General features: G+C 60.1%; 59 protein-coding genes (1 of these 59 only partly in view). 30 read left to right on the top strand and 29 right to left on the bottom strand.

Going from position 1 to position 55,665, the window contains the following annotated elements:
- Positions 1–547, bottom strand: partial view of a LysR family transcriptional regulator gene (locus E4P00_RS00515; protein ID WP_078822302.1) — the 5' portion only. 401 nt of this gene lie to the left of the window's left edge; 547 of the gene's 948 nt are visible here — the first part of the coding sequence; it begins with the start codon at positions 545–547; the stop codon falls past the left edge of the window.
- Between the two features lie 133 nt (positions 548–680).
- Here E4P00_RS00515 and E4P00_RS00510 point away from each other — a divergent pair, with 133 nt between their 5' ends.
- Together E4P00_RS00510 and mmsB are read left to right on the top strand one after the other, a co-directional pair.
- Entirely contained in the window at positions 681–2,198 is a 1,518-nt protein-coding gene (locus E4P00_RS00510; RefSeq protein ID WP_032879481.1) for a CoA-acylating methylmalonate-semialdehyde dehydrogenase, read from the top strand.
- Positions 2,199–2,213: 15 nt separating this feature from the next.
- Positions 2,214–3,101: a 3-hydroxyisobutyrate dehydrogenase gene (mmsB, locus tag E4P00_RS00505; protein ID WP_078822301.1), complete on the top strand. Its 888-nt coding sequence runs from the start codon at positions 2,214–2,216 to the stop codon at positions 3,099–3,101.
- A 107-nt stretch (positions 3,102–3,208) separates the two neighbouring features.
- Here the strand turns inward: mmsB and E4P00_RS00500 are convergent, their stop codons facing one another.
- A complete protein-coding gene (locus E4P00_RS00500) occupies positions 3,209–3,553 on the bottom strand; it encodes a cupin domain-containing protein (RefSeq protein WP_003194115.1) in 345 nt (114 codons plus the stop codon).
- Positions 3,554–3,881: 328 nt separating this feature from the next.
- On the opposite strand from E4P00_RS00500, the gene kynB reads away from it, so the two are divergent.
- Entirely contained in the window at positions 3,882–4,532 is a 651-nt protein-coding gene (gene kynB, locus E4P00_RS00495; protein ID WP_005791369.1) for an arylformamidase, read from the top strand.
- Positions 4,529–5,386 (top strand): tryptophan 2,3-dioxygenase, encoded by an 858-nt coding sequence (gene kynA / locus E4P00_RS00490; RefSeq protein WP_248130482.1) that lies wholly within the window; start codon positions 4,529–4,531, stop codon positions 5,384–5,386. The genes kynB and kynA overlap by 4 nt, the downstream gene beginning before the upstream one ends.
- A gap of 83 nt (positions 5,387–5,469) precedes the next feature.
- Here kynA and E4P00_RS00485 read toward each other — a convergent pair whose 3' ends face one another.
- The 4 genes from E4P00_RS00485 to antA all read right to left on the bottom strand — a co-directional run bounded on the left by E4P00_RS00485 (position 5,470) and on the right by antA (position 9,850).
- Positions 5,470–6,870, bottom strand: a complete 1,401-nt coding sequence (locus tag E4P00_RS00485; protein WP_005791366.1) for an amino acid permease — start codon at positions 6,868–6,870, stop codon at positions 5,470–5,472.
- Positions 6,871–6,941: 71 nt separating this feature from the next.
- On the bottom strand, positions 6,942–7,949 hold the full coding sequence (antC, locus tag E4P00_RS00480) for an anthranilate 1,2-dioxygenase electron transfer component AntC (protein ID WP_248092496.1): 1,008 nt from the start codon (positions 7,947–7,949) through the stop codon (positions 6,942–6,944).
- 18 nt (positions 7,950–7,967) lie between these two features.
- Positions 7,968–8,459 carry an anthranilate 1,2-dioxygenase small subunit gene (antB, locus tag E4P00_RS00475; protein WP_005791362.1) on the bottom strand — a complete coding sequence of 164 codons (492 nt, stop codon included), beginning with the start codon at positions 8,457–8,459 and terminating at the stop codon, positions 7,968–7,970.
- Positions 8,459–9,850, bottom strand: a complete 1,392-nt coding sequence (gene antA, locus E4P00_RS00470) for an anthranilate 1,2-dioxygenase large subunit (RefSeq protein ID WP_248130481.1) — start codon at positions 9,848–9,850, stop codon at positions 8,459–8,461. The genes antB and antA overlap by 1 nt, the downstream gene beginning before the upstream one ends.
- Before the next feature lie 313 nt (positions 9,851–10,163).
- On the opposite strand from antA, the gene E4P00_RS00465 reads away from it, so the two are divergent.
- The gene (locus E4P00_RS00465) at positions 10,164–11,156 is read left to right on the top strand and encodes a helix-turn-helix domain-containing protein (protein ID WP_248130480.1); all 993 of its coding nucleotides are present in this window, start codon (positions 10,164–10,166) and stop codon (positions 11,154–11,156) included.
- A 133-nt stretch (positions 11,157–11,289) separates the two neighbouring features.
- Here the strand turns inward: E4P00_RS00465 and E4P00_RS00460 are convergent, their stop codons facing one another.
- A complete protein-coding gene (locus E4P00_RS00460) occupies positions 11,290–12,165 on the bottom strand; it encodes a LysR family transcriptional regulator (protein ID WP_032879497.1) in 876 nt (291 codons plus the stop codon).
- Between the two features lie 114 nt (positions 12,166–12,279).
- Here E4P00_RS00460 and E4P00_RS00455 point away from each other — a divergent pair, with 114 nt between their 5' ends.
- From E4P00_RS00455 to catA, 3 genes are read left to right on the top strand one after another with little or no spacing between them, the layout of a single operon-like run.
- The gene (locus tag E4P00_RS00455; protein WP_248130479.1) at positions 12,280–13,407 is read left to right on the top strand and encodes a muconate cycloisomerase family protein; all 1,128 of its coding nucleotides are present in this window, start codon (positions 12,280–12,282) and stop codon (positions 13,405–13,407) included.
- A gap of 12 nt (positions 13,408–13,419) precedes the next feature.
- On the top strand, positions 13,420–13,710 hold the full coding sequence (gene catC / locus E4P00_RS00450) for a muconolactone Delta-isomerase (RefSeq protein ID WP_032879502.1): 291 nt from the start codon (positions 13,420–13,422) through the stop codon (positions 13,708–13,710).
- A 40-nt stretch (positions 13,711–13,750) separates the two neighbouring features.
- Positions 13,751–14,680 carry a catechol 1,2-dioxygenase gene (catA, locus tag E4P00_RS00445; protein ID WP_078822294.1) on the top strand — a complete coding sequence of 310 codons (930 nt, stop codon included), beginning with the start codon at positions 13,751–13,753 and terminating at the stop codon, positions 14,678–14,680.
- Between the two features lie 131 nt (positions 14,681–14,811).
- On the opposite strand, the gene E4P00_RS00440 is transcribed toward catA, so the two are convergent.
- The gene (locus E4P00_RS00440; RefSeq protein ID WP_032879507.1) at positions 14,812–15,285 is read right to left on the bottom strand and encodes an Lrp/AsnC family transcriptional regulator; all 474 of its coding nucleotides are present in this window, start codon (positions 15,283–15,285) and stop codon (positions 14,812–14,814) included.
- 144 nt (positions 15,286–15,429) lie between these two features.
- Here E4P00_RS00440 and kynU point away from each other — a divergent pair, with 144 nt between their 5' ends.
- Positions 15,430–16,680: a kynureninase gene (gene kynU / locus E4P00_RS00435; protein WP_248130478.1), complete on the top strand. Its 1,251-nt coding sequence runs from the start codon at positions 15,430–15,432 to the stop codon at positions 16,678–16,680.
- A 152-nt stretch (positions 16,681–16,832) separates the two neighbouring features.
- The gene (locus tag E4P00_RS00430; RefSeq protein ID WP_103734928.1) at positions 16,833–18,239 is read left to right on the top strand and encodes an amino acid permease; all 1,407 of its coding nucleotides are present in this window, start codon (positions 16,833–16,835) and stop codon (positions 18,237–18,239) included.
- Here E4P00_RS00430 and E4P00_RS00425 read toward each other — a convergent pair.
- Positions 18,185–19,075 (bottom strand): LysR substrate-binding domain-containing protein, encoded by an 891-nt coding sequence (locus tag E4P00_RS00425; RefSeq protein WP_005791344.1) that lies wholly within the window; start codon positions 19,073–19,075, stop codon positions 18,185–18,187. The genes E4P00_RS00430 and E4P00_RS00425 overlap by 55 nt on opposite strands.
- A 189-nt stretch (positions 19,076–19,264) precedes the next feature.
- Here E4P00_RS00425 and E4P00_RS00420 point away from each other — a divergent pair, with 189 nt between their 5' ends.
- The 4 genes from E4P00_RS00420 (at position 19,265) to E4P00_RS00405 (ending at position 23,604) form a co-directional block, all read left to right on the top strand.
- Positions 19,265–20,029 carry a sulfite exporter TauE/SafE family protein gene (locus E4P00_RS00420; protein WP_248130477.1) on the top strand — a complete coding sequence of 255 codons (765 nt, stop codon included), beginning with the start codon at positions 19,265–19,267 and terminating at the stop codon, positions 20,027–20,029.
- Between the two features lie 42 nt (positions 20,030–20,071).
- Complete coding sequence (locus E4P00_RS00415; RefSeq protein WP_078822289.1) at positions 20,072–20,968, top strand: LysR family transcriptional regulator; 897 nt, start codon at positions 20,072–20,074, stop codon at positions 20,966–20,968.
- 103 nt (positions 20,969–21,071) lie between these two features.
- Positions 21,072–21,965, top strand: a complete 894-nt coding sequence (locus E4P00_RS00410; protein WP_216092096.1) for an NAD-dependent epimerase/dehydratase family protein — start codon at positions 21,072–21,074, stop codon at positions 21,963–21,965.
- Between the two features lie 193 nt (positions 21,966–22,158).
- The gene (locus E4P00_RS00405) at positions 22,159–23,604 is read left to right on the top strand and encodes a SulP family inorganic anion transporter (protein ID WP_032879517.1); all 1,446 of its coding nucleotides are present in this window, start codon (positions 22,159–22,161) and stop codon (positions 23,602–23,604) included.
- 36 nt (positions 23,605–23,640) lie between these two features.
- On the opposite strand, the gene E4P00_RS00400 is transcribed toward E4P00_RS00405, so the two are convergent.
- Entirely contained in the window at positions 23,641–24,021 is a 381-nt protein-coding gene (locus E4P00_RS00400) for a lysozyme inhibitor LprI family protein (RefSeq protein WP_248130476.1), read from the bottom strand.
- Between the two features lie 246 nt (positions 24,022–24,267).
- Between E4P00_RS00400 and E4P00_RS00395 the strand changes: the two genes are divergently transcribed.
- The 4 genes from E4P00_RS00395 to E4P00_RS00380 are packed head-to-tail and all read left to right on the top strand — an operon-like array spanning position 24,268 to position 28,366.
- Complete coding sequence (locus tag E4P00_RS00395) at positions 24,268–25,617, top strand: gluconate:H+ symporter (RefSeq protein ID WP_228308955.1); 1,350 nt, start codon at positions 24,268–24,270, stop codon at positions 25,615–25,617.
- Positions 25,618–25,642: 25 nt separating this feature from the next.
- Positions 25,643–26,503, top strand: coding sequence for a MurR/RpiR family transcriptional regulator (locus E4P00_RS00390; protein ID WP_216092095.1), 861 nt, complete (start codon positions 25,643–25,645; stop codon positions 26,501–26,503).
- 1 nt (position 26,504) lies between these two features.
- On the top strand, positions 26,505–27,968 hold the full coding sequence (locus E4P00_RS00385) for a D-aminoacylase (RefSeq protein ID WP_248130475.1): 1,464 nt from the start codon (positions 26,505–26,507) through the stop codon (positions 27,966–27,968).
- Between the two features lie 29 nt (positions 27,969–27,997).
- The gene (locus E4P00_RS00380; protein WP_078822285.1) at positions 27,998–28,366 is read left to right on the top strand and encodes a glyoxalase superfamily protein; all 369 of its coding nucleotides are present in this window, start codon (positions 27,998–28,000) and stop codon (positions 28,364–28,366) included.
- Positions 28,367–28,992: 626 nt separating this feature from the next.
- Here the strand turns inward: E4P00_RS00380 and E4P00_RS00375 are convergent.
- From E4P00_RS00375 to E4P00_RS00360, 4 genes are all read right to left on the bottom strand, one after another.
- Positions 28,993–30,912 carry a methyl-accepting chemotaxis protein gene (locus E4P00_RS00375; protein WP_032879524.1) on the bottom strand — a complete coding sequence of 640 codons (1,920 nt, stop codon included), beginning with the start codon at positions 30,910–30,912 and terminating at the stop codon, positions 28,993–28,995.
- Between the two features lie 166 nt (positions 30,913–31,078).
- Positions 31,079–32,908: a CocE/NonD family hydrolase gene (locus E4P00_RS00370; RefSeq protein WP_248130474.1), complete on the bottom strand. Its 1,830-nt coding sequence runs from the start codon at positions 32,906–32,908 to the stop codon at positions 31,079–31,081.
- 19 nt (positions 32,909–32,927) lie between these two features.
- Positions 32,928–34,355, bottom strand: coding sequence for an AbgT family transporter (locus E4P00_RS00365; RefSeq protein ID WP_032879527.1), 1,428 nt, complete (start codon positions 34,353–34,355; stop codon positions 32,928–32,930).
- A gap of 107 nt (positions 34,356–34,462) precedes the next feature.
- Positions 34,463–35,359 carry a LysR family transcriptional regulator gene (locus E4P00_RS00360; RefSeq protein WP_032879529.1) on the bottom strand — a complete coding sequence of 299 codons (897 nt, stop codon included), beginning with the start codon at positions 35,357–35,359 and terminating at the stop codon, positions 34,463–34,465.
- A gap of 210 nt (positions 35,360–35,569) precedes the next feature.
- Between E4P00_RS00360 and E4P00_RS00355 the strand changes: the two genes are divergently transcribed.
- Together E4P00_RS00355 and E4P00_RS00350 are read left to right on the top strand one after the other, a co-directional pair.
- Positions 35,570–36,766 (top strand): OprD family porin, encoded by a 1,197-nt coding sequence (locus tag E4P00_RS00355; protein WP_216092196.1) that lies wholly within the window; start codon positions 35,570–35,572, stop codon positions 36,764–36,766.
- 104 nt (positions 36,767–36,870) lie between these two features.
- Positions 36,871–37,488 (top strand): FKBP-type peptidyl-prolyl cis-trans isomerase, encoded by a 618-nt coding sequence (locus E4P00_RS00350; protein ID WP_014719893.1) that lies wholly within the window; start codon positions 36,871–36,873, stop codon positions 37,486–37,488.
- Between the two features lie 60 nt (positions 37,489–37,548).
- On the opposite strand, the gene E4P00_RS00345 is transcribed toward E4P00_RS00350, so the two are convergent.
- From E4P00_RS00345 to E4P00_RS00335, 3 genes are all read right to left on the bottom strand, one after another.
- Complete coding sequence (locus E4P00_RS00345; protein ID WP_005791321.1) at positions 37,549–37,806, bottom strand: hypothetical protein; 258 nt, start codon at positions 37,804–37,806, stop codon at positions 37,549–37,551.
- 159 nt (positions 37,807–37,965) lie between these two features.
- The gene (locus E4P00_RS00340; protein ID WP_005791320.1) at positions 37,966–38,307 is read right to left on the bottom strand and encodes a zinc ribbon domain-containing protein YjdM; all 342 of its coding nucleotides are present in this window, start codon (positions 38,305–38,307) and stop codon (positions 37,966–37,968) included.
- Positions 38,308–38,488: 181 nt separating this feature from the next.
- A complete protein-coding gene (locus E4P00_RS00335) occupies positions 38,489–39,457 on the bottom strand; it encodes a polyprenyl synthetase family protein (RefSeq protein ID WP_005791318.1) in 969 nt (322 codons plus the stop codon).
- 239 nt (positions 39,458–39,696) lie between these two features.
- On the opposite strand from E4P00_RS00335, the gene rplU reads away from it, so the two are divergent.
- From rplU to E4P00_RS00300, 7 genes are all read left to right on the top strand, one after another.
- The gene (rplU, locus tag E4P00_RS00330; protein ID WP_003176051.1) at positions 39,697–40,011 is read left to right on the top strand and encodes a 50S ribosomal protein L21; all 315 of its coding nucleotides are present in this window, start codon (positions 39,697–39,699) and stop codon (positions 40,009–40,011) included.
- Positions 40,012–40,045: 34 nt separating this feature from the next.
- A complete protein-coding gene (gene rpmA, locus E4P00_RS00325) occupies positions 40,046–40,303 on the top strand; it encodes a 50S ribosomal protein L27 (RefSeq protein ID WP_003176049.1) in 258 nt (85 codons plus the stop codon).
- A 192-nt stretch (positions 40,304–40,495) separates the two neighbouring features.
- Positions 40,496–41,719: an Obg family GTPase CgtA gene (gene cgtA / locus E4P00_RS00320; RefSeq protein ID WP_005791308.1), complete on the top strand. Its 1,224-nt coding sequence runs from the start codon at positions 40,496–40,498 to the stop codon at positions 41,717–41,719.
- 109 nt (positions 41,720–41,828) lie between these two features.
- Entirely contained in the window at positions 41,829–42,947 is a 1,119-nt protein-coding gene (proB, locus tag E4P00_RS00315; RefSeq protein ID WP_005791305.1) for a glutamate 5-kinase, read from the top strand.
- A 16-nt stretch (positions 42,948–42,963) separates the two neighbouring features.
- Positions 42,964–43,428 carry a CreA family protein gene (locus E4P00_RS00310; protein WP_032879534.1) on the top strand — a complete coding sequence of 155 codons (465 nt, stop codon included), beginning with the start codon at positions 42,964–42,966 and terminating at the stop codon, positions 43,426–43,428.
- A 101-nt stretch (positions 43,429–43,529) separates the two neighbouring features.
- Positions 43,530–44,012, top strand: a complete 483-nt coding sequence (locus E4P00_RS00305) for a glutathione peroxidase (protein WP_216092091.1) — start codon at positions 43,530–43,532, stop codon at positions 44,010–44,012.
- A 219-nt stretch (positions 44,013–44,231) separates the two neighbouring features.
- Positions 44,232–45,335 (top strand): NADH:flavin oxidoreductase, encoded by a 1,104-nt coding sequence (locus E4P00_RS00300; RefSeq protein WP_032879538.1) that lies wholly within the window; start codon positions 44,232–44,234, stop codon positions 45,333–45,335.
- Between the two features lie 49 nt (positions 45,336–45,384).
- Here the strand turns inward: E4P00_RS00300 and E4P00_RS00295 are convergent, their stop codons facing one another.
- The 4 genes from E4P00_RS00295 to cysZ all read right to left on the bottom strand — a co-directional run bounded on the left by E4P00_RS00295 (position 45,385) and on the right by cysZ (position 48,329).
- Positions 45,385–45,564 (bottom strand): hypothetical protein, encoded by a 180-nt coding sequence (locus E4P00_RS00295; RefSeq protein ID WP_032879540.1) that lies wholly within the window; start codon positions 45,562–45,564, stop codon positions 45,385–45,387.
- Between the two features lie 26 nt (positions 45,565–45,590).
- A complete protein-coding gene (locus tag E4P00_RS00290) occupies positions 45,591–46,097 on the bottom strand; it encodes a hypothetical protein (protein WP_248130473.1) in 507 nt (168 codons plus the stop codon).
- A 234-nt stretch (positions 46,098–46,331) separates the two neighbouring features.
- Entirely contained in the window at positions 46,332–47,510 is a 1,179-nt protein-coding gene (locus E4P00_RS00285; RefSeq protein WP_248130472.1) for a glycosyltransferase family 1 protein, read from the bottom strand.
- Positions 47,511–47,564: 54 nt separating this feature from the next.
- Complete coding sequence (cysZ, locus tag E4P00_RS00280) at positions 47,565–48,329, bottom strand: sulfate transporter CysZ (RefSeq protein WP_078822280.1); 765 nt, start codon at positions 48,327–48,329, stop codon at positions 47,565–47,567.
- A 294-nt stretch (positions 48,330–48,623) separates the two neighbouring features.
- Between cysZ and trxB the strand changes: the two genes are divergently transcribed.
- Entirely contained in the window at positions 48,624–49,586 is a 963-nt protein-coding gene (trxB, locus tag E4P00_RS00275; RefSeq protein ID WP_003194076.1) for a thioredoxin-disulfide reductase, read from the top strand.
- 123 nt (positions 49,587–49,709) lie between these two features.
- On the opposite strand, the gene E4P00_RS00270 is transcribed toward trxB, so the two are convergent.
- Genes E4P00_RS00270 through E4P00_RS00245 form a run of 6 tightly spaced genes read right to left on the bottom strand, consistent with a single transcriptional unit; the run spans position 49,710 to position 52,634 of the window.
- Positions 49,710–50,051, bottom strand: coding sequence for a HopJ type III effector protein (locus E4P00_RS00270; protein WP_148852675.1), 342 nt, complete (start codon positions 50,049–50,051; stop codon positions 49,710–49,712).
- Positions 50,044–50,340: a DUF1244 domain-containing protein gene (locus E4P00_RS00265; RefSeq protein ID WP_248130471.1), complete on the bottom strand. Its 297-nt coding sequence runs from the start codon at positions 50,338–50,340 to the stop codon at positions 50,044–50,046. The genes E4P00_RS00270 and E4P00_RS00265 overlap by 8 nt, the downstream gene beginning before the upstream one ends.
- Before the next feature lie 15 nt (positions 50,341–50,355).
- Complete coding sequence (gene folX / locus E4P00_RS00260) at positions 50,356–50,727, bottom strand: dihydroneopterin triphosphate 2'-epimerase (protein WP_032857710.1); 372 nt, start codon at positions 50,725–50,727, stop codon at positions 50,356–50,358.
- Between the two features lie 2 nt (positions 50,728–50,729).
- Positions 50,730–51,290, bottom strand: coding sequence for a GTP cyclohydrolase I FolE (folE, locus tag E4P00_RS00255; protein ID WP_005791285.1), 561 nt, complete (start codon positions 51,288–51,290; stop codon positions 50,730–50,732).
- 20 nt (positions 51,291–51,310) lie between these two features.
- The gene (folM, locus tag E4P00_RS00250; RefSeq protein ID WP_216092195.1) at positions 51,311–52,018 is read right to left on the bottom strand and encodes a dihydromonapterin reductase; all 708 of its coding nucleotides are present in this window, start codon (positions 52,016–52,018) and stop codon (positions 51,311–51,313) included.
- A gap of 58 nt (positions 52,019–52,076) precedes the next feature.
- Complete coding sequence (locus E4P00_RS00245; protein WP_032879547.1) at positions 52,077–52,634, bottom strand: antibiotic biosynthesis monooxygenase; 558 nt, start codon at positions 52,632–52,634, stop codon at positions 52,077–52,079.
- Between the two features lie 212 nt (positions 52,635–52,846).
- On the opposite strand from E4P00_RS00245, the gene E4P00_RS00240 reads away from it, so the two are divergent.
- Positions 52,847–53,803, top strand: coding sequence for a MerR family transcriptional regulator (locus E4P00_RS00240; RefSeq protein WP_248130470.1), 957 nt, complete (start codon positions 52,847–52,849; stop codon positions 53,801–53,803).
- Positions 53,804–53,805: 2 nt separating this feature from the next.
- Here E4P00_RS00240 and E4P00_RS00235 read toward each other — a convergent pair whose 3' ends face one another.
- Entirely contained in the window at positions 53,806–54,411 is a 606-nt protein-coding gene (locus E4P00_RS00235; protein ID WP_216092087.1) for a hypothetical protein, read from the bottom strand.
- 58 nt (positions 54,412–54,469) lie between these two features.
- Complete coding sequence (locus E4P00_RS00230) at positions 54,470–54,937, bottom strand: PAS domain-containing protein (RefSeq protein ID WP_216092086.1); 468 nt, start codon at positions 54,935–54,937, stop codon at positions 54,470–54,472.
- A 129-nt stretch (positions 54,938–55,066) separates the two neighbouring features.
- Here E4P00_RS00230 and E4P00_RS00225 point away from each other — a divergent pair, with 129 nt between their 5' ends.
- Complete coding sequence (locus tag E4P00_RS00225) at positions 55,067–55,522, top strand: flavodoxin (RefSeq protein ID WP_032879551.1); 456 nt, start codon at positions 55,067–55,069, stop codon at positions 55,520–55,522.
- Positions 55,523–55,665 lie beyond the last annotated feature (143 nt).

Genomic DNA, 55,665 nt, shown 5'->3' with positions numbered 1-55,665 from the left:
CGAGGTAGTCCTGGGTGGCGTACAGCTGCAGTTTGTAGTCGCACAGTTTGCAGCACACATACGGCCCGTGTTCCGGGCGCTCCAGGGCGATGACGATGTCGGCTTCGCGCTTGGACAGGCTGATGAAGTGGGGCAGGGGCAGGATGTCTACCGAGATCGCGGGATAAGTGTCGACGAAATGGCTCAACTGCGGGGTGACGAAGAAGCTACCGAACCCTTCGGTGCAGCCCATGCGCACATGGCCGGACAGCGCCACGCCGGAGCCGGAGACTTGTTCGCAGGCCATGTGCAGGGTGCTTTCGATGGACTCCGCGTAGCCGAGCAAACGCTGGCCCTCGGTGGTGAGCACGAAGCCGCTGGTCCGGGATTTTTCGAACAGCAACGTACCGAGCGACACTTCCAGTGAACTGATGCGCCGCGACACGGTGGTGTAGTCCACCGCCAGGCGCTTGGCGGCCACGCTGGCCTTGCGGGTGCGCGCCACTTCGAGGAAAAACTTCAGGTCATCCCAGTTCAGGGCGCCTAGAGAGGTGATGTTTTTTTGCATATTGGACCGGCTTTTATGTGCGTTCTTATTAGAAGTTTGCACATCTATACTCCAAAAACAGTCCGAACGCCTCATTCTTCAAGGCGATTCAACGCCTTGGTTCTCTGCATAACTACAAGATTCTGGAGACCACATGAACGCATCTGCCGATATTTCCGTGCAACAGGTCAAGTTGCTGATCAACGGCGAGTGGGTCGAATCCAAGACCACCGAGTGGCAAGACATCGTCAACCCGGCCACCCAACAAGTGCTGGCCAAGGTCCCGTTTGCCACTGCCGATGAAGTCAACGCTGCCATCGACGCCGCCCATCGCGCCTTTCAGACCTGGAAGCTGACGCCGATCGGTGCGCGGATGCGCATCATGCTCAAGCTGCAAGCCCTGATCCGTGAACACTCCAAGCGTATCGCCGTGGTCCTCAGCGCCGAGCAGGGCAAGACCATTGCCGATGCCGAGGGCGATATTTTTCGTGGTCTGGAGGTGGTCGAACACGCCTGTTCCATCGGCACCCTGCAAATGGGCGAATTCGCCGAAAACGTGGCCGGTGGCGTGGACACCTACACCCTGCGCCAACCTATCGGTGTGTGCGCCGGCATCACTCCGTTCAACTTCCCGGCGATGATTCCGCTGTGGATGTTCCCGATGGCGATTGCCTGCGGTAATACCTTCGTCCTCAAGCCTTCCGAGCAAGACCCGTTGTCGACCATGCTGCTGGTGGAGCTGGCGCTGGAAGCCGGTGTGCCGGCCGGTGTGCTCAACGTGGTGCATGGCGGTAAGGACGTGGTGGATGCGCTCTGTACTCACAAAGATATCAAGGCCGTGTCCTTCGTCGGTTCCACCGCCGTCGGCACCCATGTCTACGACCTGGCCGGCAAACACGGCAAGCGCGTGCAGTCGATGATGGGCGCCAAGAACCACGCCGTGGTGCTGCCGGATGCCAACCGTGAACACACCCTCAATGCCCTGGTCGGCGCCGGTTTCGGCGCGGCGGGCCAGCGTTGCATGGCCACCTCGGTGGTGGTGCTGGTGGGCGCGTCCAAGCAGTGGCTGCCGGATCTCAAGGCTCTGGCACAAAAGCTCAAGGTCAATGCTGGCAGCGAAGCCGGCACGGATGTCGGCCCGGTGATCTCCAAGCGCGCCAAGGCACGCATCCTTGAACTGATCGAAAGCGGCGTGAAAGAAGGCGCCAAGCTGGAGCTGGATGGCCGCGATATCAAGGTGCCGGGCTTCGAACAAGGTAACTTTGTCGGCCCGACTCTGTTCTCGGGCGTGACCACCGACATGCGCATCTACACCGAGGAAATCTTCGGCCCCGTGCTGGTAGTGCTGGAAGTCGACACCCTCGACCAAGCCATCGCCCTGGTTAACGCCAACCCGTTCGGCAATGGCACGGGCCTGTTCACCCAAAGTGGTGCGGCGGCGCGTAAGTTCCAGAGCGAAATCGATGTTGGCCAGGTCGGCATCAACATTCCGATTCCGGTGCCAGTGCCGTTCTTCAGCTTCACCGGCTCGCGCGGTTCCAAGCTCGGCGACCTGGGCCCGTACGGCAAGCAAGTGGTGCAGTTCTACACCCAGACCAAAACCGTCACCAGCCGCTGGTTCGATGACGACACGGTCAACGATGGCGTCAACACCACCATCAACCTGCGCTGAACCTGGGAGACGACCATGAAGATTGCATTTATCGGCCTGGGCAACATGGGCGCGCCCATGGCCCGCAACCTGATCAAGGCTGGGCACGCGCTTAATCTATTCGACCTGAACCAGGCGGTACTCAAGGAACTCGCCGAACTGGGCGGCACCATCAGCAGCTCACCGCGTGATGCGGCCCAGGGCGCAGAACTGGTGATTACCATGCTGCCGGCCGCTGCTCACGTGCGCAGCGTATGGCTCAATGACGACGGTGTGCTCGCGGGCATCGGCAAAGGCGTCCCAGCGGTGGATTGCAGCACCATCGATCCGCAAACCATCCGTGATGTAGCTGCAGCGGCAGCGAAACAAGGCGTGGCAGTGGCCGATGCACCGGTCTCCGGTGGCACCGGCGGTGCCCAGGCCGGGACGCTGACCTTTATGGTCGGCGCCAACCCGGAATTATTCGCTACCCTGCAACCGGTGCTGGCGCAGATGGGCCGCAACATCGTGCACTGCGGCGATGTCGGCACCGGGCAAATCGCCAAGATCTGTAACAACCTGCTGCTGGGTATCAGCATGGTCGGCGTCAGTGAGGCCATGGCCCTGGGCGATGCGCTCGGCATTGATACGCAAGTGCTGGCCGGCATCATCAACAGCTCCACCGGGCGCTGCTGGAGTTCCGATACCTACAACCCGTGGCCGGGTGTGATTGAAACTGCTCCGTCATCGCGTGGCTATACCGGTGGCTTCGGCGCCGACCTGATGCTCAAGGACTTGGGCCTGGCTACTGAGGCCGCACGGCAGGTACACCAACCGGTGATTCTTGGCGCGGTGGCCCAGCAGTTGTATCAGTCGATGAGCCAGCGTGGGGAAGGGGGCAAGGACTTCTCGGCGATCATCAACAGTTATCGCAAGCTCAAATAAACTGTGGCGAGGGAGCTTGCTCCCGCTGGACTGCGCAGCAGTTCCATCTTTTGGGGCCGCTACGCGCCCCAGCGGGAGCAAGCTCCCTCGCCACAGGTTCTTGCTGATCAAGCAAAAACGAAGTACTTGCGCACGGTCTCCACTACTTCCCAGGTACCTTTCATGCCTGGCTCCACCACGAAGATATCCCCAGCGCGCAAATGGATCGGCGCCATGCCTTCAGGTGTGATCACGCAGTAGCCTTCCTGGAAATGGCAGTATTCCCACTTCACGTACTCCACGTACCACTTGCCCGGCGTGCAGATCCAGGTGCCCATGATCTTGCTGCCGTCTTCGCTGGTATAGGCGTTGAGGTTGACGGTGTGCGGGTCGCCTTCAAGCTTTTCCCATTTGCAGGCATCCAGGACCGGCAGTGGGTGGGTGTCGCGCAGTACGGTGATGGGCTTGGACATGATGACTCCGAGGTAAGGGAACAAGAGTCGAACCCTATAGCGTCGCGGCCAGGGCTGGTGGTCTGGACTCGACATCGGTATGCCCAGAAGCGCAGTTAATGTGGGAGGGGGCTTGCTCCCGATAGCAGTGTGTCAGTCACTGCTATGGCTACTGACACACCGCTATCGGGAGCAAGCCCCCTCCCACATTGGATCTGTGTAATTGTTCGGTAATTTGTCCTTTTATCGCAGTAACTGCGAAAGATTTCCCGTGTTGCGCCAGAATTCGCAAGAAAATTCAGAGCTGGCCCTCGTATCATTCACCCCAGTACCCAGTGAGAGCCTTGCAATGAACCCAATAAAAACGTGGTGGGATATCAGCCCGCCCTTGAGCACGGCGACCCCGACCTGGCCGGGCGATACGCCGTTCCAGGAAGAGCGCGTGTGGCAGTTCGGCCCGGAGTGTCCGGTAAATGTGGGCCGCGTAACCCTGTCGCCGCACACCGGTGCCCATGTGGATGCACCGCTGCATTACAGCGCCGATGGCGCGCCGATTGGCGAGGTTTCGCTGGATGTGTACATGGGCCCGTGCCGGGTATTGCATTGCCTGGGCAGCGGCGCGTTGGTGCAGCCGCATCAGTTGCAAGGGCGTGTGGATAACCTGCCGGAGCGCGTGCTCTTGCGTACTTATCCACAAGCGCCATTGACTGAATGGGATTCGAATTTCACTGCCATCGCCCCGCAAACCATTGAGCTGCTCGCCGGCCTGGGTGTGCGCCTGATCGGTATCGATACGCCGTCCCTGGACCCGCAACAATCCAAGACCATGGATTCCCACAACGCCGTGGCGCGCCATGGCATGGCGATCCTCGAAGGCATCGTGCTCGATGAAGTGCCGGAGGGCGACTATGAACTGATCGCGCTGCCGCTACGTTTTGCCCATCTCGATGCCAGCCCGGTCCGCGCCATTCTCCGCCCGCTCAAGGAGCCCACGCGATGAGCCAATGTCCTTTCTCAGCTGATTACCAACCGCCGGAAGAATGGCATAACGCCGAACTGAATTTTTGCGAGTCCATGAGCTATGGCGATTACCTGGACCTGGGCAAAGTCCTCAGCGCCCAGCACCCGCTTTCTCCAGACCACAACGAAATGCTCTTCATCATCCAGCACCAGACCTCGGAGCTGTGGATGAAGCTGATGCTTCACGAACTCAAGGCTGCCCGCGAACATGTGCGCCTGGGTGAGCTGCCACCAGCGTTCAAGATGCTGGCGCGGGTGTCGCGGATCTTCGATCAACTGGTACACGCCTGGGCCGTGCTGGCGACCATGACGCCGTCGGAGTACAAGGCGATTCGCCCGTTCCTGGGGCAGTCGTCGGGGTTTCAGTCGTTCCAGTACCGTGAGATCGAATTCATCCTGGGCAACAAAAGCCGGGCGCTGCTGCGGCCCCATGCTCATCGCCCGGATTTGCTGCAGCAATTGCAGGTGGCAATTGCCACGCCGTCGCTGTATGACGAAGCGGTCAACCTGATGGTCAAGGCCGGACTGGCGATTGACCCGCAGCGCGCCGAACGCGACCCGACGGCGGCCACAGTGCATGACGACTCCGTGGAGGCGGCGTGGCGCGAGGTGTATCGCGACCCGAATCGGTACTGGGACCTGTATCAGTTGGCCGAGAAGTTTATCGACCTGGAAGATTCGTTCCGCCAATGGCGCTTCCGGCATGTCACCACGGTGGAGCGCATCATCGGCTTCCAGCCGGGTACCGGCGGCACCGAAGGCGTGGGTTACCTGCGCAAGATGCTCGACACGGTACTGTTTCCCGAACTCTGGCGAGTACGTTCCACGCTCTAAACAAAAAAGCCCCGGATCTCCGGGGCTTTTCATTTGGAATGCAGCTAAAAATGTGGGAGGGAGCAAGCCCCCTCCCACAGAGGTTACTGGGTTACTGCAACTTTCCCGTTTCTGATCCGAAACCGATAGGCGATGTAGATAATTCCCACCCACACCGGCATCGCATACACCGACTCGCGAATCCCCGGAATCGCCAGCATCACGCCAATGATCATCACCATGAACGCCAGGCACAGGTAGTTGCTGAACGGGAACCAGAAGGTCTTGAACGACGGTGTCACGCCTTGCTCGCCCATGGCCTTGCGGAACTTGATATGGGTCAGGCTGATCAGTGCCCAGTTGATCATCAACGAAGCAACCACCAGCGCGAACAGCAACTCCAGCGCACTGTGCGGCGCGACGTAGTTGACCACCACGCACAGCATCGTCACCAACGCCGAAATCGCCAGGGCCCGCAGCGGCACGCCTTGTTTGTTGAGCTTCATCAGCGCCTTGGGCGCGTCACCCTGCTCGGCCAGGCCGAACAACATGCGGCTGTTGCAGTACACGCCGCTGTTGTACACCGACAACGCCGCGGTCAGCACCACGAAGTTGAGGATGTGGGCGGCGGTGTCGTTGCCGATCAACGAGAAGATCTGCACAAACGGGCTGCCGCTGTAGGCATCGCCCGACGCGCCGAGGGTTTGCAGCAATTGATCCCACGGGTACAGCGACAACAGCACGGTCAGCGCGCCGACGTAGAAAATCAGGATGCGGTACACCACCTGATTGATCGCTTTGGGGATGACCTTGCGCGGTTCGCTGGCTTCGGCGGCGGTGATGCCGACCAGTTCCAGGCCGCCGAACGAGAACATGATGAAGGCCATGGACATCAGCAGCCCCATGCCGCCGTTGGGGAAGAAACCGCCGTGGCTCCACAGGTTGCTGACCGACGCTTGCGGGCCGCCAGTGCCGCTGAACAGCAGGTAGCAGCCGAGCACGATCATGCCGACAATCGCCACCACCTTGATGATCGCAAACCAGAACTCGGCTTCACCGAAGAACTTCACGTTCAGGGTGTTGATCAGGTTCACCGCAACAAAGAACACCAACGCGCTGACCCAGGTTGGAATCTCCGGCCACCAGAACTGGATGTACTTGCCCACCGCGGTTAACTCGGCCATGCCCACCAGCACGTAGAGCACCCAGTAGTTCCAGCCGGCCAGAAAACCCGCGTAGCCGCCCCAGTATTTGTGCGCAAAGTGGCTGAAGGAGCCGGCCACCGGCTCTTCGACGATCATCTCGCCGAGCTGGCGCATGATCAGGAACGCGATAAAGCCGGCCACCGCATAGCCCAGGATCATCGACGGCCCCGCCGACTTGAGTACCCCGGCCGAGCCGAGGAACAAGCCTGTACCAATCGCGCCTCCCAAGGCGATCAGCTGAATGTGCCGGTTCTTCAGGCCACGCTTGAGGCCCACCGGGTTAACCATGTCATCCGCCATTAACATTCCCTTCTACTTGTTTTTCTCAAGGGTGATTGCACGCCGCATCGGCCCCTCAGAACTGCTGAGGGTCAGATATTACTCTGCGTAAACTTTTCGTAATACAGCTGAACGCCATCAAGTGCCTGATCCACCAGCCATTGTTGAATGGATTCGACCATTGGAGGGGGGCCGCACACGTACATATCCGCCGATCTGTCCCGCAATTCGGCCAGGTCAAAATGTTCGGTGAGGTAGCCGCGCTTGCCGGGCCATTCGGATGAAGCATCGCTGAGTACTTCGGTGTAGCGAAAGCCCGGGATTTTCCTCGCGTAGTCCTGGATACGCGCCGCTTCGCATAAATCCTCGGCACTGCGCACGCCGTAGTAGAGGTGCACCGATTGCGAGCAGCCGTTGGCCGTCAGTTCATCGAGCATACCCAGCAACGCCGACAACCCGGTACCGCCCGCCACCAGCACCAGCGGCCGGATGACATGCCGGAGGTAGAACGCACCCAATGGCGCCTCCAGCAGTATCGCGTCGCCTACCTGGCAGCGTTCGCGCAGGTAGTTGCTCATCACCCCATCCGGCAGCAGGCGCACCAGGAACTGCAGTTGGTTACCCGGCCGATTGGCGAAGGAGTAGGAGCGCCAACTGTCGGTGCCGGGCACCGCGACACGAGCGTACTGGCCAGGCAGGAAATCCAGTGGCTGGTCCAGTTGCACCTGCAAGATCGCCGTACTGGTGGAGACCTGCTGCACGTCGCTCACCGTACCGCGTACCTGCACTGGCCCGGATGCATTGCACAGGCTTGAATCGAAGTCGAAGTAGAAGGTGGCGTCGGACTGCACCCGAGTCTGGCAACTGAGCATCTTGCGTTGCTGCAGGTCGAGGCTGGAGAGCGCTTCTTCGTCGACATAGTCCTGGGTGTACTCGCCGGATTCGCAACGCCCCTGGCAAGTGCCGCACACGCCTTCGCGGCAATCGAGCGGGATCTTGATACCGTTGCGCAGGGCTGCATCCAACAGGATTTCATTGGCGCCCACCGGGAAGAACAAGGTCTTGCCATCGGCAAAGCTGAAGGCCACTTTGTGATTCATTGGAAAAACTCCCGGTGCCTATAGGTGATAGAAATCCAGCACCGAGTTGATGGTGTCGTTGAGCAGCAAGGCGTGCTTGCGCATGATCAGCCAGCTGTCGCCCGCAGGCTTCAGGTGGTACGTGGCATGCCCGTAGAACTGCTCGGACGTGGCCAGGCGATAGAACAACGTGTGCCAGTTCAAGCGCACCTCCAACGTGCCGTCAGCCTGCTCCGAAATGCGCAGGTTATTGATCAGGTGCAGAGTGCGCGGCATTGGCGTGGCCGAGGCAGCCTTGCCGGTGCGCAGGCGGAACACGCGGTCTTCCAGGCCCGAACGGTTGGCGTAGTAGATCAACGACATCTCACGTTTGGGGTCTTTGGTGTAGACGTGTTCCGAGTCCCATTGCGGCAAATGGAATTCGCTCTGGGGGTCGAACAACTGCACGTAGGCGTCCCAGTCCTGGGCGTCGCACAGTTCGGATTTACGGTAAAAAAACTGCTCGACCCGGTACTGCAACTGCGCATTCATCACTTCACCTCCCGCAGGCTCAGGGCCCGCTGGTCCAAACCCTTGAGCAGAAACTGTTGCCAATTGCGGTGCTGGTTGACGTACAAGCCTTCGTGGGTGAATTCAGTGCCGGTCATAGCCGGTTGAATGCCGATGGCTTCACTGTTGGGAGTGGGTCCGGTCTCCCAGCGGTGGCTGCCCCGTGATATATCGCTCCAGCGTTCCAGGCGGCCCTGGAAACCGCGCTGGGCTTCGCGAAACTCCACCAGGTCGTCCGGCGTGCCCATGCCCGAGACGTTGAAGAAATCTTCGAACTGGCGAATGCGGTTTTCGCGATCCGCGTCGGATTCACCCTTGACCCCCAGGCATTGGCTGATTATCTCGGTCTTGTTCCAGGCCACTGGGCGGATGATGCGCAGCTGCGAACTGATCTGGTCGAGAAAGAACAGGCTGGGGTAGATGTTCAGGTTGCGCAGGCGGTGCATCATCCATTCGGCCTTTTGCTGGCCATGTTCGGCCACCAGGCGCGGCATGATGGTGGCGTAGCCGGAACGCACGCTGGGGTTGGGCATGTCGCTGAACAACACACTGTGGCCGTTATTGAAGGCGAACCAGCCGTCATCGGTATTCGCGTCGCCGGCGCCGAGCTTGCTGTAGTCCAGCGTTGTGCTTGCGCCTGCGCCGTTCTCGGTATTGACCTGCTGGCGATGCTGCACCGTGGCCACGTAGTTGTAGTGCACGGTGCTGACGTGATAACCGTCCAGCCCGTTTTCGTTTTGCAGCTTCCAGTTGCCGTCATAGGTATAGGCCGACTTGCCCGGCAGTACTTCCAGTTCACCGGTCGCCGATTGCGCGACCATCATGTCGAAGAACACTTTGGCGTCGCCGAGGAAATCTTCCAGGCTGTTGGTGCCGTTTACGTCGAGGCTGATAAACACAAAGCCTTTGTAGCTTTCGATGCGCGCCTTTTTCAGGCCGCGGGTGGCTTTATCAAACCCTTCCGGATATTCCCCCGGCGCTTTGACCTTGACCAGCCGGCCATCACTTTTGTAGCACCAGGCGTGGAACGGGCAGGTGAAGGTGGACTGGTTGCCCTTGCCCACGCGAGTGAGGGTGGTGCCGCGATGCTGGCAGGCATTGATCAGCGCGTTGAGCCGGCCTTCGCCGTCGCGGGTGATGATCATCGGCTGGCGCCCGGCGCGCATCGTCACGAAGTCGTGGTTATTGGCCAGTTCGCTTTCGTGACAGGCATAGATCCAGTTTTTCTCGAAGATCAGTTCCATCTCCAGGTCGAACAACTCGGGTTCGGTGAACATGTCGCGGGCGATGCGGAACACTTCATCTGCCGGGCGAAAGTCCAGGCAGCTTTCGATAAAGGTTTTCCACTGCTCGACGGTTCTTGCACCACTCATGGGAGGCACCTTTTGATAATGGCTAAAACGGGTGAGCCATTAAGGCGCTGCAAAAGGGCGGTGGGCTATCCGCTTAATGGGGGAAGATGGGCCGCAAAGTTGGGCAGCAAATACCCAACACGGTGCGGCGCGGTGACGCAATGGGCTACTGTCATTGCAGGTGACGGTCGCAGAAAACCCGGATTTATCCACATAGTCGACGGTTGCTATCCACGTGGTTGCAACGGCGCCGACGTGGCTTGGAACTTGCTGTCGATGTTCAACGACGCGCCGCCAGAGCGCGCAAACGCCTAACCGCCGTGGGTGCAGCCCGATGAGTAGCCAGACACGCGATATTCATATTCAACGCTTTGACCTCGAAGGCGCCCGCAGCTGGATGTCCGGTATCTGTGGGCCCCATCGCCTGGCGACGGCCACCCCCGAGCGCCTGCGGTTTCACCACAGCGCCAATGTGTTCAAGTCCCGCGCCACCACCCTGGGTGTGATTGAGTACGGCACCGACGTGACCATCGACATCGAAGACGCCGAGCATTTCAGCAGCTATAGCCTGAGCCTGCCATTGGTGGGCGAACAGGAGCTGAGCAAGAACGGTGAACGCCTGAGTTCCAACCGCGACCAGGGCGTGATCATTTCACCCAACGAGCACCAGGTGCTGGCGATTTCCGGTGACTGTCGCAAGTTGCAGGTGGTGATCACCCGTGCGGCGATGAGCGAGTCGCTGGAAGGTTTGCTGCAACGGCCCATTGATGCGCCGCTGCGCTTTGAATCGGTGATGGATGCCGTGGACGGCGCCCCGGCTTCGTGGTGGCGCATGGCGCGATACTTCATCGCCGAACTGGAATGCAGCAGCGAGTTGTACGAGCAGGCAGCATTTACCCGGGACCTGGAAAGCTCGCTGATCAAAGGGCTGATCCTGGCCCAGCCGAATAACTATTCTGAAGAGTTGCGCGAGGTGTTGGGGGTAAAACTGCCGCACTACCTGATTCGTGCGCGCCAGTACATCCACGACAACGCCCGTGAAGCGCTGCACCTGGAAGACCTGGAAGCGGCGGCCGGGGTGTCGCGGTTCAAGCTGTTCGATGCGTTTCGCAAGTACTTCGCCTTGTCGCCCATGGCGTATCTGAAGAAGCATCGGTTGGGGGCGGTGCGTCAGGAGATTCTTGAACAGGGCTCGGTGCGTACTATCTCTGAAATTGCGTTGGGTTGGGGGTTTACCCACTTGGGCAGGTTTTCGGCGGAGTACCGCAAGCTGTTCGATGAGTCGCCCAGTCAGACATTGCAACGCAAGCGCCTGCGCATTACTTGAACCTGATGAAGATCAAAATGTGGGAGGGGGCTTGCTCCCGATAGCGGTGTGTCAGGCACTGGAAAAGTTGACTGAACCACAGCTATCGGGAACAAGCCCCCTCCCACATTGGATTTTCAGTAAATATGGAATCTCAGATCAACTCTTCCACCAGTTGCAGGCAATGAGTCAGCCCCGGCGACTGGTCATTCACCCGTCGGCTCAGAATGATCGGCGAGGTCGCAGTCGCCTCCACCACCGGCGTATAGCCAATATCCGCCCGATGCAGCACCTGCACCGACGCCGGTACCAGCGTCACCCCCATACCGGCGCCTACCAGGCCGATGGCGGTCTGCAACTCGTTGGTCCACTGCGCCACCTTCAGGCTCAAACCGTGGGCGTCGAACAGCGCGATCACATGGTCGGCATAACTGGGGCGCGGGTTGCCTGGGTAGAGCACAAAGGGCTCGGTGGCCAACTGGGCGAGGGTGGCAGGGGCACCCAGCAAGGGGTGACCGCTGGGCAGCACGGCCACCAGGCGATCCTCCACCAATACGCGCTGGACGATGGCCGGGTCGTCGATGCGAATGCGCCCGAAACCCACATCGATGCGCCCGGCCTTGAGCGCTTCGACCTGTTGCAGCGTAGTCATCTCCGACAAGCCCAACTCCAGCTCCAGGGCCTCGTGATTGCGCAGCCTGCGAATCAGTTCCGGCAGCACGCCGTACAAGGTCGAGGGTGCAAAGCCGATGCCCAGCCACGTCTTTTCGCCCAGGCCAATGCGCCGTGTGTTGTCGCAAACCGTGCCCAGCTGTTCGAGCAGCACATTGGCGTGTTCATAGAAAAACCGCCCGGCTTCGGTCAGGCGCAACGGTCGGCTACGCTCCAGCAGCAGCACCCCCAGTTCATCCTCCAGCTGCTGGATTTGCCGGCTCAAGGGCGGCTGGGCGATGTGCAGGCGTTCGGCAGCCCGGGTGAAATTGAGGGTCTCGCCCAGCACCTGGAAATAGCGCAAGTGACGCAGTTCCATATCGACTCCTTTCATACCTTGAGGGTATCGCACAAGACCAATTCTATATTGGAAGCCCGAAAAAATGCGGAACAGAATCGACGCAAATCTATAAAGAACCCAACGGGTATTGCCATGCCGATTTGCGCCATCGAGTCGATCGACACCCTCATCGTCGATCTCCCCACCATTCGCCCGCACAAGCTGGCGATGCACACCATGCAAAACCAGACCCTGGTGATTATCCGCCTGCGGTGCACCGACGGCATTGAAGGCATCGGCGAAGCTACCACCATCGGTGGCCTCAGCTATGGCAATGAAAGCCCTGACAGCATCAAGGTCAACATCGACCGCCATTTCGCGCCGCTGCTGATCGGCCAGGATGCGAGCAACATCAACGCGGCCATGTTGCGCCTGGAGCGCAGTATTCGCGGCAACACCTTTGCCAAGTCCGGCATCGAAAGCGCCTTGCTCGACGCCCTCGGCAAACGCCTGGGGCTGCCGGTCAGCGAACTGCTGGGCGGGCGTGTGCGTGACGCGTTGCCGGTGGCCTGGACCCTGGCCAGCGGCAATACCGAACAGGACATCAGCGAGGCCGAGAAAATGCTCGACCTGCGCCGTCACCGCATCTTCAAATTGAAGATCGGCGCCGGTGAAGTCAGCCGCGACCTGGCCCATGTGATCGCGATCAAAAAAGCTTTGGGCGAGCGCGCCAGTGTGCGTGTCGACGTCAACCAGGCCTGGGATGAGGCCGTGGCGCTGCGGGCGTGCAAGGTGCTCGGCGACAACGGTATCGACCTTATCGAGCAACCCATCTCACGCAACAACCGTGGCGGTATGGCCCGGCTCAACCTGTCGAGCCCGGTGCCGATCATGGCCGATGAGTCTATCGAGTGTGTCGAAGATGCGTTCAACCTGGCGCGTGAAGGCGCGGCCTCGGTGTTTGCCCTCAAGATTGCCAAGAACGGCGGCCCCCGCGCCGTGCTGCGTACGGCGGCGATCGGCGAGGCGGCAGGCATCGGCCTGTACGGCGGCACCATGCTCGAAGGCGGTATCGGCACCCTGGCGTCGGCCCATGCCTTCCTTACGCTGAGCACACTGGCGTGGGGCACCGAGCTGTTCGGCCCGTTGTTGCTCACCGAAGACATCCTTGCCGAGCCACCGGTGTACCGCGATTTCCAGCTGCATGTTTCCACTGCACCGGGCCTGGGCCTGGCGCTCGATGAAGAGCGTCTGGCGTTCTTTAGCCGTGACAAATACTAAGAGGCGCCTGCCATGTTGTTCCACGTAAAAATGACTGTGAACCTGCCCCTCGACATGCATCCCGAGCGTGCCGACAGCCTCAAGGCCGAAGAGAAAACCCTGGCGCAACGCCTGCAACAAGAGGGCAAGTGGCGCCACCTGTGGCGCATCGCCGGGCACTACGCCAACTACAGCGTGTTCGATGTCGACAGCGTGCAGGACCTGCATGACCTGCTGATGCAACTGCCGTTGTTTCCTTACATGGCTATCGAAGTGAATGCGCTGTGCCGGCACCCGTCGTCCATCCATGCGGACGACCGCTAAGCCGGTTTCAACCTGATAATTACAAGATGAGGAGTGCACCATGTCCATCCGCCTGTCCCAGACTGCCCACGCCCAACGCTTTCTCGAAGAAGCCAGCGGCAACCTCAATGACGCGGGCAACCCGCGCGCCAAGGCGCTGATTTACCGGATCCTGCGCGACACTGTGAACATCATCGAAGACCTGGAAGTGACCCCCGAGGAGTTCTGGAAGGCGGTCAACTACCTCAATGATCTGGGTAAAAACCAGGAAGCCGGCCTGCTCGCCGCTGGCCTGGGCCTGGAGCATTACCTGGACCTGTTGATGGACGCCGCCGATGAGCAGGCGGGCAAGTCCGGCGGTACACCGCGCACCATCGAAGGCCCGCTGTACGTGGCCGGCGCGCCGCTGTCCAAATACGAGGCACGGCTGGATGATGGCAAGGACGACGCGGTGCCGTTGTTCATGCGCGGGCAAGTGCGCGATACCGAGGGCAAGCCATTGGCGGGGGCGATTGTCGATGTGTGGCAGGCCAATACGGGCGGCACCTATTCGTGGTTCGACCCGAACCAGTCTGAATTCAACCTGCGCCGACGTATCGAGACCGACGCCCAGGGCAACTACCGTTTTCGCAGCATCGTACCTTCGGGCTACGGCTGCCCGCCGACCGGGCCGACGCAGCAGTTGCTCGACCAATTGGGGCGCCACGGGCAACGGCCGGCGCATATCCACTTTTTCATCTCGGCGCCCGGGCATCGGCACCTGACCACCCAGATCAACCTCTCGGATGACCCGTACCTGCATGATGACTTTGCCTATGCCACCCGCGATGAACTGATTGCCGAGATCCGCTTCAGCGACGATCCGCAACTGGCGCGGGAATTTGGCGTGGAAGGGCGGTTTGCGCAGATTGATTTTGACTTTGAGTTGCAGGTGGCTGATGCGCCGGTGGAGCAAAAGCGCATGCAACGCACACGGGCTCTCGAGGACTGAGCGCGGGCAGAATGTGGGAGGGGGCTTGCCCCCGATAGCAGTGTGTCAGTCACTTATTTACTAACGGATCCTCCGCTATCGGGAGCAAGCCCCCTCCCACATTTAGTTCACATTTGATCTGTAGTGATGGGTTACTTGCGCAGGACCAGATCCAGCACCTCATCCCGATCCTTGATCTTCTGCAGCACAATTTCAGAGCGAATATCCATCACCCCCGCCGTGCGGTTCAGGTGGTTCACGATAAAGTCCGAAAAGTGCTTGAGGTTGCGTGCCTGCACCCGCAGCACATAGTTGCTGGCACCGGTGATCACATAGGCGCTCGCCACCTCTGGCCAGCCTTGCACCTTCTTGATAAAGGTCTCATGCCAGTCCTCGATATCCTGGCGCAGCGACAGGTGCACGATGGCTTCGAGCTCGATCCCCAACTGTTCGGCATTCAATACCGCGCGATAGCCGCTGATGATTCCTTCACTCTCCAACAAGCGCAAACGGCGCAGGCAGGCAGAGGGTGACAGCGCGACTTTTTCCGCCAGTTCCTGGTTGCTGATACGGCCATCCTGTTGCAGAAAATGCAGGAGGCGCAGGTCGGTGGCGTCGAGAATCATGCTTGGAAGATATCCGCGTATTTTGAGATTAAATTCGAATTTCCTACAGCTTAAATAGCCGTTTACCCACCACTTTGCACGAAAATTCTCTAAAAGTTCGTTCATTATTTGGTCCATCCTCACTTATAAAAACCAGGACGACCCATGACCACTCGAAGCCATTGCCAAGCCCTCGACACCCAGGACCCGTTGGCACCCCTGCGTGCCCAATTCGCCCTGCCCGAGGGCGTGATCTACCTCGACGGCAACTCCCTCGGCGCGCGCCCGGTGGCAGCGCTGGAGCGGGCACAGCAGGTGATCGCCCAAGAGTGGGGCAATGGCTTGATTCGCAGCTGGAACAGCGCAGGCTGGGCGGATTTGTCCCAGCGCCTGGGCAATCGCCTCGCACCGTTGATCGGTGCGCGTGAGGGCGAAGTGGTGGTCACCGATACCACTTCGATCAACCTGTTCAAGGTGCTGAGCGCGGCGTTGAGTGTGCAGCGTCAACGCTCCCCGGCGCGCAAGGTGATCGTCAGCGAAGCGAATAACTTTCCCACCGATTTGTATATCGCCGAGGGCCTGGCCGAACTGCTGCAACAAGGCTATTCCCTGCGCCTGGTCAACGGCCCGGCCGAACTGCCTCAAGCCATCGACGCAGACGTGGCGGTGGTGATGCTCACCCACGTCAACTACAAGACTGGCTACATGTACGACATGGCGGCGCTGACTGCGCTGAGCCACGAGTGTGGCGCGCTGAGCCTCTGGGACCTGGCGCACTCAGCGGGCGCGGTGCCTGTGGACCTGCACCAGGCCGGCGCTGATTATGCCATTGGCTGCACCTACAAATACCTCAACGGCGGCCCGGGCTCCCAGGCATTTGTTTGGGTCAACCCGGCGTTGGTGGATGTGGTGCGCCAGCCGTTGTCAGGCTGGTTCGGGCATACCCGTCAGTTCGCCATGGAATCGAGCTACGCCCCCAGCGCCGGCATCGCGCGCTACCTGTGCGGTACCCAGCCGATCACTTCGTTGGCCATGGTGGAATGCGGCCTGGACATTTTCGCCCAGACCGACATGGCCAGCCTGCGCCGCAAATCCCTGGCATTGACCGACCTGTTTATCGCGTTGGTCGAAAGCCGCTGCGCCGCCCATGGCCTGGAACTGATCACGCCGCGTGAGCACGCCCGGCGCGGCAGCCATGTGAGCTTCGAACACCCCGAAGGTTACGCGGTGATCCAGGCCCTGATCGCCCGAGGCGTGATCGGCGATTACCGTGAGCCGCGGATCATGCGCTTTGGTTTCACGCCGCTGTACACAAGCTTTACCGAGGTGTGGGACGCCGTGGAAATCCTCGGTGAAATTCTCGACAACCGCACCTGGGACCAGCCGCAATTCAAAGTCCGAAACAGCGTTACTTAATAGCACCACAGACCCAATGTGGGAGGGGCTTGCTCCCGATAGCGGTGTGTCAGTTGACATATCAGTGACTGACACACTGCTATCGGGAGCAAGCCCCCTCCCACAGGATTCACCGCCAGCAGCAACCATCACAATAATAAAGGGGCACTCCAGTGACCACGCCAGACAACGGCTTTGCAGAAATCACCCACCGCGAACTGGGCCTCAGGCGCCAGCTCACTTCCGGCCAGATGAGCATGATCGCTATCGGTGGCGCCATCGGCACCGGGCTGTTCATGGGCAGCGCCTACGCCATCGGCTATGCCGGGCCCAGCGTGCTGGTGAGCTATGCCATCGGCGCCTTGATCACCTTGTTGCTGATGGGCTGCCTGGCGGAGATGACCGTGGCCCATTCCACCTCTGGCTCGTTTGGCGCCTATGCCGAGTTCTACATCAGCCCGCTGGCCGGGTTCCTGGTGCGGTATGCCTATTGGGCGGCGATTGTGCTGGCGGTGGGGGCCGAGGTCACAGCGGTGGCGATGTACATGAAGTACTGGTTCGCCAATGTGCCGGAATGGGTATGGATCGTATCGTTTTCCAGTGTATTGATTGTGCTCAATGCGATCAGCGTGAAGACCTTCGGCAACTTCGAATACTGGTTCTCGACCATCAAGATCAGCGCCATTGTCGGCTTCATCATCCTGGCGGTGTATGTGGTGTTCGGTTCCGGCAACCCGCAGTACGGTGTGCAGAACTACACGGCCCACGAGGGCTTTTTTCCCCATGGCTTGAGTGGCATGTGGATCGCGGTGATTGTGTCGATCTTCAGCTACCTCAGCGTCGAGATGATCGCCGTGGCCGCTGGTGAAGCGGCCGACCCGGAGCAGGCGGTGAAGAAAGCCTTTCGCGCAACCATCGTGCGGCTGGTGGTGTTCTACCTGCTGACCCTGGCGCTGATGCTTGCCATCGTGCCGTGGAACCAGGCTGGTCAGAGCCAGAGCCCGTTCGTGACGGTGATGCAGACCATCGGCATTCCCGGCGCCACCGGGGTGATGAACTTCGTGATCCTGATCGCGGCGCTGTCGGCCATGAACAGCCAGCTCTATATCACCACGCGCATGATGTTCAGCCTGTCTCGCGCAGGCTTTGCGCCCAAGTCCATGGGCGCCTTGAGCAAGAATGGCATCCCGCTGAACGCCCTGTTGCTGTCCAGCTCGGGCATTGCCCTGGCGACTCTTTTGAATGTGGTGTACCCGGAAAGCTCATTCACCCTGATGATGGCGATCTCGATGTTTGGCGCGATCTTCACCTGGTTCATGATCTTCCTCACGCACCTGTTCTTTCGCCGCTATCGCAAGCGCCATGGCGGGGCGAAGTTGTCGTTCCAGTTGCGCCTGTTTCCCTACAGTACGCTGCTGGGGTTGGTGCTGATGGGGGCGGTAATGATCACCACCTATTTCACCGAAGCGTTCAAGATGACCTTGGTATTCGGCGTGCCGTTCCTGTTGATTCTGTCGGCGGTGTATTACGGGTTCTTCCGCAAGGGCAGGGCCAAGGCGTCGAACAAAGCCCTGGCGTAACCCGGCAGTTGCTCGAACGAGCGTGCGCATAACAGCAACGAGCGGCAGGCCCACTCCTCTTGCAGGGGGTGGGCCTTGAAACGGCGTTCTGACGGCCAGCGCTCCAAGGCTGCCTGCGGCACGATGCCCAGACCCGCGCCGCCGGCGACCATGCGAATCAACCCATCAAAACCGTCGGCGCGAATGCGTGTCTGCAAGCGAAAGCCTGTGTGCAGTGCCTGTTCTTCGAGATAAACCGCCAGCGCGCTGTTGGCCGCCAGGCCCACGTAGTCGTATTGCAAGCTGTCGATAAAACTCGGGCGGGTCAACGGGTGGTCCAGGGGCATGATCAGCACCAGCGGATCATCGCGAAACGCCAGGGTCTGCAAGCCGTGGGTGTCCACGGCATCGGAAATAATCCCCAGGTCGGCGGTGCCCTGGCGCAAGGCTTGGGTGATGCGCAGGCTGGGCAATTCTTGCAGGTCGATATCGAGGTTGGGGTGCTCGCGCAAAAAGTGTGCGAGCAATTCAGGCAGGTACTCGCTAAGGGCGGTGGTATTGCACAGCAAGCGTACCTGGCCTTTGACGCCATTGGCGTATTCGGCCAGGTCCTGTTGCAGGTGTTCGGCCTGTTGCAACAGCAGGCGCGCATGCCGAGCCAGGGCTTTGCCTGCCGGCGTTGGGGTGACGCCACGGCGGCCACGCTCAAGAAACGCGATGCCCAGTGAAGACTCCATTGCCCGGATGCGTGCGCTGGCGGCCGCCAGGGATAAATGACTACGGGCTGCACCGGCAGTGATATTGCCGCTGTCGAGGATGTGCAGATAGAGGCGCAGGTCGATCAGGTCAAAGTGCATGGCTGCAGGTTTCCGGTGACTGGGCGGGCGTCATCGCAGGCAAGCCAGCTCCCACACTTGGATGTATTCACAGTTCAAAATGTGGGAGCTGGCTTGCCTGCGATGACGGCATCAGCCTCACAAAAAACAAGAGGCTGCCTCAGTATATGGCGAATTTTCAGCCTCTCTCCAGCCCTGCACAATCGGTGCATGAATACCTTCCTAGCGTTTTACCAAAACCTCGGTCCAACCCTGACGGCGTTGGTCATTACCACCTTCCTGCTGGCCGGTACGGTCAAAGGCATCATCGGCCTCGGCCTGCCCACCGTAGCCATGGGTATGCTCGGTCTGGCTATGTTACCGGCGCAGGCAGCGGCTCTGCTGATCATTCCTTCGACTATCACCAATCTCTGGCAGCTGACGTTTGGCGGTCATTTGAGTGCCTTGCTCAAACGCCTGTGGCCGATGCTGTTGCTTATTTTCTGCGGCACCGGGCTAGGCTCCGTGTGGCTGGGCATGGACGGTGGGCCGTGGGTGGTCCGCGCGTTGGGTGCGGCGTTGCTGGTATATGCGTTGAGCGGCTTGTTCCTGCCGACCTTCAAGGTCGCGCCCCGGACCGAGTGCTGGCTGGGGCCCTTGTGTGGGCTGATCACCGGCATCATCACCTCGGCCACCGGTGTTTTCGTGATCCCTGCGGTGCCGTATCTGCAAGCGCTGGGCTTGAGCCGTGATCAGTTGGTGCAGGCGCTGGGGCTGTCGTTCACGGTGTCGACACTGGCGCTGGCCGCCGGGCTGGCCTGGCGCGGAGCGCTGGGCGGTGGTGAAATCGGTGCGTCAGTGTTGGCGCTGGTGCCGGCATTGCTGGGGATGTGGCTGGGCCAAGTGGTTCGCCGACGCATCAGTGCGCTGTGGTTCAAACGTGGGTTTTTCACGGGCATGGCGTTGTTGGGAGGCCATTTGTTGCTGGCTGGTTAATAATGACCGTGCCTGTGTCAGCCGATAAATGAAGGACCGCCCGTGAAAGCCCGTTCCGATGAGCTACAGATCTTCGTCAGCGTGATTGAATGCGGCTCGATTTCTGCCGCCGCCGAAAAGGTCGGGCAAACGCCGTCTGCGGTCAGCCGCACGCTGTCGCGCCTGGAAGCCAAGCTCGACACCACGCTGATCAACCGCACCACGCGACGCATGGACCTGACTGAAGAGGGCAAGTACTTCTTCGAGCAGGCCAAGGTGATCCTGGCGCAGATGGACGAGCTGGAAGAGCGCCTGTCGTCGCGCCAGAAAAAACCGGCCGGTCGCCTGCGTATCAATGCCGCCGTGCCGTTCATGCTGCACGGGATCGTGCCGTACATCGCCGAGTTTCGCCGCTTGTACCCGGATATCCAGTTGGAGCTCAACAGCGACGACTTGATCATCGACCTGCTTGAGCAAAGTACCGACATCGCCATTCGCATTGGCACCCTGGCCGACTCGACCCTTCATGCGCGCTCCCTGGGCAGCACGCCGCTGCATATCCTGGCCAGCCCCGACTACCTCAAGCAATACGGCACGCCGACGACCGTTGCCGAGTTGGCCGATCACACCTTGCTGGGCTTCACTCACACCGAGACCCTCAACCACTGGCCGCTGCGTCATGGCGAAGGTGACCGCTGGCTGATCCAGCCCAGTGTCAGCGCATCCAGTGGCGAAACTGTGCGCCAGTTGGCGCTGCAGGGGCAGGGTATTTGTTGCCTGTCGAATTTCATGACGGTCGACGATATCGATGCCGGCCGTCTGGTACCCATGCTGGAGGCGTTCAACAGTGGTTATCGCCAGCCGATCCACGCGGTGTTCTATCGCAACTCGCAATTGGCGCTGCGCATTCAGTGTTTCCTGGAGTTCATTCAGGCCAAGCTGGCTCGGTATGCGCGCTGATTCGTGACTTGCACGCAAGAGTGAATTGGGCCGTACGGGCTTATTCGACAGCAGTGGGGGCTGGATACTGGGTGCATCACTTACCCAGTCAGGAGCAACCTCCATGAATGTATTCGTTACCGGTGCAGCAGGGTTTATCGGCGGTTCCATCGCCACCGGCCTGGTCAACGCTGGCCATGACGTCACCGGCCTGGTGCGCAGCGCCGAACAAGCCGCCGAAATGACCGCCCTGGGCATTACGCCGGTGATCGGCACCCTCGACGACGCAGCCGTATTGACCGAGCAGGCACAGAAGGCTGATGCGGTGATCAACGCTGCCAGCAGCGACCATCGCGCCGCCGTGGAAACCTTGCTGGCCGCCTTGAAAGGCTCGAACAAGCCGTTCCTGCATACCAGCGGGTCGAGCATTGTCGGTGATGCGTCGGGCGGCAAGGCCAGTGAAGTCATCTACTTCGAAGGCAACCTGCCTGAGCCGACCGTCGACAAAGCCGCGCGGGTGGCGATCGACAACCTGATCCTCGCGGCGGCCAGTGACGGTGTGAATTCGGCGGTGATCTGCAACACCCTGATCTACGGCCACAGCCTGGGCGTGAAGCGTGACAGCGTGCAATTGCCACGCTTGCTCAAGCAGGCACGCAAGAGCGGTGTAGTGCGCCATGTGGGCAGCGGGCAGAACATCTGGTCCAACGTGCACATTGAGGATGTGGTCACCCTGTATCTGCTGGCACTGACCAAAAACGTACCGGGTACTTTCTACTTTGTGGAAAGCAGCGAAGCGGCGTTTATCGACATGACTACGGCGATTGCCCAGACGCTGAACCTGGGCGAACCGCAGGATTGGCCGTTGGCCGAGGCTGAAGCCGAGTGGGGCTATGAAATGGCCAACTACGGGTTGGGCTCCAACAGTCGCGTACGCGGCAAGCACGCTCGCGAACTGCTGGGCTGGGTGCCCAAGCGTACGTCGGTGGTGGAGTGGATTCGCAACGAGATGGTCTGATTCGCTTGAGACCTGGGTGTAGCTATCGGGAGCAAGCCCCCTCCCACATTTGACCGAATTCCAACTTTGGAATGCATTCAAGTGTGGGAGGGGGCTTGCTCCCGATTGGGGCCACTCAGTTCTGGAGGCTAGCCCCACTCGCCGCAATTCCGTACCATTCCTCGCCTCATCCCTCGCAATTCCCCGGTACTCCATGAACCTCACCCGTCTGCGCGCCGACGCCCTGGCCGGCCTCACCACGTCTTTTGCGCTGCTGCCCGAATGCATCGCCTTTGCCCTGGTGGCCCACCTCAACCCGCTGATGGGGCTCTACGGCGCCTTTATCATCTGCACTCTCACCGCCTTGTTCGGCGGCCGCCCGGGCATGGTCTCGGGCGCGGCCGGCTCGATGGCGGTGGTGATCGTCGCGCTGGTGGTGCAACACGGGGTGGAGTATCTGCTTGCGACAGTGCTATTGGGCGGGTTGATCATGATCGCCTTCGGCTTGCTGCGCCTGGGCAAGCTGGTGCGCATGGTGCCGCACTCGGTGATGCTCGGCTTCGTCAACGGCCTGGCGATCATCATTGCGCTGGCGCAACTGGAACATTTCAAGAGCGGCGAACGCTGGCTAAGCGGCACGCCTTTATATGTGATGGCGGGCCTGGTCGTGGTGACCATGGCGATTGTCTACCTGCTGCCACGCCTGACCCGCGCTGTGCCGCCCGCGTTGGTGGCGATCCTTGGCGTTGGTCTGGCGGTGTACCTGCTTGGTCTGCCGACCCGTACGCTGGGCGATATGGCGCATATCGCCGGTGGCTTGCCGACCTTCGCCCTGCCGCAAATCCCCTGGACCTTCGACACTCTCGGCATCATCGCGCCCTACGCGTTCCTGATGGCGATGGTCGGCCTGCTGGAAACCCTGCTGACCCTCAACCTCACCGACGAAATCACCGAAACCCGAGGCTACCCCGACCGCGAAAGCGTGGCGCTGGGCGCAGCGAATATGGTCTCGGGCCTGTTTGGCGGCATGGGCGGTTGCGCGATGATCGGGCAAACCGTGATCAACCTCAGCTCCGGTGGGCGCGGGCGTTTCTCAGGGGTGTTTGCCGGTGTGATGATCCTGCTGTTCATTCTGTTTCTGTCACCGCTGATTGAGCGTATTCCGCTGGCGGCGCTGGTGGGCGTGATGTTTGTAGTGTCGCAGCAGACCTTCGCCTGGGCCTCGTTGCGGGTGATCAACAAGGTGCCGCTCAATGATGTGCTGGTGATCATGGCGGTGACGATCATCACCGTGTTCACGGATCTGGCCACCGCGGTGCTGTGCGGTATCGTCATCGCCGCGTTGAATTTTGCCTGGCAGCAGGCGCGAGAGCTGTACGCCGATGAACATCTGGAGGCCGACGGCAGCAAGCTTTACCGGGTGCATGGCACCTTGTTCTTCGCCTCGACCACGCCGTTCTTGAACCAATTCGACCCGGCCAATGACCCGGCCCAGGTGACGCTGGATTGCCGCCACCTGAGTGTTGTCGACTATTCGGCGATCGCTGCGCTGATGACGTTGCGCGAGCGCTATGCCAAGGCCGGTAAGCATCTGCGGGTGCTGCATTTATCCGAGCGCTGCAAGAAGCTGCTCAAGCGCGCCAGGGTTCACCATGACTGAGCAAGCTCCCTCGCCACAATAGACCGGCTCCAGCAGTCAGGGGCCTACCAGGTCTTCAAGCTCCTGGGCGCGGGTCTGGGTCATGTCCAGCACGCAGCCGGAGCCGTTGACCTGATCAATGGTGCCGCCGGTGGCGCTGCCGGCGAAGGCGCAGTTGGCATCGCGGTATTTGATCCACAGGCGCTGCACGTCTTGCAGTTGCTGCTTGTGCGCGCCGTCCTGGGCGGCGAGGGCGGTCTTGTAGGCGCGGTTCAAGCGCTCGTCCTGCACCTTGGCTTGTTTGGCGTTGCAATTGACCATGTCTGCCGTGGTATTGGCGCTGTCCATGCATTTTTTCAACGCGGCATTGTCGGAGGCATACGCTGTGCCACCCAAGCAGAGAAGCAGGGCGCTGGCGACGAGTGTGGTGCGAATCATGGGCGGTTTCCTGAGCATGAGTGGATGCGCATTCTATGACTCAAGGGCGGCGCTTGAGTTTCCGGCATTCCTGATCTTCATGTAAGAACATCCCCCGTATTTTCATGGGCTGGCGCTGGACATATCTCCATGCGACAACGCTTGTCCGTGGGCGAAAATTACTTTCATGAAAATTGAAAATACTCCTCGGTAATGATTTATGAGTTTCACAACCAATTCGACGTGACCCTTTCCGAGGAGTACCGCATGGCCGCATTACCGGGCTTCGGGCTATTGGCATACGCTGCCATTGCCATCATTGCATTGATCGTGCTGATTGCACGTTACCGACTCAACCCGTTTATCGTCATTACGCTGGTGTCCATCGGCCTCGCGCTGATGGCCGGAATGCCGGCGGACACGATCATGGGGTCGTATGAGGCGGGCGTCGGTAAAACCCTGGGGCATATCGCCCTGGTGGTGGCGCTGGGCACCATGCTCGGTAAGATGATGGCCGAGTCGGGTGGCGCCGAGCAGGTGGCGCGTACGCTGATCAACCGCTTCGGTGAACGCAATGCCCACTGGGCGATGGTGTGCATTGCGTTCCTGGTGGGGCTGCCGCTGTTTTTCGAGGTCGGCTTTGTGCTGCTGGTGCCGATTGCCTTTACCGTGGCGCGGCGCGTGGGCGTGTCGATCCTGATGGTCGGCCTGCCGATGGTCGCCGGTTTGTCGGTGGTGCACGCGCTGGTGCCACCGCATCCGGCGGCGATGATGGCGGTGCTGGCCTACAACGCCTCGGTCGGGCAGACGGTGCTGTATGCGATTTTGATCGGTATCCCCACGGCGATCATCGCCGGCCCCGTCTACGCCAAGTTCATCGTGCCGCATATTCACCTGCCGGCCGAGAACCCGCTGGAGCGCCAGTTTATCGAGCGCGAACCGCGTACTCGCCTGCCCAGTTTTGCACTGACCATGGGCACCATCCTGTTGCCGGTGGTACTGATGATGATCGGCGGCTGGGCCAATGTGATTTCCACCCCGGGCAGTGGTTTCAATCAGTTCCTGCTGTTTATCGGCAATTCGGTGATCGCCCTGCTGGTGGCGACCCTGGTGAGTTTCTGGACCCTGGGCCTGGCCCAGGGCTTCAACCGGGAGTCGATTCTCAAGTTCACCAACGAGTGCCTGGCGCCGACCGCCAGTATCACCTTGCTGGTGGGCGCGGGCGGTGGCTTGAATCGCATTCTGGTGGATGCCGGTGTGACCAATGAAATCCTCGGCCTGGCCCACGCGTTCCACTTGTCGCCGCTGGTGATGGGCTGGCTGTTCGCTGCGTTGATGCGCATCGCCACGGGCTCGGCCACCGTTGCCATGACCACTGCATCCGGGGTGGTCGCGCCCGTTGCTTTGGGCCTGGGTTATCCACACCCCGAATTGCTGGTGCTGGCGACCGGCGCGGGCTCGGTGATTTTTTCTCACGTTAACGACGGCGGCTTCTGGCTGATCAAGGAATACTTCAATATGACGGTGATCCAGACCTTCAAGACCTGGACCGTACTGGAGACCCTGATTTCGCTGGTCGCCTTCGGTCTGACCTACGGCCTGTCACTGGTTTTATGAGCCTGACCTTCTAACCGGAGCCTCCATGGACATCCTCTACCAGATCCGCGCCCGCCAGGCCTCGTTCAGCGCCGGCGAAGGGCGTATCGCCAAGTTGATGCTTGAGGATGTGGGCTTTGCCGCCTCGGCCAGCCTGGAGGCGTTGTCTCAGCGGGCCGAGGTCAGCACCGCGACCTTGTCGCGTTTTGCCCGCAGCGTCGGCTGCCGTGACTTGCGCGATTTGCGCCTGCAACTGGCTCAGGCCAGTGGCGTGGGCAGTCGCTTCCTGGACCCGGCGGGGCTGCCGGAACAGTCGGCCTTTCATCGGCAAATCCTGGGCGATATCGAAGCGACGTTGCGCCAGCATTTGTCAGGTTTCAACCAGCACAGCTTTGCCGACGCGGTCACTTTGCTGAGCAAGGCGCGGATGATTCACGCGTTCGGCATGGGCGGCCCCTCCAGCCTGTGCAGTGATGAACTGCAAGTGCGCCTGGTGCGTCTGGGCTACCCGATTGCCGCCTGCCATGACCCGGTGATGATGCGCGTCACGGCCGCGACCCTGGGCCCGCAACATGCCTTGATTGTCTGTTCCCTCACCGGCCGTACGCCCGAATTACTGGATGTGGTGAAGCTGGCGCGCAACTACGACGCGCGGATTATTGCCCTCACCCTCGCGGACTCACCCCTGGCCGAACTGGCGGATGTGTTGCTGCCGCTGCAACCGGCGGAGACCAGCTTTATCTACAAACCCACCGCCGCCCGCTACGGCATGTTACTGGCCATCGACCTGCTTGCCACCGAGCTGGCGCTGGCCTTGCCGGACGACAATCAGGAACGCCTGCGCCGGATCAAGCTGGCCCTGGATGATTACCGCGGCGGCCCTGACAGCCTGCCGCTTGGAGACTGATATGAAATACGACACGCTGATTCGCCAGGCGCTGGTCATTGATGGCAGCAACACCGAAGGGTTTGTCGCCGATGTGGGCGTGCGCGGTGGGCGCATCCAGGCGATGGGTGACCTGTCCGCCGACGAGGCCGCGCATGTCATCGATGCGCATGGCCGGGTATTGGCGCCGGGCTTTATCGATGTGCACACCCACGATGACACGGTGGTGATCCGCCAGCCGCAGATGCTGCCCAAGCTCAGCCAGGGCGTGACCACGGTGATTGTCGGCAACTGTGGCATCAGCGCTTCGCCGGTGAGTTTGCGCAGTGACCCGCCAGACCCAATGAACTTGTTGGGCAGCCGTGAGCAGTTCTGTTATCCGCGGTTCAGCGATTATCGCAACGCAGTGCAAGGCGCCCATCCGGCAGTGAACGTTGCGGCATTGATCGGCCACACCGCGCTGCGCAGCAACCATATGGATGACCTGCATCGCACCGCTACACCGTATGAAATCGCGGCCATGCGCGTGCAGTTGCAAGAGAGCCTGGAGGCCGGTGCCCTGGGGTTATCCACAGGCCTGGCCTACGCCAGCGCATTCAACGCCGAGACCGATGAAGTGTTGCAACTCGTTGAGGAACTGACGGCCTATGGTGCGGTGTACACCACGCATTTACGCAGCGAGTTCGAGCCGGTGCTGGAGGCAATGGATGAGGCGTTTCTGATCGGCCGACATGCCAGGGTGCCGGTGATTATTTCCCACCTTAAATGCGCTGGTGCCGGTAACTGGGGGCGTAGTCCGCAGTTGTTGGCGGCCCTGGAGGCTGAGGCGAAAAACCACCCGGTGGGTTGCGATTGCTACCCCTACGCCGCCAGCTCCTCGACTCTGGACCTCAAGCAAGTCACCGACACATTTCGCATCACCATCACCTGGTCGACGCCGCACCCGCAAATGGGCGGGCGCGATTTGCAGGATATCGCTGCCGAGTGGGGTGTTTCGCTGCTCGACGCGGCCCGTCGCTTGCAGCCGGCGGGGGCGGTGTATTACGGCATGGATGAGGCCGACGTTCGGCGCATCCTCGCGCATCCGTTGTCGATGGTGGGGTCGGACGGTTTGCCTGAAGACCCGTTTCCCCATCCGCGCTTGTGGGGTGCCTTCCCACGGGTGCTCGGGCATTTCAGCCGGGATGTCGGCCTGTTCCCGTTGCACACGGCGGTGCACAAGATGACCGGTTTATCGGCGGCGCGTTTTGGGTTGTCCGAGCGTGGCGAAATCCGTGAAGGCTACTGGGCCGACCTGGTGCTGTTCGACCCTCAGCGGGTGCGGGATGTGGCGGATTTCACCACGCCACAGCGCGCGGCTGAAGGGATTGAGGGTGTGTGGGTCAATGGCGTACTGAGCTATCGCGAGGGGCAGGCGAACGGTGAGCGAGCGGGCCGCTTCCTGGCGCGCAGCGGGGATTTGCGTGGTGGGTTTACGGCTCTATAGTGGGTGTTCTTTTATACGGAGCTGGCGCCATGCACTTAGGAAAAGTCGTCCCCATTCTGCGGATTTTCGACGAGGTCAAGGCGTTGGAGTTCTACGTCGACTTCCTGGGGTTCAAGGTCGATTGGCAGCATCGCTTCGAGGCGAATTTTCCGTTGTACCTTCAGGTGTCGCTGGGGGAATGCGTGCTGCATTTGTCCGAGCATCATGGCGATGCTTCGCCGGGGGCGGCCGTGCGCATCCAGGCGCAAGGAGTCGATGCGTATCAGCAGCAGTTGCTGGGCAAAGAGTACCGATATGCCAAGCCTGCGGTCGAGGAAACACCTTGGGGATCGCGGGAAATGAGCATCCGGGATCCGTTCGGGAATCGCTTGGTGTTTGTCGAGGACAGCGAGGGCTAAGTGGCAAATGGCAGGCAATAAAAAACCGCCTTGGTAAGGCGGTTTTTTTTGCAAACCCAGTTAGTGGCTGGGGTTGCGGCTTCACAGGAGCACTGGCGTGGTCACAATACTACTGCTGCTTTAGGGCGTTATGCAACACCAGACGAACAAGAGTTTTTCACGGCAGCATTGATCTTTTGTGTTGTTTAACTTTGCAAAAAACAGCAACAGATTTTAAGGCTAGCTGGCCGTTGTTCGTTACACCTTGGAGCAGAGTGCTGAGCTAGTATCGCCCTCGTTCTGTGTTCGTCGTGAAGTAGGTTGGCTGGGTTCGCGCGCAAATTTTGGACCGCCCGCCACGGGCTAGTAATCCGTGCCGGATTCACGCGGGAGGACCATAAACTCAGCCGCCTCACAGGAGCACTGGTGTGCATCCAAAGGCCCACATGTTCCGGTAAGTGCGCTGGAGGTAAGGCCCAACTCACGGAGGGCCGAGTATGTCTAAGTTTGCACGACGTACATGGAACCTCGTAGTGAACTGCCTGCGTGCGTATCACGTATGGAAGTTCCTGCGGGACAGCTTCGATGACCGTTAAGGTCTGAGAGGTGGAGCCACCTCGGTCTAGATCGAGGCGGCTTTTTGGTGTCTACACCCGGAAATGACTGACCATCTGCTGCAACTGGCTACCCAATCGAGCCAGTTCCACACTCGACTTGGCCGTCTCATCACTGGCAGTCGCGGTCTGCTCGGACACGTCCCGCACATTCACGATACTGCGGCTGATCTCTTCCGCCACGGCGCTTTGCTGCTCGGCGGCCGCGGCAATCTGCTGGTTCATCGACTGGATATTCGACACCGTACGGGTGATGTTTTCCAGGGATACCCCGGCCTTGCGCGTCAGTTCGACGCTGCTGTCGGTGAGGCTGCGGCTGTTGTTCATCACGCTGGCGACTTGTTGGGTGCCGTTCTGCAAGCCGGCCACCAGGCCTTCGATTTCCTCGGTGGATTTCTGTGTACGCTGGGCCAGGCCGCGTACTTCGTCGGCGACCACGGCAAAGCCACGGCCGGCTTCACCGGCACGCGCGGCTTCAATGGCGGCGTTGAGGGCCAGCAGGTTGGTCTGTTCGGCCACGGCCTTGATCACGTCCATCACGCTGCCGATCTTGTTGCTCTCTTGTTGCAGGTGCGTCATGGCGTCGGTGGAGCGGGCGACTTCGGCCGCCAGGCGTTCGATCTGGGCGATAGCTTCGGCCACCACCTTGTCGCCTTCGCGGGCCTGGCCGTCGGCGTCGGAAGCCGCCTGGGACGCCTGCTCGGCATTGCGCGCAACTTCCTGCACGGTAGCGGTCATTTCATGCATGGCGGTGGCCACCTGATCGGTCTCGATCTTCTGGCTGTTCACACCGGCGCTGGTTTGCTCGGTCACGGCTGATAGCTCCTCAGCGGCGCTGGCGATCTGGGTCACGCCATCGCGGATGCCGCTGATCAACTCGCGCAGGGTCGTGCCCATGCGCTGGATACCTTGTTGCAATACGCCCAGCTCATCACGACGGGTCACCTGGATGTTGTGGCTCAAGTCGCCTGAAGCGATGCGCTCCACCACCGCCAGGGTGTCCTGGATCGGGCGGGTGATCTGACGGGTGATGACCCAGGCGGCAATCACGCCGACCAGCAATGCCAGCAAGGTGCTGATCAATTGCAGGCTGCGGGCCTGGGTACTTTCAGCGTCGCGACGTTCCAGTTGGATGTCGTATAGCTTGTCGCTGATCGTCACGATATCGGCGCCCTGGGTGGTCATTTCGGCGCGGGCGGTGACGATGTTGGCGTTGGCTGCCTTGTAGCTCTGCACGGCGCTGCGATAGGCACCGAGGGCGGCTTCCAGTGCGGACAATGCGTTTTGCTGGCCGGTACCGAACGCCGCGCTAAGGCCCTTCAAACCGCCGACGGCTTTTTCCAGTTGCGCAGCAGCGCGGGCTTCGGTTTCTGCGTTGGGGCTATTGGTATAGCCGCGCACTTCGTAGCGAGCTTGCTGGAACTCATTCTTGGCTTGGGTCACGGCCAGAAATTGCGTGAAGCGCTCCGGGCTATCGGGCGCCTGCTGCACACTGGTTTCCAGTGCATTGATTTGTGCGTTGGCGACATCGGCTTTGGCGCCCATGACGTCGCGCGCAGCGTTGCCATTGCGGTAGGCCTCGCGCATTTTGTTCAGGGACTGGCGGTAAGCAGTGATGACGGCTTTCTGGTCATTGAGCAGTTTGAGATTTTCCGGGCTCTTGAAGCTGTCCAGCAATTTCTGTTGTTGAGCTGCGAAGGCATCCAGGCTGGTCTGCACATTCTGCGCCACGGCTTCGTCGCCATTGGCCAGCATGTATTGCAGGCGTACGATCCGCAGCTTGGTCAGCGAGGCGTTGAGCTGGGTGATGTCGCTCATCCAGTTGCTGCGGTCGATCAGGCCGCCCAGGCTGGTCCAGCCGGTGAGCGCCAGAATCGAGGTGAGGACCAGCACCAGGCCAAAGCCCAGGCCGAGTTTGAGATTGACGCTGATGTTACCGAACCAGCTGTTCATCGAAAGCTCCTTGAAGAGTGATGTCTGTCTGCTGGACGGTGTGTTGTTGTTTGAGCCAGCCAAGATGTGTAGGGCTGTATCGGCGGCAAAGGATGATTCTGAAGTACTTTTCTTGCGGGGTGACGAAGGGTCGCCATTACCGTGCAGCAATGGCGATCCGATGCGCTCAGGACTCCGCCGTGTTGGGCACCACGGTAAGCCTGAGGCAGGAGGCGGCGGCGTGGCTCAGGTGCACATTATTGTGGGCAACCCGAGGGTGGCTGGCCTGGCCTGAAGGCTCGCCGCTGTTGGGGTTGACGTCAAAGCGCGGGAAATTGCTGCTGGCGATGTCCAGGCGCAACCGATGGCCGCGCTTGAACAGGTTGCAGGTGGCGAAAGGCTCGATCAGCACTTGCACTCGCTCACCCGGCGTCAGGGCCGTCGGTTGTTCCCATGAGTCGCGATAACGGCAGCGACGGATGCCGTCGGTGATGTTCATCGCAAAGCCCTCGGGGTAGTCGGCGCTGGGCGGGTACACGTCCACCAGCTTGGCGGTGAAGTCGGTGTCGGGTGCATCGCTGTCGATCCACAGCTCGATCTGCACGTCACCGGCGACGATCAGGTCGTCGTCGAGCGGCTCGGTCTGGAACACCAGCACGTCATCGCGCTGGGCCAGGGGACGGTTGTCCCCTTGGGTGCCGAAAAAATCGAGGCGCTCCCGTTGATCGAAGGCTCCGCCGACAAACACGGGGGCACCGGAGGTTAGCGCGCCGCCGATGGTCGGGACCGGGTGGGCCGGGTCGGCGCGGTAACTCAAGTGGGCGTCAGCCTCGACAGGTGCCGTGTGGCTCAACTGCCTGTGTGCATTCAGATAGAGGGTCAGTGTTTGGCTGCCGGGCAGCGGCCATTGCGTGGTGTGCAGCCAGCGGCCGCCATGGTGCAGGCGCCCGTTTTCGTCGCGGTTACCGCTGCCGCCCCCCATCAGAAACACCTGTACGCTGGCCGTTGTGGTTCGCGGCGACGGCTTGAGGGATTGCTCGAACCAGGCCAGTCGGCAACTGAGCCAATCCTGATCGACCTGGCCGTCAAAGGTGGCTTGCGGGCCGAATTCCACATCGCCGCTGTGGCTGATATTACGGTCGCCGTGCAGCCACGGGCCCATCACCAGTCGTTGGCTGGCCGTACCTTGGAGTGTGAAGGCGCGGTAATTGGCCAGGGTCGAACTGACGTAGGCGTCGTACCAACTGGACATGAACAGCACCGGGATATCGGGCAGTTGTGCGTAGTGACCTTCGGCATAGAGGCCAGACTTTTGCCAATACTCACCGAAGGTGCCCTGAGCCCATTGCTCCAACACATAGGCTTCGTATTCCGGCACATGGCGCAGGGGCGATTGCCCGGGTTGCCATGGCATACGCGTGAACCACTGATAAATATCTTCCTGTTCCAGCGCTTCACGAACCAACGGGTCGGCCAGGGCAGCAGGGCTTTCCTTGGCCTGACGAAAGGCCCAGGTGGCCTGCTTGAGTTCGAAGGCGCCGCCCTGGCGAATCCCGCAATGGTAGGCGTTGGCGAAGCCGCCGCTGTCGAGCACCATGCTGCTCAGGCCCGGCGGGTGCAGGCAAGCCATCGCCAGTTGTGTGTGGGCAGCATAAGACAAGCCCATACTGCCGATCTTGCCGTTGCACCAGGGCTGTTGGATGATCCAGGCCAGGGTGTCGAAACCGTCTTCGCCCTCGGCGGTGTATTTGGTGAATGTGCCTTCGGAGGCGTAGCGTCCACGGCAGTCCTGGAAAATTGCGACAAAGCCTTGCTCGGTAAACCGTGCGGCCATTTGCTCACGGGAGATGTGTTGGCCGTCGAGCTGTTTTTCCGAGCGGGAGGGTTTGCTCTTGTCGTAGGGCGTGCGCTCGATCACCACCGGAAACGGCCCATTGCTGTCCTCCGGCACATAGATGTCAGTGGCCAGGTGGATGCCGTCACGCATCCGGATCATTTGGTTGTGCAGAATATGCATGGGGAGAACACTCATCGATTCAGTACCCGCTCGTTACCGCAATGGCCAGCAACACCATCGCCAGCACGGCGTAGATCAGGAACAGCGGCAGGATGTAGCGCGCCCATTGGCCCCAACCGACATTGGCGGTGGCCAACAGCACCAGCAGGCCGCTGGACGTGGGGGTGATCATGTTGGTCAGGCCATTGCCCATCAGAAATGCGAACACCGTGGTCTGCGGGCTGACGCCGGACAACTGACCCAAGGGCCCGAAGATCGGCATGGTTACCGCCGCCTGGCCGGAGGTGGATGGGATCAGCACATCCAGCCCCAGTTGTGCGAAGAACATGCCGTAGGCCGACACGATCGGACCATGGTCGCCCACCAGGTTGGCCAGGCTGTTGACGATGGTGTCCAGGACCTGGCCGGTACTGAGGATGATCTCCACGGCGGTAGCCAGACCGATCAGCACGCCGGCGATCAGCACCTTCTTCATTCCATCGACAAAGGCACTGGCGGCAACGCTGGCGCCGAGCCCGGCGATCACGCTGAAGGCCAGCGTCAGCAGCAGGTAGAACGCCGACAGCTCATGGTATTTCCAGCCCCAGCGGTTAGAGGCGTAGACCAGGAAAGCGATGCCCGTCAGCAGTACGATCAGGTTGATCAGATGGCGCAGGGGCAACGGCGTACTTTCGAAAGTGATCTGCGCCGTGGCATCGTAACCGTGCTTGCGAATACTCCACAGCACGAAGGCAATGCCCACCAGCAGGAAGCTGCAGTAGGCGAGCACACGCATGCTCAGGCCACTGAAGATCGGCAGCCCGACCATCGGCTGGGCCACGGACAGCGCCACTGGATTGGATATCGAGGCCAGGTAGCCGATCTTGACTGAGATCGTGACGATGGCCAGCCCGATCAGGTTCGACAGCCCCAGCCGATTAGCCATGGCAACCATCAACGGCACGATGAGAATAAATTCCTTGGCCAGCCCCATGAAGGTACTGCCGGCGGAAAACACCAGCATCAGGCACGGCACCAGCACATAGATATTGCCCCGTGTCAGACCCAGCATGCGCTCCAGCCCGGCGTCGATCACCCCGGCCTTGTTCAGCACGCCGAACATGCCACCGATGAACAGCACCATGAAAATCAGTGCCGCACGCTTCTCGATGCCCTGGGGAATCGCCATGAAGCCTTCCACCAGGGACACCGGGCGAGCCACGGTGTCGCCGGCTTTGCGTGGTTCCAGTGCGAACAGTTGGCTCAGGGAGTCGTGTTTTTCCAGCACCTGGTAAGAGCCCGGGATCACCAGGCCATTCTGGCGCTGGAACGTGCCCGAGTTCACGGCGTAGGTAAACGCCACTGCGAGCAGGACGATACTCAGCAGGATGATGGCGGGATTGATCTGCTTGCGTTGCGTGGTATTTCCCACCGCTGCTTGGGTGGGGATGCTCTGGGATTCGCTCATGCTAGTGGCCCCGGCTTGCGCCGTTATTGTTATAGGGGTGACACGTGTGGGGCGGACACTAGGGCAAAGTTTTCGCGGCGACAACGTTATGCGTGGGTTGGGTTGGGCTATGCGTTTTGTGCGGACAGACGCTGCTTGAGATGCTTGGCAAACGCGTTCACCAGCTGCGACCTGGGCTCGTTGGCGCGAAACGCCAGGCCGAATGCGTAGGGCAGCGCCGGGCGAAACGGGCGGGTGACGATGGGCAAGTGCCGGAAGTGGCTGGCCAGCAGACCATTGACGATCGACACCCCCAGCCCCTCGGCAACGAAGCTGCACGCAGCCCCGACCGAGTGCACCTCGACCCGCACCTGCGGCGTGAGGTTGGCGGCACGAAACACCTGGTTCAGCTCGGCCCGCAATGCCCGTTGCCGGCCGAGCATCACCAACGGCACATCGCGCAGATGCTGCACTTCGATGCAGGCGTGACGGGTCAGCGGATGGTCGGCGGGCATCACGCAGACGCCTTCGGTTTGCAGCACCGGCTCGACATCGAAGTCAGGTATTTCCGTGGGCAGGCGTACAAAGCCCAGGTCGGCGGAACGGTCCAGCACCGCACGCTCGATCGTGTCGTAAGAACCGGTCAGCAGTTCCACGACAATGTCGTCATGCTCCTTGAGAAACTGCGCCACGATGCGCGGCAACAGCTCCTGGGTCATGCTGGTGGGCACCCCGACCTTGAGCAGGCTCTTGCGTGAGCGGCCCACGCGCATTTCGTCGGCCAGGCGCTGGATTCGTTGCATGCCATCCACCAGTCCGGCGACTTCGGCGAGCAGTTCCTCGGCTTCGGGCGTCGCCATCAGGCGGCCCTTCTTGCGCAGGAACAAGGCAAAACCCAAGTGCTCTTCCAACTGGCTCAGCAGGCGGCTGACCGCCGATTGCGACAGGCCCATGCGCGTTGCTGCGCCGATGGTCGAGCCGGTGGCCATGATCGCTTTGAAGGCTTCGAGTTGCTTGAGGTTCACCGTGTTTTTCCTGTCGGTTGGGAAGGGCGGCCGGTACTTCACGCATAGCCTGATGCGCTTCTCGCATAACGTTGTGGGGCTGTCGACGAGCCGTTAGTGTCCGCTCCAACGCGACATGCCGTCCAGCCTGCCGCGCGGTGCAACTGCCCATAAAAAACACAACACGGCATTGAGGAATGGTTTATGCGTGAGTTTTTCACGAAAGGGGGAATGGTCTCGGCGGGGCTGCTGGCGAGCCTGTCACCGACATTGATGGCCCAGGGTTTCTGGGAGGATTCCCACGGCCGATTGACCTTGCGCAACTTCTACTTCAACGACGGTTACCGCGACGGTGGTGAAGACCGCAAGGAATGGGCTCAGGGTTTTCTGCTTAATCTTCAGTCTGGTTATACCGAGGGCACCGTGGGTTTTGGCCTGGATGCCCTGGGGCTGGCGGGCCTGCGTCTCGACTCCAGCCCGACGCACGCCGGGACGGGCTTGTTACCTGTGCACGACGATGGTCATGCGGCCAGTGAGTTTTCCAGCCTGGGCGTCACGGCCAAGATGCGCTGGGGCGATGCAGTGGTGAAAACCGGCACGTTGCTGCCGAAAATCCCGGTGCTGGTGCACAACGATGGCCGCTTGTTACCGCAGACCTTCCAGGGCACACAAGTGGAATACAGTGGTATTCGTGACCTGTACCTGCACGCTGGGCACCTGGACAAATTCAAGTTGCGTAACTCCACTGACAGTGTGGATATTTATCCCCAGGGCTACAGCGGAAAAAAGGGTAGTGATTTCGATTTTGCCGGCGCTAGCTACGCGTTTACGCCGAAGCTCAGCGGCACCTGGTACTACGGTGAAATGCGCCAATTCTATCGCCAGCAATTCTTTGGCCTGGTGCATAAGCAGCCGTTGGGCAGCGGCACACTGACCAGCGACTTGCGCTACTTCATTAGTAACGAAGCGGGTGAGGCGCGTAACGGCGAGGTCGACAGTGACATGTTCAGCGGTCTGTTCACTTACCGCCTGGGCCCGCAGGCGCTGGGTGTTGGTTATCAGAAAGTCAGCGGCGACACAGCGTTGCCGTATGCCAGCGTGTCGACGGTGTATTCCTTCAGTAACGCCGGTGTTGGCAAGTTCATCCAGTCTGGTGAGCAGACATGGATGCTGCGCTACGACTATGACTTGACGGCGGTACTGCCGGGCTTGAGTTTCATGACCCGCTACTACAAAGGGCAAAACGGCGAGTTCAAAGGGCGCGAGGCGCGTGAGTGGGAGTCCGACACGAATCTGCGCTATGTGGTCCAGGACAGCACGTTCAAAGGACTGGGCGTGGAGTTGCGCAAGGCCACTTACCGCTCGACTTATGCCAGTGATCGGGACAACTACCGGGTGTACCTGACCTACGACCTGGCGCTCTGGTAGCCGGGGAGGGGGCTGATCATGGGCTGCTCTTGTGTGCTAGTCTGCGGGCCCTTTTAGTTCTGGGCAGCGCGGGAAACCATGTTGTCCTACAGCGGAGCCTCTTCATGTCCGAAGTTAATCTGTCCACCGACGAAACCCGCGTCAGCTACGGTATCGGCCGTCAGTTGGGCGACCAACTGCGCGACAACCCGCCGCCGGGCGTGAGCCTGGACGCAATCCTGGCCGGCCTGACCGACGCATTTGCAGGCCAGCCGAGCCGTGTTGACCAGGAGCAAATGGCTGCCAGCTTCAAAGTGATCCGCGAGATCATGCAAGCCGAAGCCGCTGCCAAGGCTGAAGCCGCCGCGGGTGCCGGCCTGGCTTTCCTGGCTGAAAACGCCAAGCGTGATGGCATCACCACCCTGGCTTCCGGCCTGCAATTTGAAGTGCTGACTGCCGGCACCGGCGCCAAGCCGACCCGTGAAGATCAAGTGCGTACCCACTACCACGGCACCTTGATCGACGGCACTGTGTTCGACAGCTCCTACGAGCGCGGCCAGCCTGCAGAATTCCCGGTTGGCGGCGTGATCGCCGGCTGGACCGAGGCCCTGCAACTGATGAATGCCGGCAGCAAATGGCGTCTGTACGTGCCGAGCGAACTGGCTTACGGCGCTCAAGGCGTTGGCAGCATCCCGCCGCACAGCGTTCTGGTATTCGACGTCGAGCTGCTCGACGTTCTGTAAGACCTGCTGGTTACCTGTTGGGACGAACGCGTTCGCCCCAACAGGCATTTGCCAGTTTCTTCATGGATGGAACTTGCCATTCAAATCGGTCGCCGGGCGCAATGCTCGGGCATAGCAGAACAGAAACAAATTCCTCACCACTTCTTTCAGTACTCCAGGCTCACTGGAACTCAGGCCATTGACGTCCAGGTCACCCTGGTCCTGTAGTTCGTTCAGTGCTTCTTCCTCAAGCACCGCACAGACTTCGCCGGTTTCCCGATGCAGGATTCGCAGGTAAGGGTGGGGGCGATCCAGCCAGGCATCTATCAAATAAGTCATGGTCGTTCTCCTTGATGAGTTTCAATGAGAATAATTCTTATTCGTAGAATAGCAAGTATCTATTGGCGGTTTCCGAGTTTTTTTGTGTGGATATTGTTTTCGATCAATCAGGAGGGCGAAACGCCATCCCGCGGCGGGCGCGGGATGGATGCAGCAGCTTCAGACCTTGCGCACGAACTCGGACTTGAGTTTCATCGGGCCGATACCGTCGATCTTGCAGTCGATATCGTGGTCTCCGTCGCACAGGCGGATGTTCTTGACCTTGGTGCCGACCTTGACCACCAGTGAGGTGCCCTTGACCTTGAGGTCCTTGATCACGGTGATGGTGTCGCCGTCCTGCAGGACGTTGCCCACAGAGTCTTTCTTCACGGTCTCATCGCCGGCCACTTCGGCCTCGCCATTGGCGGACCACTCATGGGCGCATTCCGGGCAGACCAGTTGGGTGCCGTCTTCGTAGGTGTATTCGGAATTGCATTTCGGGCAGGGTGGCAACGTGCTCACTAAAGCTCCTTGAGATTCAGGGATGACTAAAAGTCGCACATTATATAGGGTTTTGCGGCGAGAGCGGGGAGGTCAGTGGTGAATGCGATCTAAATGTGGGAGCTGGCTTGCCTGCGATAGCGATGGTGAGTTCACTACCGTCATCGCAGGCAAGCCAGCTCCCACATTAATCAACGCGGAATCAGTGAGTACGGGCCACAGCGAACTCACTCAGTTCCACCAATGCATCCCGGTATTCACTGGCCGGCAAGGCTTCCAGGCACTGGATCGCCCGCGCCACGTAGTCACGCGCCAGTTGCGCGGTGTACTCCAGGGAACCGGAGGCTTCGACGGCGGCACGGATGGCCTCCAGGTCTTCGATCCCGCCTTTCTGGATGGCCTTGCGCACCAGGGCGGCCTGTTCCGGCGTGCCTTCGCGCATGGTGTAGATCAGCGGCAAGGTTGGCTTGCCCTCGGCCAGGTCGTCACCGACGTTCTTGCCCAGGGTCTCGGCATCGCCCTTGTAGTCGAGCAGGTCATCCACCAGTTGGAACGCCACGCCCAGGTGATCGCCAAAGGTACGCAGGGCTTCGGCCTGTTCGGCGGTGGCGCCACACAGCGCGGCAGCGCTGTGGGTGGACGCTTCGAAGAGCATCGCGGTTTTGCCGCGAATCACTTCCATATAGGTTTCTTCGGTGGTGCTGGCGTCGCGGACCTTGGACAGCTGCAACACTTCGCCTTCGGCGATGATGCGCGTGGCCTGTGAAAGAATCTTCATCACCGGCATCGAGCCCAGTTCGACCATCATTTCGAACGAGCGCGAGTACAGGAAGTCGCCCACCAACACGCTGGGTGCGTTGCCCCACATGGCATTGGCGGTCTCGCGGCCACGCCGCATACCGGACATGTCGACCACGTCGTCATGCAGCAGGGTGGCGGTGTGCAGGAACTCGATGGTCGCGGCCAGCAAGCGCAGGTCATCGCCTTCGCGGCCCAGCGCCTTGCCACACAGCAGTACTAATAAAGGACGCAGGCGTTTACCGCCCGCCGACGTAATATAGTCGCCAATTTTGGAGACCAGCGGCACTTTAGACGTCAGCTGCTGCTTGATGATGCCGTCGACGGCGCTAAAATCGTCCGCGACCGCGCGGTAGAAAGCTTGGGGTTGCATCAGCGACAGTCGCTCCAGAAGGGTTGCGCGGCATGCTAGGACCCTGACCCCCGGGTGTCAAGGCGCGATAGACGGCCCCTTGCAAGCCTCCCATAGCTTGCGTACAATCGCGCACCCTGAACTTCCTGGGCAGCACCTGCCTTACGCAATTGCATTCGGGACGTCCATCCCATGCAGCCATGCCAGCCAATACCTCTTCTTATAAAGCGCTGGGTGAGCAGGATTATCGGAGAAATACCATGTCGTACGCAGTAATTGTTACTGGTGGCAAGCAATACAAAGTCGCCCCAGGTGAATACCTGAAGATCGAAAAACTGGAAATCGCTACTGGCGAATCCGTTACTTTTGATCGCGTTCTGTTGGTCGCCAATGGCGATGACGTGAACATCGGCGCTCCAGTTGTTGCTGGCGCTACCGTTGTGGCTGAAGTGATCTCCCAAGGTCGTCACGATAAAGTCCGCATCATCAAGTTCCGTCGTCGTAAGCACCACATGAAGCGTATGGGCCACCGCCAGTGGTACACCGAGATCAAAATCACCGGTATTCAGGCTTAATTTCAGCCTAATTCCTCACTAGGAGAATTGACTCATGGCACACAAAAAAGCTGGTGGTAGTACCCGTAACGGTCGCGACTCAGAAGCCAAACGCCTTGGCGTGAAGATGTATGGCGGCCAGAAAATCATTCCGGGCAACATCATCGTGCGTCAGCGCGGCACCCAATTCCACGCCGGTTACGGTGTTGGCATGGGTAAAGATCACACCCTCTTCGCTAAAATCGAAGGCGTGATCAAGTTCGAAGTAAAGGGCGCGTTCAACCGCCGTTACGTGAGCGTTGTCGCAGCTTAATTGCGAGATCGCTGGAAAAGCCCTGTCTTGCGACGGGGCTTTTTCGTTTGTGGAGTGAGTCTCTTGCAAAGCTGTTTGTGATGAGCTCAGGCGCAAGTTTGCGGTCGCTGATTGAGGTCGCTGCGCTCATTTTTGCAAGAGTCTTATGTCTTGGTTTCTTAAGCTCGTCCATGCGGCGAGAGGCGTTTTGTTATGAAGTTCGTTGATGAAGTTTCCATCCGAGTAAAAGCAGGCGACGGCGGTAACGGTTGCATGAGTTTCCGTCGCGAAAAATTCATCGAAAACGGTGGTCCGAACGGCGGTGACGGCGGTGACGGTGGCTCCATCTACATGATGGCCGACGAAAACCTCAACACCCTGGTCGACTACCGTTACACCCGGCACTTCGATGCCGAGCGTGGCTCCAACGGCGGCAGCACCGACTGCACCGGCAAAAAAGGTGAAGACCTGGTACTGCGCGTACCGGTCGGCACCACGATCATCGATTCCGCGACACAGGAAGTGATTGGCGACCTGACCAAGGCCGGCCAGAAACTGATGGTTGTGCAGGGCGGCTGGCACGGCCTGGGTAACACCCGATTCAAGTCCAGTACCAACCGTGCGCCGCGCCAGACCACGCCGGGCAAGCCGGGCGAACAGCGTGACCTGAAGCTGGAAATGAAAGTACTCGCCGACGTGGGCCTGTTGGGCCTGCCGAACGCCGGCAAAAGTACCTTCATCCGCTCGGTATCGGCCGCCAAGCCGAAGGTCGCCGACTACCCGTTCACCACCCTGGTGCCAAACCTGGGCGTGGTCAGCGTCGACCGCTGGAAGAGCTTCGTGGTTGCCGACATTCCTGGCCTGATCGAAGGGGCTTCCGACGGTGCTGGTCTGGGCATTCGCTTCCTCAAGCACTTGTCCCGCACCCGTTTGCTGCTGCACCTCGTCGACATGGCGCCGCTGGATGACACCAGCGCTGCGGATGCCGCCGAAGTGATCGTCAGCGAGCTGACCAAGTTCAGCCCGGCCCTGGCCGAGCGTGATCGCTGGCTGGTCCTGAACAAGTGCGACCAGATCCTTGAGGAAGAGCACGAAGAGCGCGTCAAGGAAATCGTCGATCGCCTGGAATGGGAAGGCCCGGTCTATGTGATCTCGGCCATTGCCAAAGAAGGCACCGAACGCCTGACCCGCGACATCATGCGTTACCTGGAAGACCGAGCCGACCGCCTGGCGGCCGACCCGGTATTCAAGGCCGAGCTTGCCGAGCTTGACCAGCAGATCGAAGACGAAGCCCGTGCCCAGTTGCAGGCCCTGGACGACCAGCGTGCCCTGCGCCGCAGCGGCGTGAAGTCGGTCCATGACATCGGCGACGATGATTGGGACGAAGAAGACGTGGATGATGAAGACGGTCCGGAAATCATTTACGTGCGCGATTGATTCGTTGCGATAAACTTGAACGCCGCTCCCTGGAGCGGCGTTTTGGTATCCGGGTATAACGTTATGGGCGGCGCTGGGTCGCGCGGCCCTCACTCTAAGGTTGAAGATGATGCGGAGCAAAGTGACAGGTGCGCAGCGCTGGGTCGTGAAGATCGGCAGTGCGTTGCTGACGGCCGATGGCAAGGGGCTGGATCGCGCAGCCATGAGCGTCTGGGTCGAGCAGATGGTGGCCTTGCATGAGGCCGGTGTCGAGTTGGTGCTGGTGTCGTCCGGGGCTGTTGCCGCCGGGATGAGCCGCCTCGGCTGGACCGCGCGACCCAGCGCGATGCACGAACTGCAAGCCGCCGCGGCCATCGGCCAGATGGGCCTGGTGCAAGCCTGGGAGTCCAGCTTTGCCGAGCACGGCCGCCACACGGCGCAGATCCTGCTGACCCACGACGACCTGTCCGACCGCAAGCGCTACCTCAATGCCCGCAGCACCTTGCGCGCCTTGGTGGAGCTCAAGGTCATCCCGGTCATCAATGAAAACGACACCGTGGTCACAGACGAAATCCGTTTCGGCGACAACGACACCCTGGCTGCGCTGGTGGCCAACCTGGTGGAAGCCGACCTGTTGGTGATCCTCACCGACCGCGACGGCATGTTCGACGCCGACCCGCGCAACAACCCCGATGCCCAGTTGATCTACGAAGCCCGCGCCGATGACCCCGCACTGGATGCGGTCGCCGGCAGTGTCGGCGGTGCCCTGGGCCGTGGCGGTATGCAGACCAAACTGCGCGCCGCTCGCCTGGCTGCGCGTTCCGGTGCCCATACCATCATCGTTGGTGGGCGCTTGGAGCGCGTGCTGGATCGCCTCAAGGCCGGTGAGCGCATCGGTACGCTGCTGTCGCCGGAACGCGGCATGCTGGCGGCGCGCAAGCAGTGGCTGGCCGGGCATCTGCAAACCCGTGGCACCCTGGTGCTGGATGAGGGCGCGGTCTCGGCGTTGTCCCAAGGCAACAAGAGCTTGCTGCCGGTGGGCGTCAAGCTGGTGCAGGGCAGCTTCCGCCGTGGCGAAATGGTGGTTTGCGTCGCGCCGGACGGTCGTGAGATTGCCCGTGGCCTGGCCAACTACAGCGCCCTTGAAGCGCAGAAGATTATTGGACAATCGTCTGACGCGATTGTCGGACTCTTGGGTTACATGGCGGAACCGGAACTGGTGCACCGCGATAACCTCATCCTGGTTTAAACGAAAGGAATACCCGATGCGTGTAATGAAGGGATTACTCGGCCTGTTATTGCTCATGCCACTGCTGGCCTCGGCGGAAGAAATCGCCCAAGTCTCGACGGTGTTCAAGTTTGTCGGCCCTAACGACCGGATTGTGGTCGAAGCGTTTGACGACCCCAAGGTTGACGGCGTGACCTGCTACCTGTCGCGTGCCAAGACCGGCGGCGTCAAAGGCGGCCTGGGCCTGGCCGAAGACCGCGCTGAGGCCTCGATTGCCTGCCGCCAGGTTGGCCCGATCCATTTCAAGGGCGAACTCAAGGACGGGGACGAAGTCTTCAAGGAACGCACCTCCCTGGTGTTCAAGACCATGCAGGTGGTGCGTTTCCTCGACAAGAAGCGCAATACCCTGGTGTATCTGGTCTACAGCGACCGCCTGATCGAAGGCAGCCCGCAGAACGCGGTGACGGCGATTCCGATTCTGCCCTGGCCGACCGCTCAGTAACCTGCAGGCGAGTTTTGTCACCGGCGTCTATGATTGCAGACTCGCCGGTTGTAAGCTCCGAGAGCTGCAATGCAAAGAATATGGGATATCTGGAGTTCGTCATGAGTGCTTTCCACGATCTGAAACTCAAAGCCCTGGACGGACAAGAGCTACCGCTGGCGCCCTTCAAGGGCCAGGTTGTGCTGGTGGTCAATGTGGCGTCCAAATGTGGTTTGACCCCGCAATACGCGGCGTTGGAAAACCTCTACCAGCAATACAAGGACCAGGGATTCACGGTGCTCGGCTTGCCGTGCAATCAGTTTGCAGGCCAGGAGCCGGGGACCGAACAAGAGATCCGCGAGTTCTGCAGCCTGAACTACGGGGTGAGTTTTCCCCTGGGCAGCAAGCTCGAGGTCAACGGCCCGGATCGTCATCAGCTGTACCGCTTGCTGGCAGGTGAGGGCGCCGAGTTTCCAGGGGACATCACCTGGAACTTCGAGAAATTCCTGTTGGGTAAAGATGGCCGGGTACTCGCGCGCTTCTCGCCGCGTACGTCCCCGGACGACCCGACTATCATGCAGGCCATCGAAAAAGCCCTGAGCTGAAACACACCCACTGTAGGAGCGAGCTTGCTCGCGAAGATCGCCAACGATAACGCGTTGATCCTGACTTAACGCGTGTTCCCGGATTCTTCGCGAACAAGCTCGCTCCTACAGGTATTCGGCTACTTCTACCCCTTTAATCACCCAGATCAATAGTGCTACTAAGCGCTGCACACTCACCATATTATCCGCGTCATAAATCCCGTCCTGGTGGAGTGCTCCATGCCTGTCCAAGCCTTGTTCAAACCCTTCCAACTCGGTGGACTGCAACTGTCGACCCGCGTGGTCATGGCGCCCATGACCCGTTCGTTCTCTCCGGGTGGTGTACCCAACTCCAAGGTCATCGAGTACTACCGTCGTCGTGCGGCGGCCGGTGTGGGCCTGATCATCACTGAAGGTACCGTGGTCGATCACCGGGCGTCCAACGGCTACCCCAACGTCCCGCATTTCTACGGTGAGGCCGCGCTGGCCGGCTGGAAGAAAGTGGTCGACGCGGTACACGCCGAAGGCGGCAAGATTGTCCCGCAGTTGTGGCATGTGGGTAGCGTGCGCCGTATTGGCACCGAGCCTGATGCCAGCGTGCCTGCTTATGGCCCGATGGAAAAGCTCAAGGACGGCAACGTGGTTGTGCACGGTATGACGCAACAGGACATCAGGGACGTGATCAACGCCTTCGCCCAAGCTGCCAGTGACGCCCAGGCGATCGGCATGGACGGTGTAGAAATCCATGGCGCCCACGGTTACCTGGTGGATCAATTCTTCTGGGAGGGCAGCAACCAGCGCACCGACGAATACGGTGGCAGCCTGGCCAACCGTTCGCGCTTTGCCATTGAGCTGATCGAGGCCACCCGTGCTGCTGTAGGGCCGAATTTTCCGATCATCCTGCGTTTCTCGCAGTGGAAGCAGCAGGACTACACCGCACGCCTGGTGCAAACCCCTGAGGCGCTGGGTGAGTTCCTCAAGCCATTGGCTGAGGCCGGCGTAGATATTTTCCACTGCTCCACTCGCCGTTTCTGGGAGCCGGAGTTTGAAGGCTCCGACCTCAACCTGGCTGGCTGGACGCGTCAGCTCACGGGTAAGCCGACTATCACCGTGGGCAGTGTTGGCCTGGATGGCGAGTTCCTGCAATTTATGGTCAACACCGACAAGGTCGCGCAACCTGCCAGCCTCGAAAAGCTGCTGGAGCGCCTGAATAACGATGAGTTCGACCTGGTGGCCGTAGGGCGTGCGCTGCTGGTGGACCCGGATTGGGCCGTGAAGGTGCGCGAAGGGCGCGAAGGGGACATCTTGCCCTTCAGTCGCGACGCGTTGACCACTCTGGTGTAAAAGGCTGGACTCCCTGTGAGCGTCACAGGGAGTTTCTTCTCTTTAGCGATTAATACTCTGGTCGCTTATTCAACTCTTTACTGTGATCAGTCTTGAGCGTGTCTTTATGGCCAGGCTGGCCGTAGATTGGCGGTTCAGCACGGGCTTGATCCAGCCATTGTTGCTGCTGGGTCCATTGCGCGGTGGGCATGTTGACGCCATTGCGTACACCCATTCCATAAATTGACATGTTCCGTATCTCCTGGGGTTGGCTGATCAATAGGGGCGTACTGGCTGCGTCAGGGTTTGGTCGTATGGATGTGTGGGTTGCTGTGGACGATGCGAGCCGTAGTCGGGGCGTGTGGGCTGATGTGGACGATGCCAGCCGTAATCGGGTTGTGAGGGTTGCTGCGGACGATGCCAGCCGTAATCGGGTTGTGAGGGTTGCTGCGGACGATGCCAGCCATAATCGGGTTGTGTGGGTTGCTGCGGACGATGCCAGCCATAATCGGGTTGTGTGGGTTGCTGCGGACGATGCCAGCCATAGTCGGGACGTGTAGGTTGCTGCGGGCGATGCGAGCCGTAGTCGGGACGTGTAGGTTGCTGCGGGCGATGCGAGCCGTAGTCGGGACGTGGGGGTTGCTGCGGGCGATGCCAGCCGTAGTCGGGACGTGGGGGTTGCTGCGGGCGGTACCAGCCATTGTCGGGCCCCGTAGGCCTCTGGCTGAAGATATCGGTAGTCGGGTACCGTGGAACCATGGATTCGTTTATCAGTGTCGACATAGTTATCTCTTAAGTTTCCATCATGAATGCCTGCCTCTTGGGTGCGATCTGTAAAAGACACCCCTGATAAGACAGGTGTCATGTGGGTGGTGATAAATCCTGCGGCGTTCCAGAAATATCCTGTGTGGGGGCGCTTATTCAGGCGCTCTGGCGCGAAAAAGCCTAACGCCTGGACCATTACTCGGGGGCTCGTCTGTCAGGCAGGTGAAGTGACTTACAGTCATTGCTGAGTCTTCAGCCTGCGTGCGGCTGTGTTGGGACGATAAAGTGTTCCCCACACACACCTCGTAACTGCTGCTCGAACTGTTCGACAATCGTTGGCCAGCCCTGGCGGCTCGCGTGTTGACGCGCATTGAGGCGCATACGGCGTAGACTCTCTGCGTCCTCCAGCAGCCAATTGGCGGCGTCGCAAAACGCATTTTCGTCACCCGGCATCGCCAGCACCCCGTTGTAGCCGTGACGAATATGCTGTGTGGCGGCAGCCTGGTCGTAGGCCACCACCCCCAACCCTGACGCCATGGCTTCCAGTACCACGTTGCCAAAGGTTTCGGTCAGGCTGGGGAACAGGAACACATCGCCGGACGCGTAATGACGAGCCAGTTCTTCACCGCGCAAGGCACCGCAGAAAATTGCTTCGGGAAGGTCCTTTTCCAGCATTGCTCGTTGTGGTCCATCACCGACGATGATCAGTTTCATCTGACGCATGGGGTATCTGTTCTGCAAGGTCTCGAAACAGCGCTTGAGCAGGCCCAGGTTCTTTTCCTGGGCCAGCCGCCCTACATGCAGCACTGCGATTTGCTCATTATTCAATGCCCAGCTTTCCCGCAGAGCGCTGTCGCGTTTGGCGGGGTGGAACAATTGGCTGTCGACGCCTCTGGCCAACATCCCCAGGCGCTCAAAATGCCGACGCTCCAGTTCCAGGCGCTGACTGGCGCTTGGTACCAGGGTCAGGCTCGATCGGTTGTGAAACCAGCGCAGGTAATGGGTGACCATGCGACTGAGCAGGCTAAAGCCGTACTGGTTCGAATACTGCTGGAAGTTGGTATGAAAGCCGCTGACAACACTGATTCCCAAGCGCCGCGCCGCACGCAGAGCGGATAAACCCAACGGCCCTTCGGTGGCGATATACAACACGTCCGGGCGCTGGCGGCTCCAGCGTCTGAGCAGTTTGCGCATCGACGATTGGCCCCATTGCAGCCCTGGATAACCGGGTAATGGCCAGCCGCGGCACAGCAGCAGTTGATCGTCACTCGGTCGGCTCTGATCAGCGCCCTGGCGTGGACGCACCAGTTCGACCTGATGACCACGCGAGCGCAAACCCTCGCACAGGCGGCCAAGGGTATTGGCCACGCCGTTGATTTCCGGCGGGAAGGTTTCGGTAATGAGGGTGATGTGAAGCGAGGCTGTCGTCATGACCCACAGTGTCACCGCGGGCCATGTCGCCATTGTGTCTGAGTGATGATGGATTTATGACGGGGTCACGGCCTGCTGCGTCATCGCCTCGGCACCTTGCTCACGCACCCAGAACAACGTCGCCCCGGCGACTGCCGCCGGCATCATCAGCAGGTTGACCACCGGCACCAGCAGCACTAGATAGACAACGCCGCCGAAGCTCATGCTCTGCCAGCGCTTCTGGCGCAGCCAGGCGAGCATCTCGTTCCAGCCCAGTTTGTGGTTGTCGGCCGGGTAGTCGATGTACTGGATTGCCATCATCCATACGCCAAAGAGCAACCACAGCGGCGCAGCGATCAGGTTGACCACTGGAATGAACGACAAGATAAACAGTCCGATAGCTCGTGGCAGGAAGTAGCCCAGCTTGCGCATTTCCCGGGCCAGGGTACGCGGCACCATGGCGATCAACTCACCCCAACTGAACGCCGGAAAGTCATCGGTGCCGCGCACCACCACTTCAACCTTCTCCGAGAGAAAGCCGTTGAACGGCGCTGCGATGATATTGGCGAGCATGGTGAAGGTGAAAAACACCATCAGCACCACCAACACCACAAACAATGGCCACAACAGGTAATTCAGAAAACTCAGCCAACTGGGCAGCGTCGGCATCAGATGGTCGACCCACAGGCTGAACTGATGGCCGGCGAAATAGATCAAGCCGACGAACAGCACCAGGTTGATCGCCAGCGGCAGCAGCACAAACAAGCGCAAGCCAGGGCTCAACACCAGTTTGAGGCCTTCACGCAGGTATTGCGGACCGGAAAGAGCGGGGGCGGGCATGGTGAACTCCGAGCAGGATGACGAACGCGCCGACCTTACCGGCTTTGTATCGTGGGCGAAAGCGGCGACATCATCAGTAACATTAGGGGGAGCAATGGCGTCGATTAATCGGGCCGACTGCATAGAGACCACCTATGAGCTGGATTGTTATTCCGTATTTCCTTAATCTTGCCCCCCTCGATACGCTGCACCCATTATTTTCAGGGCCTGCGAGTTCAAGCCTTCCCCAAGTGCTTCGTGGTCCCTTTTTTATTCCAGCCGCCTTGTAGTCCGGGCGGTCGATAGGAGCGAGTCATGTCTGATACCCGCCATTCGCGAGTGATTATTCTCGGTTCCGGCCCTGCCGGTTACAGCGCTGCCGTCTATGCTGCCCGGGCCAACCTCAAGCCGCTGCTGATCACCGGCATGCAGGCGGGCGGTCAGTTGACCACCACCACCGAAGTCGACAACTGGCCGGGCGATGTCCACGGACTGACCGGCCCGGTGCTGATGGAGCGTATGAAAGAGCACGCCGAGCGCTTTGAAACCGAGATCGTGTTTGATCACATCAACAAGGTCGACTTCTCCAAGAAGCCTTACAGCCTGACCGGCGACAGTGGCGTCTACACTTGTGACGCCCTGATCATCGCCACCGGTGCCAGTGCTCGTTACCTGGGCCTGCCATCGGAAGAAGCGTTCATGGGCAAGGGGGTTTCGGCCTGCGCTACCTGCGACGGTTTCTTCTACCGCAACAAGCCGGTCGCTGTGGTCGGTGGTGGTAACACTGCTGTGGAGGAGGCGCTGTACCTGGCCAACATCGCCAGCACTGTGACCCTGGTTCACCGTCGCGAGACCTTCCGCGCCGAGAAGATCCTGATCGACAAGCTGCATGCCCGTGTGGCAGAAGGCAAGATCATCCTCAAGCTCAACGCCACCCTGGATGAAGTCCTGGGCGACAACATGGGCGTGACCGGTGCGCGCCTGAAGAACAACGATGGCAGCTTCGACGAATTGAAAGTAGATGGCGTGTTCATTGCCATCGGCCATACTCCGAACACTTCGTTGTTCGAGGGCGTGCTGGAAGCCAAAGACGGTTACCTGGTGGTGCAGGGCGGCCGTGAAGGCAATGCGACTGCGACCAACATCGAAGGTATCTTTGCTGCCGGTGACGTGGCTGACCATGTCTACCGCCAGGCCATCACCTCGGCCGGCGCCGGTTGCATGGCGGCCCTGGATGCCGAGCGCTACCTCGATGGTTTGAAGGACGCTTCGTTCTAAACAACGCTGCAAAAAAATGTGGGAGGGGGCTTGCTCCCGATAGCGGTGTGTCAGCCAACTAATACTTGGCTGAAACCTGCTATCGGGAGCAAGCCCCCTCCCACATTTGGATATGTATTTGACTCAGGATTTGCGAGCCAGGGGCTGCGCGGCAAATTTTACCCCATCCAACCCATGGGCAATCAACGCCCGAATATTGCCATGGTCACTGCCCTCAGGCGTCGCCACCACCGACCGGTAATGCTCGCCAAACGCCAGCAACGCTTCCTGATCGCTCAAGCCTTCCAGTAAGGCCAGACCCAGGGTCTTGCACGACCCTTCGTTTTGTCCGGCTGCGTTTTCCACATCGCCATTGGTGAACGCTTGTGGCTGGTAGTCGTAACCGTCGGCGATAAAGGCCAGGGTGTCGGCAAAGACGTGTTCGCCACTGTTGAGGCTGGCGCGCAGGGTGTTCAGATCAGTCATGGGGTTTTCCTTTGGCGAACGCGGCCTGTTGGTCGGCGTTGGCTTCTTGCTGGTATTGGGCTTTCCACTTGGCGTACGGCATGCCGTACACCACTTCACGGGCGTCATCGAGGCTGACCTCGATCTGGCGCTCATCGGCCTCGGCCTTGTACCACTTGGACAGGCAGTTGCGGCAGAAGCCGGCCAGGTTCATCAGGTCGATGTTCTGTACATCCTTTCGGCTGTCCAGGTGGGCCACCAGCCGGCGAAAGGCGGCGGCTTCGAGTTCGAGGCGTTGTTGGTCGTTCATAGGGCTCACTTAGTATCAGCGGCTGGCGGCTAGAGTGATCGAAACCGACTCGGCAAAGCGCAGCGCGTGGGGCTTGTCGACTTCCACCTCGGCGTACAACACCGATTCGTTGCTCATCACCAGGTCCAGCAATTCCTGGGTCAGGCGCTCCAGCAGGGCGAAGCGGTTGCCTTCCACATGGGCGATGATCGCCTTGGTGATGGTGCGGTAGTTCAAGGCGTGGTCGATATCGTTGTCGCGCACGGCGTCCTGGGCGGCATACAGGATGGTCAGGTTGATCAGCACATCCTGCTTGTTGAGGATTTCGTCCTCGTTGATGCCAATAAAAGTGCGCAGGCACAGGTCTTTGACCCGGATACGCGCCATGCCTGGTTGAAGTTGTGGCATTGCTACTTGCTCCGTCCAATCAATTGCAGGAACTCCATGCGCGTGGTGTTCGATTCGCGGAAGGCGCCGAGCATCACTGAGGTGTTCATGGTTGAATTCTGTTTCTCTACGCCGCGCATCATCATGCACATGTGCTTGGCTTCGATCACCACCGCCACGCCGGCGGCCTGGGTTACGTCCTGGATGGCGTCGGCGATTTGCCGCGTAAGGTTTTCCTGGATCTGCAGGCGCCGGGCAAACATGTCGACGATGCGCGCCAGTTTAGACAGGCCCAGCACCTTGCCGGTCGGAATATAGGCCACGTGCGCCTTGCCGATAAAGGGCAGCAGGTGATGCTCGCACAACGAGTACAACTCGATGTCCTTGAGGATCACCATCTCGTCATTGTCGGAGGCGAACAGCGCGCCGTTGACGATTTCTTCCAGGTTCTGCGCGTAGCCATGACACAGGTACTGCATGGCCTTGGCGGCACGCTTGGGCGTGTCGAGCAGGCCCTCGCGCTCTGGGTCTTCGCCCAGGCCCTTGAGGATTTCGCGGTAGTGGTGGGGCAGGGAAAGGGTCATACAACATCCTCGCAAACGGCTTACTTGATATGCCGCCCGCCGTTGACGGTCAGGGTGGTACCGGTGACATAGGGGTTGTCCAGCAGGTAACGCACGCTCTGGTAGATCACCTCAGGCCCGGGCTCGATGCCCAGGGCCGACTTGGCCAGGACCTTGGCGCGATAGGCCGCGTCGTCGCCTTCGTTGAACATCACCATGGCCGGCGCGATACCGTTGACCTTGATCAGCGGCGCGAACTGCGCGGCAAACGATAGCGTGAGGCTGTCGAGGCCGGCCTTGGTGGCGCAATAGGCGATGTGCTGACGGCTGCCCTTGCGCACCACGTCATCGCTGATGTGCACAATATCGGCAGGTGTCGAGCGTTGCAGCAAGGGTGAACAATGCAGGTTGATCAGGTACGGCGCAAGCATGTGTACGCTGAACATATCGATAAACGCGCGGCTTTCGTCGCCCGCTGTTTCTGCGACCCAGGCCGAAGCATTGTGGATGATCGCACGCAGGCTTTGGGTATGGGTTTGCAACTGCGCGATGAAGGCAAGAATCCCGGCTTCGCTGGAAAAGTCGGCAAATACGCCGATGGCCCCTCGTTCACGTAGCGCCTGCACACCTGGGCGTTCGCTGCGGTAACTGAAAATCACCGAGTAGCCATCATCCAACAGGCGCTCAGCACAATGCAGGCCGACGCGCTGGCCGGCACCGGTGATCAGGATCGGTGCGTGGGTTGCAATCATGGGAGGCTCAAGTCGCTGGCAGACGCAAACTATACCAGCGACCCGGCCCCTGTGCTCATACGGCGGCTTCGGTGACTTTGCGCGGTGGCGAGGGGTGCAGCCAGTTCGCCAACAGATGCGTCGAGAGCGGAATAAAGAGGTAAACCATCAGCGGCGTCAGGGCGGCGGTGCTGACCAGTACACGGCTGAACAGGTCCAACTCGCCAAGCAGCGGGCCGAGACCGAAGTTGAACAACAATGACACCGGGAAGAACGCCAGCCAAATCGCGACCGCCTGTTTCCAGCGCGGCGGGCGTGCCCCTACGGCACCAAACCAGCCATCGATACCGCTGACACGACGCTCGCAAGGGTTGGCAAACAGCTCGCTACCGCGACTCAGCCAGGCGCTGCGCGAGGCTGAAAATTCCCAGGCGTGCAGGGTTTTCTCATCGGCGAAGCGGAAGATGATCTGGAACTCATCATCATGGGGTGGCGGGGCGAGTACGCCGGAACCCAGGTAACCCGGGAAGTCAGTGGCCAATTGCTCGCCTTCGCGCAGCCAAGCCATCAATTCTTCGTAGCGACCTTTGGCGACGCGGCGCGCAACCATCAACGTGACGGGTGAGGTAGACATGGTGTATCTCCAGGTATCGAGTGCGCTGGGCCGGGTAAGCGGCGCACGAACGAGGCTGCGGGGTGCTGCAGCGACGTAAAAAACAGGCAAGGATTATTCCTGTTTTGCCGAAATACGCCAGAAACTTCGGATGGATCGCCGTAGATCTTGAATCATGGGCATCAATGGGCGTTAAATAGGATCCAAATCCATATGGATATTGCTGACAGCTGATGTCCCAAATCATAGCTCCGTCTCTTGAAGCATCACCTGATAGTCACGCTGACGCCGAAGTGCTGTTTCCAATTCGTGAAGTGGCAAGACTTACAGGCGTTAACCCGGTGACTTTACGTGCCTGGGAGCGTCGCTATGGCTTGATTCAACCCACTCGCACCGAAAGTGGGCATCGGCTGTACTCAAGCACCGATATCGACACGGTTCATCGCATTCTTGACTGGATCGAACGCGGCGTAGCGGTGAGCAAAGTGGGCAAGATCCTGGCGCGTGATCAACGGCCCGGCGAGCTGGCCACGGCGTCACGCAGCGATATCGAACTGGAATGGCAGCAGTGGCAGGCGCAACTGCGGGTGGCCATCAGCGCTTTTGATGATCGTGAACTGGGGCAGTTGTACGGACAAGTCTTCAGCGCTTATTCAACCACCGTCGTATTTCAGGACATCATGATGCCCCTCTGGCAGCAACTGCTGCGTCACCAGGGGCGTTTTGGCCAAGCCAGCGAATGGCTGTTTTTCGACAACTTCCTGCGTGCGCGCACCGCTCAACGGCTGCAATTGGCGTGCGCTTCACCGGCACCGAGGGTGTTGCTGGCCGCCATTGCCGGCGAGTGTCGTGAGCTGGAACTGTTGGTCGCGGGTTTATTGATATCCAGCGACAAGCTCGCGGTAAAAGTCCTGGGTGTTGGCCAACCGCTCGATGAGTTGACGCTGGTCTGCGAGAGAACTCGGCCACAAGCCCTGGTGCTGTTTTCCAACCATTCTCCGGGTGCAGAACTGCCTTCGCGGCTCAGTCGCCTGGCATTGACGCTCAATTGCCCGTTGCTGTTGGCTGGCGATGCCTCGGACCTCGCCGAGCACAGCCTGGCAGGCTCATCGATAGGTTGCCTGGGCAATGACGGACGTTTGATGCAGCGCCGCTTGCAGCAGTTTCTCAGCGGTCGCCTGGATACCTGAACTCAGGCGTGCACATGGGGATGAACCAGGCGGTGCTGGTGCAGAATGAACTGGCGCAGGCGCTCGGTCTCATCTGCATCACTCTGGTTCAGGCGGTAAGCGAACAGGCCTCGGGCAGTTTCCCGCTCCAGCGTGCCGCGAAGCGCGATACGTTCGTAGCCGGAAGGGCTGAACCACAGGGAAAAGGTCTTGGGCGGTTTTGCCCGGCCGCGCACTTCTACCAGTACACCCTTGAATGATATTTCGTGCACCCACAATGCACTGGGGTAGCCCTTGACGTTTTCCAACGCCACGGGCGCTTCAAGGGCCAGGCGCCACGGGCGGATCATCGGCCCGTCTTCGAAAATGCTCGGCACGCCCAGGCGCAGATGCACCGCATGAAACTCATCTTCCACCAAGCGCAGGGGGAAGGTAAGTTGCTGGTTGTCGAACTGCGCCTGGATGGTGACCTGGTCGTGAGCGGCCAGCCGCGTGAGCAAATCACGAATCTGCGCGCCGCCATTAACCGTCAGGCTCGACCACGCATCCCGCAGATTGAGCTGCGGGTTGTGCTGCATGTCCTGGATAAAGTCCAGTTCGTCCTGCGTCAAAAGCGTGTCGCGGTGCATTGATCTAGCTCAAGGCTGAGGCATTAAAGAGCCATTATCGCTCTAAAGACCGCGTTTTTTACAGTTTGTTAATTCCACTCGTCGCCTTGAGCGCCGCGAGCTCGTTTTTAAGCTCGGCCAACTGCGCTTCCAACTGGGCGACGCGTTGCTGCGCCTTGACTTGAGTGGTGACGTCTTTTTGCACACCGACGAAATACGTTTGCCTGTCCGCCTCGTTGTACACCGTCGAAAGTGACAGCTCATTCCAGAAGTGAGTGCCGTCCTTACGGTAGTTACGCAGGATCTCGCGACATGCGCCGCCGTTGTCGAGGGCTTCACGAATGGCCATCAGTGCCGGCTGGTCACGGTCACCGGACTGGAGGAAGCGGCAGTCCTGATAAAGGATCTCGTCCAGGGTGTAGCCGGTCAGGCGTTCGAACGCAGGGTTGACGTAGATCAGCGGTTTGTCCTTGCCCTCACGCTCGGCAACGACGATCCCATCGTTGGAGGCATTGACGACCATTTGCAGCAGCTTGGCGTTAATCATTGAGCGGTCCATGGCTTGTGTTTGACGGTGCAAGTTTAAGGCAAGTCTTGATTCTTGCACGCTGCGCGCTGAATTATCGGCACAGACTGCTAATATCCCAGGCTTTGACTCAACTACAGGATCAGATTGATGAAAGTCGCCATCCTTTCCGGCTCGGTCTACGGTACGGCTGAAGAAGTCGCTCGCCACGCGGAAAAAATCCTCAAGGACGCCGGTTTTGAAGCCTGGCACAACCCTCGCGCCAGCCTGGGCGAGGTGCAGGCGTTTGCTCCCGATGCGTTCCTTGCGGTGACCTCGACCACCGGCATGGGCGAGTTGCCCGATAATCTGCAACTGCTGTACTCAAGCATTCGCGACCAACTCCCCGCCGCCTGGCGCGGGCTGCCGGGCGCGGTCATCGGCCTGGGTGACGCCAGCTATGGCGATACGTTCTGCGGTGGCGGCGAGCAAATGCGCGAACTGTTCGGCGAGTTGGGCGTGCGTGAAGTGCTGCCGATGCTGCGCCTGGACGCCAGCGAAAGCGTGACCCCGGAAGCCGACGCCGAGCCTTGGCTGGCTGAACTGGTCGTCGCGCTGCGCGGTTGAGCGAAGGGGCGGCCGTTGTACTATTCTCTTGGCTGACTCGCTCAGTCATCAAGCTGGCTGCGAAGGCAACTCCTTGTGCCACGGCGTCTGACTAGGGGGCGTTCTCAATTAGTTTCCCCGCCGCGTTGTCGCCTTAAAGCGGG

The organism is Pseudomonas sp. B329, from assembly GCF_023127835.1.
GTDB lineage: Bacteria > Pseudomonadota > Gammaproteobacteria > Pseudomonadales > Pseudomonadaceae > Aquipseudomonas > Aquipseudomonas synxantha_A.
The sequence above is the reverse complement of the archived record's forward strand: the minus strand, read 5'-3'. Positions and strand labels throughout refer to the sequence as shown.

Coding starts and splice junctions, on each gene's coding strand:
- E4P00_RS00510 (WP_032879481.1), top strand. CDS start 681: ATGAACGCATCTGCCGATATTTCCGTGCAACAGGTCAAGTTGCTGATC.
- mmsB (WP_078822301.1), top strand. CDS start 2,214: ATGAAGATTGCATTTATCGGCCTGGGCAACATGGGCGCGCCCATGGCC.
- E4P00_RS00500 (WP_003194115.1), bottom strand. CDS start 3,553: ATGTCCAAGCCCATCACCGTACTGCGCGACACCCACCCACTGCCGGTC.
- kynB (WP_005791369.1), top strand. CDS start 3,882: ATGAACCCAATAAAAACGTGGTGGGATATCAGCCCGCCCTTGAGCACG.
- kynA (WP_248130482.1), top strand. CDS start 4,529: ATGAGCCAATGTCCTTTCTCAGCTGATTACCAACCGCCGGAAGAATGG.
- E4P00_RS00485 (WP_005791366.1), bottom strand. CDS start 6,870: ATGGCGGATGACATGGTTAACCCGGTGGGCCTCAAGCGTGGCCTGAAG.
- antC (WP_248092496.1), bottom strand. CDS start 7,949: ATGAATCACAAAGTGGCCTTCAGCTTTGCCGATGGCAAGACCTTGTTC.
- antB (WP_005791362.1), bottom strand. CDS start 8,459: ATGAATGCGCAGTTGCAGTACCGGGTCGAGCAGTTTTTTTACCGTAAA.
- antA (WP_248130481.1), bottom strand. CDS start 9,850: ATGAGTGGTGCAAGAACCGTCGAGCAGTGGAAAACCTTTATCGAAAGC.
- E4P00_RS00465 (WP_248130480.1), top strand. CDS start 10,164: ATGAGTAGCCAGACACGCGATATTCATATTCAACGCTTTGACCTCGAA.
- E4P00_RS00460 (WP_032879497.1), bottom strand. CDS start 12,165: ATGGAACTGCGTCACTTGCGCTATTTCCAGGTGCTGGGCGAGACCCTC.
- E4P00_RS00455 (WP_248130479.1), top strand. CDS start 12,280: ATGCCGATTTGCGCCATCGAGTCGATCGACACCCTCATCGTCGATCTC.
- catC (WP_032879502.1), top strand. CDS start 13,420: ATGTTGTTCCACGTAAAAATGACTGTGAACCTGCCCCTCGACATGCAT.
- catA (WP_078822294.1), top strand. CDS start 13,751: ATGTCCATCCGCCTGTCCCAGACTGCCCACGCCCAACGCTTTCTCGAA.
- E4P00_RS00440 (WP_032879507.1), bottom strand. CDS start 15,285: ATGATTCTCGACGCCACCGACCTGCGCCTCCTGCATTTTCTGCAACAG.
- kynU (WP_248130478.1), top strand. CDS start 15,430: ATGACCACTCGAAGCCATTGCCAAGCCCTCGACACCCAGGACCCGTTG.
- E4P00_RS00425 (WP_005791344.1), bottom strand. CDS start 19,075: ATGCACTTTGACCTGATCGACCTGCGCCTCTATCTGCACATCCTCGAC.
- E4P00_RS00420 (WP_248130477.1), top strand. CDS start 19,265: ATGAATACCTTCCTAGCGTTTTACCAAAACCTCGGTCCAACCCTGACG.
- E4P00_RS00410 (WP_216092096.1), top strand. CDS start 21,072: ATGAATGTATTCGTTACCGGTGCAGCAGGGTTTATCGGCGGTTCCATC.
- E4P00_RS00405 (WP_032879517.1), top strand. CDS start 22,159: ATGAACCTCACCCGTCTGCGCGCCGACGCCCTGGCCGGCCTCACCACG.
- E4P00_RS00400 (WP_248130476.1), bottom strand. CDS start 24,021: ATGATTCGCACCACACTCGTCGCCAGCGCCCTGCTTCTCTGCTTGGGT.
- E4P00_RS00395 (WP_228308955.1), top strand. CDS start 24,268: ATGGCCGCATTACCGGGCTTCGGGCTATTGGCATACGCTGCCATTGCC.
- E4P00_RS00390 (WP_216092095.1), top strand. CDS start 25,643: ATGGACATCCTCTACCAGATCCGCGCCCGCCAGGCCTCGTTCAGCGCC.
- E4P00_RS00385 (WP_248130475.1), top strand. CDS start 26,505: ATGAAATACGACACGCTGATTCGCCAGGCGCTGGTCATTGATGGCAGC.
- E4P00_RS00380 (WP_078822285.1), top strand. CDS start 27,998: ATGCACTTAGGAAAAGTCGTCCCCATTCTGCGGATTTTCGACGAGGTC.
- E4P00_RS00375 (WP_032879524.1), bottom strand. CDS start 30,912: ATGAACAGCTGGTTCGGTAACATCAGCGTCAATCTCAAACTCGGCCTG.
- E4P00_RS00370 (WP_248130474.1), bottom strand. CDS start 32,908: ATGCATATTCTGCACAACCAAATGATCCGGATGCGTGACGGCATCCAC.
- E4P00_RS00365 (WP_032879527.1), bottom strand. CDS start 34,355: ATGAGCGAATCCCAGAGCATCCCCACCCAAGCAGCGGTGGGAAATACC.
- E4P00_RS00355 (WP_216092196.1), top strand. CDS start 35,570: ATGGTCTCGGCGGGGCTGCTGGCGAGCCTGTCACCGACATTGATGGCC.
- E4P00_RS00350 (WP_014719893.1), top strand. CDS start 36,871: ATGTCCGAAGTTAATCTGTCCACCGACGAAACCCGCGTCAGCTACGGT.
- E4P00_RS00345 (WP_005791321.1), bottom strand. CDS start 37,806: ATGACTTATTTGATAGATGCCTGGCTGGATCGCCCCCACCCTTACCTG.
- E4P00_RS00335 (WP_005791318.1), bottom strand. CDS start 39,457: ATGCAACCCCAAGCTTTCTACCGCGCGGTCGCGGACGATTTTAGCGCC.
- rplU (WP_003176051.1), top strand. CDS start 39,697: ATGTCGTACGCAGTAATTGTTACTGGTGGCAAGCAATACAAAGTCGCC.
- rpmA (WP_003176049.1), top strand. CDS start 40,046: ATGGCACACAAAAAAGCTGGTGGTAGTACCCGTAACGGTCGCGACTCA.
- cgtA (WP_005791308.1), top strand. CDS start 40,496: ATGAAGTTCGTTGATGAAGTTTCCATCCGAGTAAAAGCAGGCGACGGC.
- proB (WP_005791305.1), top strand. CDS start 41,829: ATGCGGAGCAAAGTGACAGGTGCGCAGCGCTGGGTCGTGAAGATCGGC.
- E4P00_RS00310 (WP_032879534.1), top strand. CDS start 42,964: ATGCGTGTAATGAAGGGATTACTCGGCCTGTTATTGCTCATGCCACTG.
- E4P00_RS00305 (WP_216092091.1), top strand. CDS start 43,530: ATGAGTGCTTTCCACGATCTGAAACTCAAAGCCCTGGACGGACAAGAG.
- E4P00_RS00300 (WP_032879538.1), top strand. CDS start 44,232: ATGCCTGTCCAAGCCTTGTTCAAACCCTTCCAACTCGGTGGACTGCAA.
- E4P00_RS00295 (WP_032879540.1), bottom strand. CDS start 45,564: ATGTCAATTTATGGAATGGGTGTACGCAATGGCGTCAACATGCCCACC.
- E4P00_RS00290 (WP_248130473.1), bottom strand. CDS start 46,097: ATGTCGACACTGATAAACGAATCCATGGTTCCACGGTACCCGACTACC.
- E4P00_RS00285 (WP_248130472.1), bottom strand. CDS start 47,510: ATGACGACAGCCTCGCTTCACATCACCCTCATTACCGAAACCTTCCCG.
- cysZ (WP_078822280.1), bottom strand. CDS start 48,329: ATGCCCGCCCCCGCTCTTTCCGGTCCGCAATACCTGCGTGAAGGCCTC.
- trxB (WP_003194076.1), top strand. CDS start 48,624: ATGTCTGATACCCGCCATTCGCGAGTGATTATTCTCGGTTCCGGCCCT.
- E4P00_RS00270 (WP_148852675.1), bottom strand. CDS start 50,051: ATGACTGATCTGAACACCCTGCGCGCCAGCCTCAACAGTGGCGAACAC.
- E4P00_RS00265 (WP_248130471.1), bottom strand. CDS start 50,340: ATGAACGACCAACAACGCCTCGAACTCGAAGCCGCCGCCTTTCGCCGG.
- folX (WP_032857710.1), bottom strand. CDS start 50,727: ATGCCACAACTTCAACCAGGCATGGCGCGTATCCGGGTCAAAGACCTG.
- folE (WP_005791285.1), bottom strand. CDS start 51,290: ATGACCCTTTCCCTGCCCCACCACTACCGCGAAATCCTCAAGGGCCTG.
- E4P00_RS00245 (WP_032879547.1), bottom strand. CDS start 52,634: ATGTCTACCTCACCCGTCACGTTGATGGTTGCGCGCCGCGTCGCCAAA.
- E4P00_RS00240 (WP_248130470.1), top strand. CDS start 52,847: ATGTCCCAAATCATAGCTCCGTCTCTTGAAGCATCACCTGATAGTCAC.
- E4P00_RS00235 (WP_216092087.1), bottom strand. CDS start 54,411: ATGCACCGCGACACGCTTTTGACGCAGGACGAACTGGACTTTATCCAG.
- E4P00_RS00230 (WP_216092086.1), bottom strand. CDS start 54,937: ATGATTAACGCCAAGCTGCTGCAAATGGTCGTCAATGCCTCCAACGAT.
- E4P00_RS00225 (WP_032879551.1), top strand. CDS start 55,067: ATGAAAGTCGCCATCCTTTCCGGCTCGGTCTACGGTACGGCTGAAGAA.